Raw genomic sequence first — 57,671 nt, 5'->3', positions numbered from 1 at the left:
GAATCCGGCCTGAGCATCGTCGGCGAGCACTTCATGGAGATCCACGCCTGCCTGATGGGCTTGAGCGATGGTCCGTTCACCGCGGCCTACAGCCACCCGCAGGCGCTGGGCCAGTCGCGCTTCTATCTGCGCGAACGGGGCATCGTGCCGATGAGCTATGCCGATACCGCGGGCGCGGCGGCCTATGTCGCGGAGCTGGGCGATCCCACGGTCTGCGCGCTCGCGCCCAAGATCGCGGCCGAGCTGTATGGCCTGAAGGTCATCGCCGAGAACGTCGAGGACGCGCACGACAACATGACGCGCTTCGTCGTGCTGGCGAAGGAGCCGCTGGACCCCGCGACGATCACCGGCCCCGCCATCACCACTTTCGTGTTCGAGGTGCGCAACATCCCCGCCGCGCTCTACAAGGCGCTCGGCGGCTTTGCGACCAACGGCGTCAACATGACCAAGCTGGAAAGCTACCAGCGGGGGGCAAGCTTCTCGGCGACCGCGTTCTATGCCGATATCGTCGGCGCGCCGGGCGACCCGGCCGTGGACCGCGCGCTGGAGGAACTGGGCTTCTTCGCCAAGGACTTGCGCATGCTCGGCACTTATCCGCTGGAACGCGAACGCGGCTGATCGCTTGCAGGCGGCCTGAGGCCGTGCCAGCAAGGCGATCGTGACGGGGCGAGCCGCAGCCATTTCCGCAAGCGAGAGCGGCGAGCGTGCGTGGCGCGCCGCGCGCGACATGGCCGATATCCAGTACGCGCCGCTGCCGCCCAAGGTGCCCACGCCGCCGCCCGCCTGGCTTGAGGCGCTGATGCGCTTCCTGGCCAAACTGCTCGAACCCGTGGGGCGCTGGCTGGGGCAGGGCTGGGGGCTGGTCGAGACCGGCCTGCTGGTGCTGGCCGTCATCGGCGCGCTGTGGATCGCCGCCAGCCTGCTGCTGCCGGTCTGGCGTGCGCGCCGGACGCGCAAGACCGCGCCCGAGGAATGGACCCCCGACCACGCCGAGGCCGAACTGCTGCTCTCCGATGCCGACCGCCTCGCCGCCGAGGGGCGCTTCGACGAGGCGGCGCACCTGCTGCTGCGCCGCAGCGTCGGCCAGATCGCCACCGCGCGCCCGACGCTGCTCTCGCCATCGAACACCGCGCGCGAGATCGCCGACCTTGCCGCGCTGCCGCCGCCTGCGCGCACGGCCTTTGCGACCATGGCCGAAGCTGTTGAGCGCGCGCTCTATGCGCTGCGCCCGCTGTCGGGCGAGGACTGGGCGCAGGCCCGCAGCGCCTATGCTGCCTTTGCCCGCGTCGGGCTGGAGGGAGCGGCGTGAACGGCCAGCCCTTCGCGCGCGGCACGCTGGCCGCCATGCTGTTTGGCGGCCTTGTCGCCTTTGCCGCGCTGTTGTGGAGCCTTGGCCACGCCGCGCCCGATGCCAACGATGGCGGCGGCCATGCCGGGGGGCGCGGGCTCAACGGTTTTGCCGGGCTTGCCGCCCTGCTCGAAGCCGACGGGTTCGACGTGCGCCGCAGCCGCGACCGGCAGGCTGAAGCCATGCCCGGCCTGCTGGTGCTGACCCCGCCCGCCGGGGCCAAGGGCAGCGATATAACCGACCTCGTCGTCGCGCACCGTCATGTCGGGCCGACGCTGGTGGTGACGCCGAAGTGGCGCGCTGCGCCGATTTCCGGCGATGACCGCGCGCAAAAGGGCTGGACGCAGATCGTCGGCGTGCAGCCGCCCGAATGGCCGGGCTTTGCCGATGACGTGTCGGTCGCCGTCGCGTCTGCGAAGGGCTGGACCGCCAAGGGGCGCAGCGGGCCGCTGCCCGAACGCAAGGCGGTTCTATCGGGCGCGGGGCGGGCGCTGGTGCCGCTGGTGGTTGCGGACGACGGTCGCATCCTTGCCGCCTTCGCCAACGATTCGGGCCGCTATCCGGTGCTGGAACGCTTCGCCGGACTCGATTCGCCGATCGGGGGCAGGGATCCCGATCTCTATCCGCTGGTCTTCGTGTTCGAGCCGGACCTGCTCGACAACTGGGGGCTGGCCGACCGTCGCAGCGGCCTTCTCGCGCGCGATCTCGTCCTTGCGACGGCGGGCGGCGAGCGAGTGCCGGTGACGTTCGACCTGACGCTCGTCGGCCTTGGCGCCCCGCGCAACCTGCTGACGCTGGCGTTCGAGCCGCCCTTCCTTGCCGCCACGCTGTGCCTGTTGCTGGCAGCAGCCGCGGCGATCTGGCGCGGATTCCAGCGATTCGGCCCGGCGCGGCTGCCCACGCGTGCGCTGGCACATGGCAAGGCGGCGCTGGTGGCCAATGCGGCGGGTCTGATCCGCCGTTCGGGCCGCCTCCACCTCGTGTCCCGGCCCTATGCCGAAGCCGCGCGCGAGCGGCTGGTCGCCAGCCTGGCGCTGCCCAGGGCGCGCGCCGCGTCCGACAGCGATGCCGCGATAGACCGGCTGGCGGCGGCGCGCGGGATTGCCGGGCCTTCGTTCACCACGCTGGTCACGCGCCTGTCCACGGCGCGCACGGCCCACGACGTGGTGCGCCACGCGGCCGATCTCCACCGATTCGAAAAGGACATGATGCAATGACTCTGGACGAGGTACGCGCGCTCGCCGAAGCGATCCGGGGCGAGGTGGGCAAGGCCGTGATCGGCCAGCAGGAAATCGTCGACCACCTGCTGGTCGCGCTGTTCGCGCGCGGGCACGTCCTGCTGGAAGGGCCACCCGGCACTGCCAAGACCTTCCTCGCGCAGAGCTTCGCCACCGCGCTGGGCCTCGATTTCGGGCGCATCCAGTTCACGCCAGACCTGATGCCGGGCGATATCCTCGGGTCCAACCTGTTCAACTTCCAGACCAGCCAGTTCACGCTGACGCGCGGGGCGATCTTCCACGACCTGCTGCTGGCCGACGAGATCAACCGCACCCCGCCCAAGACGCAGGCCGCGCTGCTAGAGGCGATGCAGGAACGGCGCGTCACGCTCGACGGCCAGACCCATCCGCTGTCCGAACGTTTCATGGTGATCGCCACGCAGAACCCCATCGAGAACCAGGGCGTCTATCCGCTGCCCGAAGCACAGCTCGACCGCTTCGCGTTCAAGCTGCTGGTGGGCTACCCGGACCACGCCGAGGAAGCGCGGATCGTGGCGCGCTATGGCGATGGCGGCGTGGGCGCCAAGCCTGCCGACCTCGGCGTGATGGCGGTGGCCGATGCGGACACGCTGGCGCAGGCGGTGGCCGCGACCGGCGCGGTCACGCTGTCCGACAGCGTGGTGGACTATATCGTGCGGCTGGTGCGCGCCTCGCGCGAAAGCGCCGACCTCATCGCCGGGGCCAGCCCGCGCGCTGCCGTGCTGCTGGCGGGCGCGGCGCGGGCGCGGGCGGCGATCGCGGCGCGCGACTACGTGCTGCCCGACGACGTCAAGGCGCTGGCGCCTGCGGTGCTGCGCCATCGCATGGTGTTGAGCCCGGCGGCGGAAATCGAAGGGCGGCAGGCCGAGGCCATCGTCGCCGACCTCATCGCGCGGACCGACAGCCCGCGGTGAAGCTGCGCCTGCCCGCCCTGCCTGCGCCACGCTTCCAGCCCACCGCGCGCGCGGTGTTGCTGCTGCTGGCGATCGCGCCCGTCGGCCTGATCGCGGCGGTGCTCGCGCCTGCGGCATGGACGTTGGCCCCGGCGCTGGGCGGCGCGCTGTTGCTGCTCGTGCTGCTCGACGCGGCCTTTGCGGGCACGATCGGCGATGCGCGCGTGCTGGTGGACGACGAGGCGGAAGTGGGCCGGACGCTGCGGCTGGTGGTTCTCGCCGAACCGCTGCGCGCGCCCGCGCGCCGGGCCGAGGCGGCGCTGGCGGTGGGCGCGCAACTGGTCGAGGGCGGGCGGATCGGCGTGCCGCTGGCGATCGCTGACGGTGCCTTGCAGGGCGCGGTCGATGTTGCCCCGGTCCGGCGTGGCGCGGCGCGGATCGAAACCCTCTGGCTGCGCTGGGCGGGGCCGCTGGGCCTTGCCGAACGGACCGTTTCTCGCCCTCTCGATTTGACGGTGCGCGTGCAGCCCGACCTGTCCGCGCTGCGTTCGGGCGAATTGCAGCTGTTCCTGCGCGATGCCGACATCGGGCTGGTCGCGCGGCGGGTGCGCGGCGCGGGCGCGGAGTTCGAGGCGCTGGCCGACTACGAGCCGGGCATGGACCGCCGGCGGATCGACTGGAAGGCCTCGGCCCGTCACGCGCGGCTGGTGGCGCGCGAATACGAGACCGAGCGCAACACGCAGATCGTCTTCGCGCTCGATTGCGGGCAGGCGATGTGCGAGCCGGTGGCGGGCCTCGCGCGGATCGACCGTGCCGTCACCGCCGTGCTCGCCACCGCATGGGTCGCGCTCAAAGGGCAGGACCGCGTGGCGCTGCTGGGCTTTGCGGCCAAGCCGCTGGCGCTGACGCCTTTCGTCACCGCCCCGCGCGATTTCCACCGCCTGCGCGAAGCGGCGGCGGATCTGGATTACCGCACCGAGGAGCCGAACTTCACCTGGGCCATGGCCACGCTGGCGAGCAGGCTCAAGCGGCGTTCGCTGGTGGTGGTGTTCTCCGATTTCACCGATCCCGCCAGCGCGGAGCTGATGCTGGAAAGCGTGGGGCGGCTGGTGGACCGCCATGTCGTGCTGTTCGTGGTGATGGAGGATGCCGAGCTGACCGGGATCGCCACCGCGCCGCCTGTCGATCTCGATGCCGTGTCGCAGGCGGTCACGGCGAACGCACTGCTGCACCAGCGCCAGCTCGTGCTGCAACGCCTGCGTCGTCTGGGCGTGCGCGTGGTCGAGGCGCGGCACGATGCGATCGGCCTCGCGCTGATCGACGCCTATCTCGCGGTCAAGCGGCAGGGGCTGGTCGGATGAGCGTGCTGGGCGAGCGACTGGCCGGTCTGCTCGGGCGAGGAGCGCTGGAACAGGCGCCCGACGTGGCGCAGGCGGTGCTGCGGTCCGACCGTTTCCGGCTGGAGCGCGAGGGCGACTGGAAGCGGCTCGAACGGATTGTCGCCGAAATCGAGCGTGGCCGCTTGCGCAAGGTGTCGGACGAAGACCTGCTGGCGCTGCCCGCGCTCTATCGCATGGCGGCCTCGTCGCTGTCGATCGCGCGCGAGACCTCGCTCGACGAGGATCTGGCGGTCTGGCTCGAATCGCTGACCCGGCGCGCTTGGTTCGTGGTCTATGGCCCGCGCGCGGGGCTGTGGCGCTGGCTGCGCGGTTTCCTCGGCGGCGGGTGGGGCGCGGCGGTACGCGGGCTCGGACCGGACATCCTGATCGCGCTCGCGGTGATGGTGGCGGGCACGCTGGTCGGCTGGCTGCTGGTCGCGTCCGATCCGAACTGGTACTATGCGCTGGCCCCGTCGGGCGACGAGCGCGTACCCGGCGCGAGCAGGGCGGTGCTGGAGCGCACGCTGTTCGGCAATGCGGACGAGCCTGCCTTGTCGGTCTTTGCGGCGATGCTGTTCAGCAACAACGCGCAGGTCTCGATCCTCGCCTTCGCGCTCGGCTTCGCTTTCGGCGTGCCGACGCTGCTTCTGCTGCTGCACAACACCGCGATGCTGGGCGCGCTGCTGTGGCTCTATCACGGGCAGGGGCTGACTTTCGAACTGGTCGGCTGGCTATCGGTTCACGGCACGACAGAACTGTTCGCGATCCTGCTGGCGGGGGCAGCGGGGCTGCACGTTGGCCGCGCCATGGCCTTTCCGGGCGAGGTGGCGGTGCTCGATGCCGCCGCCGTCGCCGGGAGGCGCGCGGCGCTGGTGATGACCGGCGTGGTGCTGATGCTGATCGTGGCGGCGCTGCTCGAGGCTTTCGCGCGGCAGCTGCTCGACGCCACCGCGCCGCGCCTGATCGTGGGCGGCTTCATGCTGGTGTTCTGGATCGGCTACCTGTTCGTGTGGCGGCGTGGGCGATGAGCGCGCGGATCGCCTCCGACGCGGATCGCCGCCGCCGCTGGCTGGTGACGCCCGAAGGCGTGGCGCTGCCCTTTGTGCTGGCGTCGCGCGGTGCCCGCGCGGCGGCGCTGCTGATCGACCTGTTCCTGATCGGCGCGGCGATGGTCGTGACCAGCCTTGCGTTGCTGTGGCTGGCGCAGGGCGTGGGCCTGAACCTGTCCGACAAGGGGCCAGCGGGCCATGCCTTGCAGGGCCTCGCGGTCCTGTGGTTCCTCGCGATGTTCCTGTTCCGCAACGCCTGGTTCCTGGCGTTCGAGCTGGGGCCGCGCGGGTCGACGCCGGGCAAGCGGCTGGCGGGCATCCGCGTGGCGGCGCGCGATGGCGGGCGGCTGACGACCGAGGCGGTGATCGCGCGCAACCTGCTGCGCGATGTCGAACTGTTCATGCCGCTGGTGTTCCTCGGCGGTGCGATGGCCAGCGGCGGCGATACCGACCTTGCCGCCTGGGCGGGGCTGGGCTGGTTCGCCCTGTTCGTGTGCATGCCTTTCATCAACAAGGATGGCTTGCGCTGCGGCGACATGATCGCCGGGACATGGGTGGTCGAGGCACAGACCCGCAAGCTGCGCCGTCCGCTGGCGCTGCGCCCAGCCGCGCAGGCGGCGCCCGTTGCGACCTATCGCTTCGGGGCGGAGGAACTCGCCGTCTACGGTGAATACGAGCTTCAGGCCCTCGAACGCGTGCTGCACGAGGACCGGGCGGAGACCCTGGCCGAGGTTGCCGCGACGATCTGCGGCAAGATCGGCTGGAGCGTCGGCGCGGAGGACCACCGCCCGTTTCTCGAAGCCTATTACATCCAGTTGCGCGCGCATCTCGAACACGGGATGCGCTTTGGGCGGCGCAAGGCGGACAAATTCGCCTGAGTGCGCCGCCCGTTGCGGTGTTCAGCTGGCCTTGAAGCGGATCGGCAGGGTCTTGAGACCGCCGACGAACGTGCTCTTGGCCCGCTTGGGTTCACCCGCCAGTTCCAGGCTGTCGATGCGATCGAGCAGCGCTTCGAACAGGATGCGCATTTCCAGCCGGGCGAGGTGCAGGCCGAGGCACTGGTGCGCGCCCGCGCCGAACGCGATGTGGCGGTTGCCATCGCGGGCGGCATCGAACTTGCGCGGGTTCTCGAACTGCGCCGGATCGTGGTTGGCGGCGACGTAGTTGAGCATCAGCCAGTCGCCAGCGGCGATGTTCACACCGCCCACCTCGACGTCCTCCATCGCGGTGCGCATGAAGTGCTGGACCGGCGTGGTCCAGCGGATCGCTTCCTCGACCACGCCTGCCAGCAGGCTGCGATCGGCCTTGACGCGGGCGAACTGGTCCGGGTCCTGGGCAAGCGCGAGCATCGCGCCCGCCGTCGATGCCGAAGTGGTGTCGTGGCCCGCTGATGCGACGATGATGTAGTAGCCGGCCAGATCGCGCGCCGAAAGCGGCTCGCCGTCGATGGTCGCGTTGGCGAGCACGCTGGCGACGTCGTTGGTCGGGTTCCTGCGGCGCTCCTCGGCCAGTGCAAAGAAGTAGGCCTCGAAGTCGCTGACCGCGCCCATCACGATCTGCTGGATCTGCTCCGGCGTCAGGTCGGCCATGCCCGACTTGTTGAGGTCTTCATCCTGTCCGCCGAACATCTGTTGGGTCAGGAACAGCATCCGCGGCTCGTCCTCCTCGGGCACGCCGAGGATCTGCATGACGACATGGAGCGGATAGGGCGCGGAGACCAGCGTGCAGAAGTCGGCCTCCGGCCCCGCCGCGATCAGCCGATCGACGGTGTGCGCGGCCAGCGTGCGGATGTCTTCCTCGATCTTCCGCAGGTTCTTGGGCATGAACCATTCCTGCGTCAGGCGGCGCAGCTTGGGATGCGACGGCGCATCGATCGAGACGAGCGAGCTGATGAGGTTGGGGCTGCCGCCGGTGATCGAGCGGGCAAAGGCTTCGCCCTGCTTGCCGGTGAAGACGGTGCTGCGCGGCGCGTTGAGGAAGGTCTGGTTGTCCTTTGACACGCGCATCACGTCTTCATGGCGGGTCAGCAGCCAGAACGGTTCATGAAAGTCCTCGGCGCTTTCGATGCGCACCACCGGGGTTTCGGCGCGGATGCGGTCGAAGCGGTCGAGCAGCGGTCCCCACTCCGCATACGAGCGGGGATCGATCACGGCGATGGCGTCCTCGGCCGAGGCGACGGGGTTCGGGATCGCACCCATCGTTTCAGGCCTCCAGCGCCGCAGCGGCCTTGTATTCATCGCGCAGCAGCCGCTTGAACAGCTTGCCGGTAGGTTCGCGCGGCAGTTCCTCGCGGAAGTCGATCTGGCGCGGCATCTTCACGCGCGACAGTTGCGGATTGAGCCATTCGGTCAGTTCGGCCGCCAGTGCCGGTCCTGCTTCGGCCATGTCGGCAGGCTGCACCACTGCCACCACGCGCTCGCCCATGTCGGGATCGGGCGCCCCGATCACGGCCACGTCGGCCACCTTGGGGTGGGTGACGAGCAGGCTCTCGATCTCCTGCGGGTAGATGTTCACCCCGCCCGAGATGATCATGAAGCTCTTGCGGTCGGTGAGGAACAGGAAGCCGTCCTCGTCCACCCGGCCGATATCGCCCAGGCTGGTCCAGCCGTGCTTGTTGGTGGCCTCGGCGGTCTTGGTCGGGTCGTTGTGGTACTCGAACGCGCCGCCGCCTTCGAAAAACACCTGGCCTTCCTGGCCGGCCGGCACTTCGTCGCCGTTATCGTCGCAGATGTGGATGATCCCGGTGATCACGCGGCCGACCGAACCCGGACGCTGCAGCCAGTCCTCGCTAGAGATGAAGGTGAAGCCGTTGCCTTCGGTGCCGGCGTAGTATTCCTTGAGGATCGGGCCCCACCATTCGATCATCGCGTGCTTGACCGGAATGGGGCAGGGCGCGGCGGCATGGATCGCGCACTTGAGCGAGGAGATATCGTACTTGCTGCGCACGTCCTCGGGCAGCTTGAGCAGGCGGACGAAATGGGTCGGCACCCACTGGCTGTCGGTGATCTTGTACTTCTCGATCAGCTGGAGCGCGTGTTCCGGATCGAACTTGTCCATCACCACAACCGTTCCGCCGAGGCGATGGACGCCCATCGACCAGCGCAGCGGTGCCGCATGATAGAGCGGAGCGGGTGAGAGATACACCGAATCAGGGGTGAACCCGAACACCTCCGACGCCACCATCATCAGCGAGGTGGGGGCGCCGATGGCCGGTTCTTCCGGCATTGGCACCCGCACGCCCTTGGGCTTGCCGGTGGTACCCGACGAATAGAGCATGTCGCCGCCTGCGCGTTCATCCGCGATCGGCGTCGCGGGCATCTTCGCCAGCTCGGCTTCGAGGTCATGGGCGTCGACCCCGCCGAGGCGCAGTTGGGGAACCGAGGGCGCCAGCGCCGCAACCTCGTCGAGCACCTTGTTCAGGTAGGTCGAGCTGACCAGCAGCTTGGCACCGCTGTCCTGCGCGATATAGGCGATCTCGGGCGCGGCCAGGCGGCACGAAATGGCCACGAACACCAGGCCTGCGCGTTGCGCGCCCCACACCAGCGAGAAATATTCTGGACGGTTTTCAAGGCTAATCGCCACGGTATCGCCGATCTGCATCCCGCGCGCGCGCAGCAGCTGGGCGAAGCGGTTGCTGGCTTCGTCAAGCTCGCGATAGGTCAGGCTGCGACCGTCGGCCATGATGACCGCAGGCTTTTCCGGGTGATTCCGGGCGTGCGTGCTCGGGTGATAATGCATGGAATCCTCTCTTCGCTGACGGCGCGAGGCCGCTTGCGGGAGACTTTAACCGCATGATTAAAACGTGCAACGGGATTCGTTGCATTGTGCAACGCAACAACAGGAAAGGCGCAGGAATCGGCAAGATTTGCAGCGCGTTCGTGCAAAAGAAAAAGGCGACGTTTCCGCCGCCTTTTTCCATGTCCTCTCCAAGAGGCTGTAGCGACCGGCGCGGCTTATTCGGGGCCGCCGCGTCCTTCGGCCGGATCGTTGTTGGCATAGAGGTTGCCGGCGCCCTGCATGTAGGGGATCGGGTTGACCGCTTCGCCCGCAACGCGGACTTCGTAGTGCAGGTGCGGGCCGGTCGAGCGGCCCGTCGAGCCGACATAGCCGATCACGTCGCCCTTGCGGACCTGCTGGCCTTCGGCAACGGCGATGCGCGACATGTGGCCGTAGCGGGTTTCGAGGTTTGCGCCATGCTCCAGCTCGACGAGCAGGCCGTAGCCGCCCATCCAGTCGGCCTTGCCGACGACGCCATCGGCCGATGCGTAGATCGGGGTGCCGGTGGCGGCGGGAAGATCGATGCCCTTGTGCTGGCGCAGGCCGCCCAGAACCGGGTGGACGCGCAGGCCGAAGCCGCTCGACATCGCGCGGCTGGAATTGACCGGCATCAGTGAGGGGATCGACACGGTACCCGAACGCGCCGGCTTGGCGGTGGTGGCGGGAAGGCCACCATCAAGCGCCTGCCACGACGAGAACAGCGAGCGGAACTGCTGGTCGCCGTTGTCGGTGGTGACGACCGAATTGCGGGTGGCTTCAGCGGCGCGGAGCGGCGAAGCGATATCGGCCGAGGCGGCGCTGTTGGCGAACGCCGGAACCGAAACGAGGGAAGCAAGAGCGGCAAGGGCGCCGAAAGCATTCCGAAGGGTTTTGATGTTTTGCGACATTACGACCCGAACGACCTTCTTGTTTTTCGAACCTTCGCAGCGTGAACCGCGACGGACGCGCTGACCCCCAGTGCGTACCGCAGAGACGCTGTCGCGCCGCCGTGGGATTTTTTTGAGATAAGGTCGGAACCCCCCGTCCATCTCTCGATTGGAGGGGTAGAGGCAGGGCGTCAGATCACGCAACCCCTGCCATCATTTCGCACGACAGACCGGCTGAACGACGCGCCGAGTCGTTGAACGGTGGCTTAATGGCCCCGCGAAAGTGGCGCTCGACCAGTATTTTCCACAGGGTCGGCGGTGATTCACCGCGTTCCTGGCATACCGATTCAAAATGACTTGTGCCGAAGCGCACATGGCGGATTTCATCGTCAAGGATTCGCTTGAGGATGCGCGCGGAGCGTTCGTCGTCCGCCGCGAGGAACCGTTCGATGGTCACGGGGGTCACGTCCAGCCCGCGCGCTTCGAGCACCATCGGCACCACCGCAAGCCGCGCGGCGACATCGTGCGCCGTTTCGCGCGCGGCATCCCACAGTCCGTCGTGCGCGGGCATCGCGCCATAGCGCGAACCCAGCGTCTTCAGCCTGCGTGCAAGGAGGGAGAAATGCATTGCCTCGTCCGCGGCGACCGACAGCCAGTCGCTGACGAACTGCCGACCCATCGCCTCGCCGAAGCGCCCTGCGGCATCGAGCGCAAGGTCGATCGCCACGAATTCGATGTGGCACAGCGCATGGAGCAGCGCGATCCGTCCGCGTTCCGACCCGCCGCGTCCGCGCTTGGGCATGGCGTTGGGCGGGAGCAATTGCGGCGCATCGGGCCGCGCGGGCACGTCGGGCAGGGCTTCGTCAAACACGAATGCCAGCCGGCCAGCCTGCCAGTTGCGCGCGACGGTCCGTGTGGCCATGGCCTTGGCGAACGGATCAGCTGTCAGCATGGCGGCGCGGATCGCACCTGCCAGGGAAGGCCCAGTCAGCGAGGGCGTCGTCATGGGGTGATCACAGCGCCTGCGCGGCCGCCAGCACTTCGTCGGCGTGGCCCTTGACCTTCACCTTGTTCCACACCCGCGCGATCCGGCCGTCCGGGCCGATCAGGTAGGTGGTGCGGACCATGCCCATATAGGTTCGGCCATAGTTCTGCTTTTCGGTCCACACGCCGAGCGCATCGGACAGCCCGCCTTCCTCGGCATCGCTGGCGAGCGGCGCGGTCAGGCCGTGCTTTTCTGCGAACTTGAGGTGCTTCTTGGGCGGGTCCTTGCTCACACCCAGCAGCGCGGTTCCAGCAGCAGCGAACTGGTCGGCCAGCGCGGAGAAGTCCTTGTTCTCGGTGGTGCAGCCGGGCGTGTCGTCCTTGGGATAGAAGAACAGCACCAGCTTGCGCCCGGCAAAGTCGGAGGGCTTCACCGTCCCGCCCTCGGGCGTGATCATCGCGATGTCGGGAAGGGCGTCGCCGACGCCGATGGTTTCGCTCATGCTTCGATCTCCAGCGTTTCGCCGAACACGGCGCCCCATGCTTGCGCCACCCGCTGCCGCATGGCGGTGATCGCGTCAAGCAACTCGCCCCAGCGGGCAAGGCCGCAGGCGCGCGCGACGATCTCGCAGCTCGCTTGCGGCGGATAGCCGCCATCGGGCGCGACGAGGCGCACCACCACCAGCAGCCGCGCCATCAGGTCGTGTGCCTCGCGCAACCCGCGCGGCAGCAATCCCGCGCCTTCGAGCGCGGACACCGCCTCGCCCAGTCCCGGCTCCAGCGCCACGTGATCGCGCAGTTGCAGGAAGTGGACCATGAACTCGATGTCGACCAGCCCGCCGCGCAGCAGCTTGACGTCGAGCGGACCCTTGCCCGGCTTGTGCTTCGCCATCTCGGTCCGCATCGACAGCACGTCGGCGCGCAAGGTCGCGGGATCGCGCGTGCGGGTGAGCGCCCCGGAAACGATCCCGTCCAGCGCCGCGCGATCGGCAGCCGTGCCGAACAGCGCGCGGGCGCGGCACAGCGCCATGTGCTCCCACGTCCATGCCTCCTCGCGCTGGTAGCGTTCGAAGCTGTCGAGGCTGACCGCGATCGGTCCCTGCGCGCCTGACGGTCGCAGCCGGGTATCGACCTCATAGAGCGCGCCCGCCGCCGTCGGCACGGACATCGCAGCGATCACGCGCTGGGCGAGCCGGTTGTAGTAGAGCGTCGCGCCCAGCGGGCGGCGACCGTCGCTTTCAGCCAGGTGATCGCCGCTGAACAGGAACACCAGATCGAGGTCTGAAGCGTGGGTGAGCGAAGCCCCGCCCAGCCGCCCCAGGCCAAGAATGACGAGCCGGCTATCGGCCACATGGCCATGAGTCGTAGCGAACTCGGCGCAAGCCGCTTCGCCCAGCACGAGAATTGCGGCCTCGGCTACGCGTGAAAGGGCGGCGGCAATCTCCAGCGGGTCGCGCCCGGCCTCGATCAGCTGGACGCCCAGTGCAAAGCGCAGTTCGCCCACCTTGCGCCGCACCGCGTCGAGCAGGCGCTGGTAATCGTCACCCGCTTCGTTCTGGCCCAGCCCCGCCGCGATCTCGTCAACGCTGCCGGGCAGGTCGAAGGCGGAACGGTCGATCAGGGTGTCGAGCAGGTCGGCGCGGCGGGCCAGTTCGTCCGCCAGCGTCGGAGCGTGGGCGAGAATGCGCATGACCACGGCCAGCAGGCCGGGGCGCGCTTCCAGCAGGCGGAACACGTTGATGGCAGATGGCAGCGCGCCGATCAGCTGTTCCCATCGCAGCAGGGCGCGATCGGGATCGGGCGCCTGGCTGAGCGCGCGCAGCAGTTGCGGGCGCAGGCGGGCGAAGGCGCCGCGCGCTTCGTCGCTGCGCAAGGCGCGGAACTGGCCGTTCTCCCAGCCCTCGATGCGCGCGGCCAGGGCTTCGCAATCGGAAAAGCCGCAGTCGGCCAGCTCGCGCACCAGCGGCTTTTCGCCCACCTGCACGGCGCCTGTGGGCGCATAGGTCTCGATCAGCGCGTCGAAGCGGGTGCCGACCGTTTCGGAAATCCCGGCAAGCTCGGCCACCAGCGCCGCGCCATCGGCAAGGCCGTCCAGCCGCGCCACGTTGTCGAGCGCCACCGCGTCGGTGGGCAGCGAATGCGTCTGCTGGTCGGCCACCATCTGCAAGCGGTGCTCGATCGTGCGCAGCCGGTCATAGCTTGCGCCCAGCACTCGCGCATCTTCGGCCGTGATGATGCCGGCCTGCGCCAGCGCATCGAGGCTGGCGCGCGTGCCGCGCAGGCGCAGCGCGGGGTTGCGGCCGCCGTGGATCAGCTGGTGGGTCTGCGCGAAGAATTCCACTTCGCGAATGCCGCCGCGCCCGCGCTTGAGGTCATAGCCCGGCCCCAGCGCCTGCCCGCCGATGTAGTGGTCGCGGATGCGCGTGGTGAGGCGACCGATCTCGTCGATCGCGCCGAAATCGAGGCTGCGCCGCCACACGAAGGGGCGGATGGTATCGAGGAAGGCCTGCCCGCGCGGCAGGTCGCCCGCCGCGGCGCGGGCGCGGATATAGGCGGCGCGCTCCCACGCCAGCGCGCTCGATTCATAATGCGTGATCGCCGCGTCGAAGGGGATCGCGAGCGGACTGACTTCCGAGGCTGGGCGCAGGCGCAGGTCGACGCGGAAGACATAGCCTTCATCCGTCACCTGCCCGAGCAGTTCGACCACCGCGCGGGCCACGCGCTGTGCCGCTTCGCCCGGATCGTCGCGGTCGCGCCGGGGCAGCACCTCTGGATCGTAGAGCAGGATCGGGTCGATGTCGGACGAATAGTTCAGCTCGCCCGCGCCGTGCTTGCCCAGCGCGATCGCTGAAAAGCCTTGCGCGTCGGTCGCATCGGGCGCGCGGCGGCGGATCGCGGCAGGGATGGCCAGATCGAGCGCGCGGTCGGCAAAGGTCGAGAGCGCGCCCGTCACCGTGGCCAGCGGCAGTGCACCCGCCAGATCGCCCACCCCCAGCGCCAGCGCCAGCGCCAGCCGCTCGCGCCGCAGCGCCACGCCCACGTCTTCGATGCCATTGCCCGATGCGCGCGCCAGCTCCAGCGCGGCGTCGATCTGCCCGCCTGCCAGCAGGGCCTCGATGTCGGGGCGGCGCGACAGGGCGCGGGCCAGGAACGGTGAGTGCGTGCGGGCGCGGTCGAGCGCGTCCTGCCAGTCAGTCACCATCCCACACTCCTTGCCACTGATCCCCTGGTTCCTGTCGTTGCCCGTTCAGGGCCTCACGATCAAGGCGCTGGATCAAATTGCGCAAGGCTTGCGCGGCTCGGTCCGCTCTGCCAACGTCCCGCCATGGGTTGCCCCATTCGCTTGGGATAACGAAAAGGAATATCAATGTCTTATCGTTTCGTGCGCGGTCTGCGCACCGCGCTTTGCGCCAGTGCGGCGCTGTCGATTCTCGTTTCGGGTGCAACTTTTGCGGCACCTGTGAAGAAAATTCCGGCTGTCGATGTGCCGCTGATGCGCCAGGTGATCAAGACGCTGTCCTCGGACGAATTCGAAGGCCGTGCGCCCTCCACTCCCGCCGAGCAGAAGGTGCTCGACGAGATCGTTGCCCGCTTCAAGGCGGCAGGGCTTCAGCCCGGCAACAAGGGTTCGTGGTTGCAGGACGTGCCCACGGTGGAGATCACCGCCAGCAACGTCTCGCCCATGACGGTCAAGGGCAAGGATGGAACGCCGATGTCCTTTGCCATCGGCAAGGACTTCGTGGCCGGCAGCTATCGCTTCGTGCCGCAGACGCGCGTTAAGGACAGCGAACTGGTCTTCGTCGGCTACGGCATCAATGCGCCGGAACTCGGCTGGAACGACTATGCCGGGCTGGACATGAAGGGGAAGACGGCGGTCATCCTCGTCAACGATCCCGACTACGAAATGCAGGGCGAGGATGGCCCCTTCAAGGGCCGCCGCATGACCTACTATGGCCGCTGGACCTACAAGTTCGAGGAAGCCGCGCGGCAGGGCGCGACCGCGGCCATCGTCATCCACGATACTTTCCCTGCCGCCTATGGCTGGAACGTCGTCGAATCGAGTTGGACCGGCGCGCAGTATTTCGTCCAGTCGGCCAACGATGGCATGGACCAGACGCAGGCGAATGCCTGGGTGCAGAAGCCGGTCGCCGAAGCCATCCTCAAGGCCGCCGGTCAGGATCTCGCCACGCTCACCGCCGCCGCCAAGCACAAGGGCTTCAAGCCCGTGCCGCTGGGCCTGACCATGGACCTGTCGTTCGACAACACCATTCGCAAGGCGATGTCGCACAACGTCGTCGGCCTGATGCCGGGCAAGAAGCGCCCCGATGAATACGTGCTCTACAGCGCGCATTGGGATCACCTCGGCCGTTGCGCGCCTGACAAGACCGGCGATGACATCTGCAACGGTGCGGTCGACAATGCCACTGGCGTTGCCGCGCTCGCCACGCTGGCGAAGATGAACCGCAAGGCGGGGCCTGCCGCGCGCAGCCAGGTTTTTCTCGCCGTGACGCTCGAGGAATCGGGCACGCTGGGCTCGGAATACTATGCCGCCAATCCGATCTTCCCGCTGGCGAAGACCGTGGGCGGCGTGAACATGGACGGCCTTTCACCCACCGGCCGCGCGCGCGACGTGACCGTCACGGGCGGCGACAAGTCCGAACTGACCACGCTGCTGCGCAAGGTGGAAAAGGACATGCACCTGTCCGAAACGCCCGAAAGCCATCCCGAACGCGGCTACTACTACCGCTCGGACCACTTCAGCTTTGCCAAGCTGGGCGTGCCGATGTTCGACGTGGGGCTGGGCGAGGATCTGGAGAAGGGCGGCCGTGCCGCGGGCGAGGCGGCTTCGGAGGACTACACCGTCAACCGCTACCATCAGCCGAGCGACGAATATTCCGATAGCTGGGACATGACGGGCATGGCGCAGGAGGTCGAACTCTTCTACCGGCTGGGCCGGGGTCTGGCGGACGGCAACGACTGGCCGAACTGGCACCCCACCGACGAATTCCGCGCCATCCGCGACAAGAGCCTGGCGGAGGCGGGCAAGAAGTAAGGACGAACGACGCATGAGCGAGGTGGCGGTTTTGGCACTTCGGGGGAGGATGCCCCCGGAATGGCATCCCCAAGACTGGCTGTGGATCGGTTTCCCCCATATCGCCGACGAATGGGCGGGGGTGATCGATCGCGCGCAGGAACAGATCGCCGCCTTCGCCAGCGCCGTGGCCGACAGCGGGCAAGCGGTGCGCCTGCTGGTGCGCGATGCGGCCAATGAAATGCGAGCGCGCTCGCTCGTCTCGGCGGCTGTGACGCTCGAACGGCGCGTCTATGGCGATGTCTGGGTGCGCGATACGGGGCCGCTGGTGGTGCGCGATGATGCAGGCAACCGCCGCGCGCGGCTGTTCGGCTTCAATGGCTGGGGGGGCAAGTACCTCATGCCCGGCGATCAGGAGATCGGCGCGACGCTGGCCGCCGATGCGGGCCTTGCCGCCGATCGCTGCGGCTGGATCCTCGAAGGCGGAGCGCTCGATGGCGATGGCACGGGGCTTGTCGCCACGACCGAGCAGTGCCTGCTCAATCCCAACCGCAACCCCCACCTGTCGCGCGGCGATCTCGAAGCGAACCTCGCGCGCGACCTTGGCTACGACCGCGTGCTGTGGCTGGGCGATGGCCTGATCAACGACCACACCGACGGTCACGTCGACAACCTCGCGCGCTTCGTCGCGCCCAACCGCTTGGCCGTGCCGCGCGCGACCGGGCCGAACGATCCCAACGCCGCGATCTATGCCGACGCCGCCGCCCGCGCCCGCGATGCAGGGGTAGACGTGGTGGAGGTGCCTTCGCCCGGTCTCGTAGAATGGGGCGGCATGGTCCAGCCGGCCAGCTACATGAACTTCGTCATCGCCAGCGATGTGGTGATCGTGCCGGTGTTCGGCACGGTGCATGACGATGATGGCGTTGCCGCGATTGCCGAGCTGTTTCCGGGCCGCGCCACCATCGGCCTCTTGGCCGACGCGGTGCTGGCGGGCGGCGGCGGCTTCCACTGTTCCAGCCAGCAGATGCCTTCGGCCTGAGCAGAAGAGGCGGGCCGGGTCAGCCGACCCAGTCCGCCACCTGCTTCGCCACGTCGTTGGCCGCGCGGTTGAGCGCGGGCGCGACGTCCGGCGCCTCGGGATCAATGCCGCCCACCACGCTTTCGAACCGTCGCGTGTCGATCGTGCCGCCGGGCGTTTCGCGTGTCGCATCGAAGCGCACCACCGCGCTGCGGGTGCGGGCGTCATAACCCATGTCGAGCAGGCGGCCCGACAGGCGCAGGCCCTTGGTTCCGGCGTCATTTTCGGTGATCAGGCGGTTGCCGCGTGCGCGCAGCGTCTCGCTCAGCAGGTGCTGGAACTGGCGCGAGGGCCGCTCCACCCACAGCGCCTTCTTGAGATAGGCGATGCGCGTTTCGTCGATCTGCACCGGCACGCGCAGCACCGAAACCTTGGCGTCCGCCGTGGGTTCCAGAACGCTCAACGCCTCGTTCAGCTTGCCGCTGGCGGTGGCACCTGTTGCCGGAGCGGCGTCTGCCGTCAGGCTGAACAGGCTGGCGGGCGGCTTGGCTCCGATCGAGACGCAGGCCGACAGAGCCAGCGACAGCAGCACGGCGGGAAGGAGCTTCTTGTTCATGCGGGCCATCTCCCGGCTCAAGGCTTGTAATCGGGCAGCTTGGGGCTGCCGACGATGCTGGATACGCCACGGTCGTTGATGCGGTCGGTCACCTCACGCAAGGATCGCGTGGTCGCCTGCAACTCGCGGATCGCGGATTCGGCGGCGGGCAGGGTGCGCTCGTTCAACTGCTGCATGCCGGGACGCGCATCATTCGCCGTCGCCTGCAAGGCATCGGCGGCGCCCTGCACGGATTTCAGAGTGGTGCGCAGCTGCTTGGCGATGCCGTTGCCTTCGTCGTTGAGCATGGCATCGGCGCTTCCGGCGACCTTCTCGAACGCCGCCAGCGTATAGTTCGCCTGGCGCAGCGTTGCCTGCAATTCGGCCAGCGTGCGCTTCACGTCGGGCGAAGCGGCGGCAAGGTTGCGCGTCATCACGTCGGTGTTCGACAGGATGTGCTCGATCGATTTCTGGTTCTTGTCCGACAGCACCATCGTCAGGCGCTCGGTCAGCGTTGCCAGCCGTTCGAGCAGCAGCGGCGCGTTCGACAGGATCTCGCCGAGGCCGCTGCGCTTGGTCGGGATCACCGGCGCGCCTTCCGGCCCCGGCTCGTCGATCGGCGGCGCGCCCTTGACCGCGCCTTGCAGCTGGATCGTGGTCACGCCGGTGAAGCTGCCCTGCAGGCTGGCGGTCGTGCCCAGCAGGATCGGCACCTTCTTGTCCACCTTGATCCGCACGCGGACGAACTCGGGGTCCTTCTCCCACAGCTCGATGTCCTTGACCTGCCCCGCCGGAACGCCCGAGAACGAGACTTCCGAGCCCTTGGCCACGCCGTCGATCGATTGCTTGAAGAAGATGTCGTACTCGTTCTGCTCGCCCTGGTTCAGGCGCGCGATCCAGATGGTCAGCGCGGCGAGGCCCGCCAGCAGCAGCAGCGTGACCGCTCCGACCCAGATGTGGTTTGCGCGCGTTTCCATGGCTATCCCTTATGCTCCCCCGGCGCTTGCCCGTCATCGGGCTGCGCAACGCGCGAAGGCGCATTCCGCTCCGCGCGGTCGTTGCGCTGCTTGGCGGCTTCCGCCGCCCGGCCACGCGGGCCGTTGAAATATTCCTGGATCCACGGATGGTCGAGCGCCAGCAGCTCGGGGATCGTGCCGCAGGCGATCACCCGCTTGTCGGCAATGACCGCCACGCGGTCGCAGATCTCGTACAGCGTGTCGAGATCGTGGGTGATCAGGAACACCGTCAGGTCCAGCGTCTGCTGCAGGTTCAGGATCAGCTGGTCGAAGGCCGCCGCGCCGATCGGGTCGAGCCCGGCGGTCGGCTCGTCGAGGAACAGCAGTTCGGGATCGAGCGACAGCGCACGGGCGAGGCCTGCGCGCTTGCGCATCCCGCCCGAAAGCTCGCTCGGGTACTTGCGCGTGGCTTCGGCGGGAAGGCCCGAAAGCAGCACCTTGTAGCGCGCGATCTCGTGGCGCAGTTCATCGCCGATTTCGGGATAGAACTCGCGCAAGGGGACTTCGACGTTCTCGGCCACGGTCAGCGTCGAAAACAGCGCGCCGCCCTGGAACAGCACGCCCCAGCGGCTGCGGATGTCGATGTCCTCGTCGTCGCGCGCGTCGGTGATCGAGCTGCCCAGCACCTCGATCGTGCCCTCGGCGGGGATCTGCAGGCCGATGATCGAGCGCATCAGCACCGACTTGCCCGTTCCCGAGCCGCCGACCACGCCGAGGATCTCGCCCTGGCGCACGTCGAGGTTGAGCCCTTCGTGGACGACATGGTCGCCGAACACGTTCTTCAGCCCGCGCACGCGGATGGGAAGATCGATCCCGCTCATCCCCAGCCGATCTCGGTGAAGAACACCGCGAAGAAGGCGTCGAGCACGATCACCATGAAGATCGCCATGACCACCGCCGCCGTGGTGCGCGTGCCCACTTCCTCGGCGTTGTTGCGCACCTGCAGCCCTTGGTAGCAGCCCGCCACCGCGACAATCAGGCCGAACACCGGCCCCTTGATCAGCCCCACCCAGACGTCGTGCAGCGGCACCACTTCCTGAATGCGGGCCAGGAACGTGAAGAATGGGATGCCCAGCGTCAGCGAGGACAGGAACGCGCCGCCGATAATGCCGATTGCTGCTGAATAGACGCCCAGCAGCGGCATCATCACCATGGTCGCCACGATGCGCGGGATTACCAGCGCCTCCATCGGTGAAACGCCGATCGTGCGCATGGCGTCGACTTCCTCGGTCAGCTTCATAGTGCCGAGCTGCGCGGCGAAGGCCGAGCCCGATCGGCCCGCGACCATGATCGCGGTCATCAGGATTCCCAGCTCGCGCAGCGTCAGGCGGCCAACGAGGTTGACGGTATAGATCTCTGCGCCGAACTGGCGCAGCTGCACCGCGCCCTGCTGCGCGATGACGATGCCGACCAGGAAGCTCATCAGCGCGATGATGCCAAGCGCATTGACGCCGACCAGCTCCATCTGGTGGACCAGCGCCTTGCCCCGGAACGTGGTCGGGCGGCGCAGCAGCGTCCAGATCGCCTGCATGAACTGGCCGAGGAAGCCCAGCACTTCGAGGCTGCCCTGGCCCAGCCCGATCATCGTTTCGCCCACGCGCGCTGGCACGCGGCTCAGCAGTGGCAGGCGATCGGCGGTGATGGGCACGCGGTTGTCGTCGGCCTTGCTGATCGCGGCGATCAGGCGGTCGGCTTCAGATGTGCCGTTGAGAATCCGCGCGCCGGTGCGGTCGGCGGTGCGCCAGACGATCCAGGCGCCCACGGTGTCGATCCGGTCGACCCCGGACAGGTCGATCTGCGCGACGTTGTCCTCGACCGCGCGCAGTCGCGCGTCGATCGGGCCCAGCGATGCCACGGTCATGGGGCCGGTGAACGCCAGCGTGGCGCCCCCGGTTTCGCCTTCCGGCGTGATCGTGAAGTCGGCTAGCGCCCGCATCGTGCGCGCTTCATGGGGTAAAAGTTCCGGGGCGACAAGTGCAGCACGAGCGACAGAACGCGTGAAGGCCGCTTGTGGGTCCAGCGTTCCGCTTGCAGCACGCGGGCCGGGGTGGCAATGCGCCGCGCATGAGCGAGCAGACTTCCGCATCCGAGCCGACCGGCGAACTGGCCAAGACCTTCGAACCCGCCGGGATCGAGGCGAAATGGTACGCGCATTGGGAAAGCAACGGCCTGTTCCGGCCCGAGCGCCCCGACGCCGCGCCCTTCACCATCGTCAATCCGCCGCCGAACGTCACCGGCTCGCTGCATATCGGCCATGCGCTCGACAACACGTTGCAGGACGTGGTGATCCGCTACGAACGCCTGCGCGGCAAGGATGCGCTGTGGGTGGTCGGCACCGACCACGCCGGCATCGCCACGCAGATGGTGGTCGAGCGCCAGATGGAAGCGCGGCAGGACAAGCGCACCAACTATTCGCGCGAGGCCTTCATCGACAAGGTGTGGGAGTGGAAGCACGAAAGCGGCGGCACGATCACCCGCCAGCTGCGTCGTCTCGGCTGCTCGATGGACTGGAGCCGCGAGCAGTTCACCATGGACCCGCACTTCACCCGCGCGGTGGTCAAGGTCTTCGTCGATCTCTACAACAAGGGGCTGATCTACCGCGACAAGCGGCTGGTGAACTGGGACCCCAAGCTCAAGACCGCGATCTCCGACCTCGAGGTCGAGACGCGCGAGACGCAGGGCGGCTTCTGGCACTTCAAATATCCGCTCGCCGATGGCGTGAAGCGCGACGATGGGCTGGACTATATCGAGGTGGCGACCACGCGCCCCGAAACCATGCTGGCCGACATGGCCGTGGCGGTGAATGCGGATGATCCGCGCTACCGCTCGGTGATCGGCAAGGAGATCCTCCAGCCGCTGACCGGTCGCCGGTTCAGGATCGTCGCCGACGAACACGCCGATCCGGAACTCGGTTCGGGCGCGGTGAAGATCACGCCGGGCCACGATTTCAACGACTTCGAAGTGGGCAAGCGCGCCGGGATCCGGCCAAGCGAGATGCTCAACATGTTCGATGCCGAGGCAAAGGTGGTGCAGACCGCCGATGGCCTCGTGCCCGAAAAGTACCTCGGCCTCGATCGCTTCGTGGCGCGGGACGCCATCGTGGCGGACATGAAGGCCGCCGGGTTCCTGATCCCGCATGTGGTCAAGGACAAGGAAGGCAACGAGACCCTGCTCGATGCCGAACCGCGCACGATCCAGACCCCGTTCGGTGATCGCGGCGGCGTGGTGATCGAGCCGTGGCTGACCGACCAGTGGTATGTCGATGCCGAAAAGCTCGCCGTCGCGCCGCTCGAAGCGGTGCGCACCGGCAAGATCGAGATCGTGCCCAAGACCTGGGAAAAGACCTTCTTCAACTGGATGGAAAACATCCAGCCGTGGTGCGTTTCGCGCCAGCTGTGGTGGGGCCATCGCATCCCGGCGTGGTATGCCGAGGACGGCTCGGTCTACGTCGCGGAAACCGAGGAAGAGGCGCAGGCGCTGGCCGGAAACAAGCCGCTGACGCGCGACGAAGACGTGCTGGATACGTGGTTTTCATCCGCGCTTTGGCCGTTTGCGACTTTGGGCTGGCCTGACGAAGACGCGCCGCTGTTGAAGAAGCACTACCCCAACGACCTGCTGGTGTCGGGCTTCGACATCCTGTTCTTCTGGGATGCGCGCATGGCGATGCAGGGCATCGAATTCATGGGCGAAGTGCCGTGGAAGAAGCTTTACCTGCACGGCCTTGTCCGCGCCGCCGATGGCGCGAAGATGTCCAAGTCGAAGGGCAACGTGGTCGATCCGCTGGGCCTGATCGATCAGTACGGGGCCGATGCGCTGCGCTTCTTCATGTGCGCCATGGAAAGCCAGGGCCGCGACGTGAAGATGGACGAAAAGCGGGTCGAAGGATACCGCAACTTCGCCACAAAGCTTTGGAATGCCGCGCGTTTCTGCATGTCGAACGGCATTTCTGGCAGCACCGGCAGAACGGCACCTAACGCGACCCAGGCGGTACACAAGTGGATCATAGGCGAGGTCGGCGAGACCGTCCGCGCGCTTGATCAGGCCATGGCCGACCTGCGCTTCGATGCCGCGGCACAGGCGATCTACCAGTTCACCTGGAACACGTTCTGCGACTGGTACATCGAACTGATCAAGGGCAGCTTCGATGACGAGGCGCGCGTCGTCGCGGGCTGGGTGCTCGACCAGATCCTCGTCATGCTCCACCCCTTCATGCCCTTCGTCACAGAAGAGCTGTGGCACGCACTTGGCGAGCGGGAGACGGATCTGATCATCGCGCAGTGGCCCGAGCCTGCCGTTGCGGTCGATGCCGCGGCCAAGCGCGAGGTCGAATGGCTGATCGCGCTGATCTCGAACCTGCGCACCGCCAAGAACGAACTGGGCATCGCGCCGGGGGCGCGCCTCGACGCATACCTGCCCGAGCCTTCGGCGCAGACCCGCGCAACCATCGAGGCCAACCCGGCGGCGATCGAGCGACTGGCGCGTCTTAACGCCATCCGCTTCGAGGCGGCGCCGGCGGGCGCGGCGATGCAGATCGGCGCGGGCGATGCGAATATCGTCGTGCCGCTCGAAGGCGTGATCGACATCGCGGCGGAAAAGGCGCGGCTGGAAAAGGCGCTCGCCGTTTCGCAGAAGGAAGCCAAGTCGCTGGACGGGCGGCTTTCCAACCCCGCGTTCGTCGAAAAGGCCAAGCCCGAAGCGATCGAGAAGGCCCGTGCGGATCACGCCCACCACACCGCCGAGGCGGAGCGTCTGGCAGCAGCGCTGACGCGGCTGGGGTGATCAAGGGGGCTTCATTCGTCCGCCAACGGGGGAGGGGCGCGTGCTGACGCTCGCCACCGTGAACCCGGGCGAAGCGGAGATCTTCGCGTCGTTGCAGGGCGAGGGACCGTCACTGGGGCGGCCTTCGACGTTCGTGCGGCTGAGCCGTTGCAATCTGGCGTGCCGGTGGTGCGATACCGCCTACACCTGGCGCTTCACCGGCGACAACCGACCGCACCGCGACGATCGGGCGTTCGAGCGGACGGCCAACCAGCTGGCGCTAGATGAGGCCGAGGTGGCGGCGCGGATCGTGGCCCTGTCCCCCGACCGGCTGGTGATCACCGGGGGCGAGCCGTTGTTGCAGGGCGCAGGCCTGGCGCGGATGGTGGCGCTGGTCAGGCAAGCGCGGCCCGGCTTTCATGTCGAGATCGAGACCAACGGATCGGTCGCGCCGCACGCTGCGCTCGATGCGCTGGTGGACCAGTACAACGTCAGCCCCAAGCTGGCGCATTCGGGCAACCCGGCGGATCTGGCGCTGATCCCTGATCGTCTGACCGCTTGGGCACAGGACCGCCGCGCGTTCTTCAAGTTCGTGGTCGCGACGCCGGAGGATCTGGCCGAAGTGGCCGCGCTACAGGCGGCCCATGCCATTCCCGGCGAGCGGTTGTTCGTGATGCCGGAAGGCACGGACAGCGCGACCTTGCGCGAAAGGTCGATCTGGCTGTCGGACGCGGCGCTACAGGCCGGGTGGCGGTTCACCGACCGCCTGCATATCCACCTCTACGGGGATACGCGGGGAACCTGAAAAGGTTCACGGGGTGCAGGGGTGGGTAAACCCCTGCGTTGTCCCTTGTTCTTCCAAAAGCTCAGAACGGGATATCGTCGTCGAGATCGTCGCTGAAGCCGCCCGACGAGCCGCCGCCGCCCTGGTTCCAGCTGCTGCCGCCCGAGGCCGCACCGCCGCCGGCACCGCCGCGCGAACCACCGCCGAAGCTGCTGCCGCCGCCCGAACCGCCTTCGTTCCAGCCGCCGCCCGATGCGCGACCGCCGCCGCCACCCATGCCGCCGCCAGCGCCACCGCCCTGCGGGCCATCGAGCATGGTCAGCACGCCGCCCATGCCGCCGACCGAGATTTCGGTGGTGTAGCGGTCATTGCCCGACTGGTCCTGCCACTTGCGGGTGCGCAGTTGGCCTTCGATGTAGACCTTGCTGCCCTTGCGCAGGAAGCGTTCGGCCACGCCGACGAGACCGTCGGAATTGAGCACGACGCTATGCCACTCGGTGCGCTCCTTGCGCTCGCCGGTGGCCTTGTCCTTCCAGTTTTCGGATGTGGCGATGCGCAGGTTGGCGATGCGGCCGCCGTTCTGGAAGCTCTTGACCTCAGGATCGGCGCCGAGGTTGCCGATGAGGATGACCTTGTTGACGCTGCCTGCCATCGAATCGTGTCCTTGGAATATCGAGCCGCTTGCGTAAGCGGCGCGTCCATCGACCTCAAGCTGCGAGGCCGATTTATCCCAAGCCCAGCGCGACCGCAGTCCAGTAGGTCAGTCCGGCGAAGACGTAGGCGAGGCCGAACAGGTAGGCGAGCATGAAGCCCGGCCATTTCCAGCCGTTGGTCTCGCGCCGGGTGACGGCGATGGTGGACATGCACTGCGGCGCGAACACGAACCACGCGAGGAAGGCGAGCGCGGTGGCAAGGCTCCAGCGCGCCTTGAGCTGGTCGCCCAGCGCAACGCCCTGCTGGGCTTCGTCCGCATTGCCCACGGCGTACGTGGTGGCGAGCGAGCTGACCGCCACTTCGCGCGCGGCCATCGCGGGAATCAAGGCGAGCGAGATGTCGCGGTTGAAACCGATGGGTTCGACTACCACGGCAAGGCCGTTGGCGATGTGTCCGGCGATCGAGGCGTTGACCTGGTCCTGGCCCGCTTCGGCGCGCGGGAAGTTGAGCAGCACCCACAGCGCAACGGTGACGGTGAAGATCATCGTGCCCGCGCGGCGCAGGAAGATCCAGGCGCGCTGGAACAAGCCGAGCGCAAGGTCCTTGACCGTGGGCAGCTGGTACTTGGGCAGCTCCATGATGAAGCCCGAGGCAGCGCCCTTGGTCACCGAGCGGCGCAGGATCAGCGCGACGACCATCGCGCCGACAACGCCTGCGACATAGAGCGCGAACAGGACGAGGCCCTGCAGGCCGATACCGGGCAGAACCTGCCGGTTGGGGATGAACGCGGCGATGATCACGGCATAGACCGGCAGGCGCGCCGAACAGGTCATCAGCGGGGCGATCAGGATCGTGGTCAAACGGTCCTTGGGATCGGTGATGCTGCGCGTGGACATGATGCCCGGCACTGCGCAGGCAAAGCTCGACAGCAGCGGGATGAAGCTGCGGCCCGACAGGCCCACGCCCGCCATCAGCCGATCCATCAGGAAGGCGGCGCGGGCCATGTAGCCGGTCGCCTCCATCGTCAGGATGAAGAAGAACAGGATCAGGATCTGCGGCAGGAACACCACTACCGAGCCGACGCCGGAGATCACGCCATCCGTCAGCAGGTCGCGCGCGAGGCTGGCGGGCACTTCGGCGCGGACCCAGTCGCCCAGGCCGGTGAAGGCGGCGTCGATCGCATCGGCGAACGGCGTCGCCCAGCTGAACACGGCCTGGAACACCACGAACAGCAGCGCGAACAGGATCGGCGGGCCAAGCCAGGGGTGGAGCAGCAGCTCGTCCATGCGCGCATGGATGCGGTGCTTGGCGGTTTCCGACAGGATCGCGGTATGCGCCATTTCGTGCGCCAGCATCCGCCGTTCGGGCAGGGTGACGTGCGGGCGGGCGATGGGGTGTTCGATCACGGCATCGCGCGCGGCGGAAACCGCGGCGGCCAGTTCGGGAAGTCCGCGACGGCGCACCGCCACGGTCGGGATCACCGGCACGCCGAGCGCGGTGGAGAGCGCGGCGGCATCGAGCACCAGCCCGTCGCGTTCGGCAAGGTCCACCATGTTGAGCGCGACCACGGTGGGGCGGCCGAGTTCGAGCACTTCCTGCGCGAAGACGAGGTGCTGTTCGAGGTTCGACGAATCGAGCACGATCACCAGCACGTCGGGGCGGTTCTGGCCGTCCTGTTCGCCCATCACGACGCGACGCGTGACTTCCTCGTCGGGGCTGGTGGTGGCGTGCAGGCCATAGGAGCCTGGCAGGTCGACCAGTTCGACCGGCTCGCCATTGGGCAGCAACATCCGCCCCGCCTTCCGCTCGACGGTGACGCCGGGATAGTTGGCGATCTTCTGCCGCGCGCCGGTCAGCGCGTTGAACAGCGCGCTCTTTCCCGCATTGGGATTGCCGACAAGGGCGGCGGTGCAGGGGCTGCGGCTCATGCGCGTCAGGCCTCCTGTTGTTCTACGGTCATCGCGCGGGCATGGGCGCGGCGCAGCGCGACGGTCATGCGACCGATCTCCACAGCCAGCGGATCGCGACCGAAGAACACGCCACGGTAGGCGAGCTTGACCCGCGCCCCTTCGTCGATCCCCAGCGCGCGCAGGCGCTGCGCTTCTTCGGGGACGAGCAAGGTCCAGTCGACCGCAGCGATGCGGGCCGACGCGCCAAGGGGGAGCTGGTCGAGTGTCACGCCCTTGGCGCTGCCACAGCGCCGCAACAATTGCAAGTCATTCGCAATAGTTGATGCAGGTCAAATCGGATCAGGTGGCCGGGTAGCGCAGGCGGCCGAGCAGGCGTGTCATGCTGAAGCTCTCCTCGCGCGGGCGCAGGACGCGGGCCTTGGCCTTTTCGAACTTCATCACGTCCTCGATCCGGCGGGCGAGGAAGGCGCGGGTCTCGGCGTGGTCCTCGCTCTTGTCCTGCGCGAAATAGGTCAGCGTTGCGGCATAGATCGAGCCGAGCGTGGCGCGCTTGGTATAGTGGTTGTAGTCGGTGGCGGTATCGCCTGCCAGCCGCCACATGGCATCGGCGCTTTCCCAGCCGAGCCGGGCGGCGCGGGCAAGATTGCGCGGGCGGGCCATCTCGATCAGGGCGAGCCGCAGCGCTTCCTCGCAGCCGACCAGAGCATCGAGCCGGAACTGGACAAGGGTGCGGATGCGCTCGCGGATCGGCAGGTTGCCGATGCGGGCGTTGGGCAGTTCGCGCGCCATGTCGCGGTCGATGGCGTGGATCCACGCCGCGATCATGGTCATCGCCTTGCCTTCGAAGGCGAAGCGCGCCGCAGCGGGATCGACGCCGAGGCTTTCCGCTGCTGCCGTGACAGCGGCATCACTCCAGCCGTCGAACATGGCGGACTGCGCGACCAGCGGCGCGAGGTCCATGCGGATGTCTTCGAGCGTGCGGGTGTCCATGACGATGCCTTTCGGGACGATCAGAAAGAGGGGCCGTAGCTCTTCTTGGCGGGCTGGGCTGCCTTGGTCCTGGCCGCGTTTTCCAGTTCGTTCAGCATCGCGCTGCCCTTGCCATCGAGCGTGGCATAGTCGCGCGCGGAGCGGCCCGAGTTGTCGGGACGGTCGGGATTGGCGCCCGCTTTCAGCAGCACGCGCACCAGCGCCACGTCGCGGCGGTGGACCGCGCTGATCAGCGGGGTTTCGCCGGTGTTGTTGGGCTCATCCACCCGCGCGCCCTGGCCCAGCAGGAAGTCCACGCCCTCGATGAAGCCGAGGTTGCAGGCCAGCACCAGCGGGGTGGTGCCCTTGTTGTCGCGGATGTTGACGTTGGCGCCCTTGCCGACGAGGAACTGCATCCACACCAGGTCGCGGCGCGCGGTGACGATGTGCAGCGCAGATTCGCCGGTGGTGATGTCGCGCGTGTTGACGATCTGGGTGCCCGGCTCGTTGAGCTGGTCGGTGACCTTGTCGGCCTCCTTCTTCTTGACCGATTCGAGGAACTTGTAGCTGTCGGAGAACTGCGCCGAGGCGGGGGCGGCAAGCCCCATGCCCAATGCCGCGAGCGCCAGCGCGCCATGCCGCGCGAAGCTGGTCCACTTGTTCACCGTTGCCGTCCTCCTGTTGGCGCCCCTTGCGGGTTCGCCCCTTGCAAGCGGCTGGTTAGCAGAGCATGAACCGGCGCGCCATGCCTCGACATCTCGCGCCCCGCCCTCTGCAGAACCGCTCGATCCTCCTAACGCTTGCCAGTGCGCTGGCCTTCGCGCTTTCTGCCTGTTCGGGCAATGCGCCCGCCGAACGCCCCCCGCTGGAAGGCGCGGCGATCGGCGGCGACTTCACGCTGACGGGCAAGGACGGCAAGGCGGTGCGCTATGCCGATTTCGCGGGGCGCTACCGTGTAATCTATTTCGGCTACACCTTCTGTCCTGATGTCTGCCCGCTCGACGTGCAGCATCTGATGCAGGGCTTCCACGCCTTCGCCAAGGACAAGCCCGAGCTGGCAACCAGGGTCGTGCCGCTGTTCATCACGGTCGACCCGGCGCGCGACACGCCGGAAAACGTCGGCAAGTTCGCGGCCAATTTCGGTCCCGAACTGGTCGGGCTGACCGGCTCGCCCGAACAGATTGCCAAAGTCGCCAAGGCCTTTGCCGTCTATTACCAGAAGCGCGACGGTACGTCGCCCGACGCCTACCTGATGGACCACAGCCGCGCCGCCTACCTGATGGGGCCGGACGGCAAGCCCATCGCGCTGCTGCCGGCGGAACAGGACGGCAAGGCCGTGGCGGCGGAACTGGCCAAATGGGTACGTTGAGCGACCACTTCTGGGAAAAGCCGATCGAGGCGCTGACCCGCGACGAATGGGAAGCGCTGTGCGACGGTTGCGGCCAGTGCTGCCTGCACAAGCTGGAGGACGAGGACACGGGCCGCGTCTGGCGTACCAACGTCGCCTGCCGCCTGCTCGACGTGAAGACCGGGCGCTGCGCCGACTATCGCCACCGCAAGGCGCTGGTGCCCGATTGCCTGCGGCTGACCCCCCGGCTGGTGCGCGAAGTGGCCTGGCTGCCGCCGACCTGCGCCTATCGCCTGCGCGCAGACGATGAACCGCTGCCCGCGTGGCACTACCTCATCAGCGGCGATCGCGAGACCGTGCACACGGCGGGTATTTCGGTAAAGGGCCGCGCAATCAGCGAAGTGCTGGCCGGGCCGCTGGAAGATCATGTGATCCCCGATCCCGAAGACCTGCTGGGCGAGGACTTCCTTCCGTGATCGACTGGCTGCGGCGTCCGGGGCGCGAGCCTGTCGCGCCAAGGCCGATCGCCCCGCGCACGATGGAGGTTGCCGGGCGCGAAATGCCGCTGGTGATCCGCAGGCTGGCGCAGGCGCGGCGGATGACGTTGCGGCTGTCGCCTGACGGCGGCGAAGTGCGCGTGTCGATCCCGCGTTGGGGCCGGGTGGGCGATGCCGAGGCTTTTGCCCGCGACCGTGCCGACTGGCTCGCCGCGCAGCTGGGCCGGATGCCCCAGCGCGAAAGCGTGGTGGCGGGCAGCGCGCTGCCCTACCGTGGCGAACATGTGCAGGTCCTGTGGCTGGCCGATGCGCCGCGCAAGCCTGTGCTCGACGATGGCGCGGTGGTGCTGGGCGGCCCGCAGGACGGGTTGCACGGGCGGCTGGCCCGCTGGCTGGAGGCCGAGGCGATGCGGCTGATGGCTGGGGATCTGGCGCACTACTGCGCGCGCGCGGGCAAGGATCTGCCGCGCCTTGCCCTGTCGCGCGCGCAGCGACGGTGGGGCAGTTGCGCTTCGGACGGGTCGATCCGCATGAACTGGCGGCTGATCATGGCGCCCGACTTCGTGCGGCGCTCGGTGGTGGCGCATGAAGTGGCGCATATGACCCACTTCGATCACAGCCCGGCGTTCCACGCGCATCTGGCCGACCTGTACGAAGGGCGCATCGAGGATGCCAACCGCTGGCTCAAGCGCGAGGGGCGTTCGCTCTACCGTCTTTTCGGCTGAGCGCGGGCCCGCTTTCGTGACAACTGGCGGAATCGGTTCGAGGCTCCTATCTAGGCGCCGATGAAAGGCTTCTTCTCCAACGTCCGACCCTTGCGCGCCTTTGCCGACCTGTGGCGCATCCTGGGTGCGCCCACCGAGCATCGCACGCGCTCGCTGCTGATGGCGGCCTGCGTCACCGGCGGCATCTTCTACCTGATGGTCCAGCAGGAAGGGCGCGGATTGCCGCGTCCGCCCAAGGTGATCTACTTCGAAAGCTGGCGCGCCGACCGCAGCGACAAGGAGATCCTGGCCGGGAACATCGCCGCGCAGAAGAGGGCCGATGCCGAGGCTGCGGAGGAAGAGCGCCACGCCGAGAACATCCGCCAGATGTACAAGGCGGTGGGCTCGGCCACGGGCCTCGACGCGCAGAAGATGTACGACGACGGTAAGGTCGAACGCGAAGCCGAGAAGAGGGCCGAGCAGGCGAAGAACGAGGCCCTGCTGCGCCAGATCACCGGCAAGCCCGTTCCCCCGGCCGAAGACAAGAAGCAGTAGTCCCGCATAGTGGCGGGGCGCAGCGACCACGACTGGCTCGACGCCGCCGCCGCGCTCGCCGCGCGCGGAAGGCCGCTGAGCCGCCCCAATCCCGCCGTGGGCGCGGTGATCGTGCGCGATGGCCGCGTCGTCGGGCGCGGCTTCACGCAGGCCGGTGGCCGCCCGCATGCCGAGGCGATGGCGCTGGCGCAGGCGGGCGAGGCGGCGCAAGGCGCCACGCTCTACGTCACGCTGGAGCCCTGCGCACACCAGAGCGAACGAGGGCCGTCGTGCTCCTCGCTGGTCCGCGAAAGCGGCCTTGCGCGGGTGGTCGTCGGCTGCGCGGACCCCGATCCGCGCACCGCCGGGATCGGGATGGAAAGCCTGCGCAAGGCGGGCATCACGGTGGACCTGCTGCGTTCGGAAACGGCAGAGGCTTCGCTCGAAGGCTACCTTGTCCGCGCCCGGTTCGGCCGCCCGCACGTGACGCTCAAGCTCGCCACCTCGCTTGACGGCTGCATCGCGCTGGCGGACGGATCGAGCCAGTGGATCACGGGCGTGGAGGCGCGCGCCCACGTCCACGTCGAGCGTGCCCGTGCGGATGCGATTCTGGTTGGCGGCGGCACCTTGCGCGCCGATTCTCCCCGGCTCGACGTGCGCCTGCCCGGACTGGAATCGCGCAGCCCCGAGCGCTGGGCGCTGACGCGCGGCACCGCGCCCGATGGCTGGCGCAAGGTGGCGGACATCACCGCGCCGCAAGCGTTCGGCGCGGCGCAGTACCTCTACGTCGAAGGCGGCGCGGGGGCTGCGGCAAGCTTTCTGGCCGCCGACATGGTCGACCGCCTGCTGCTCTACCGCGCGCCGATCGTCATCGGTCGCGGCCTGCCCGGTATCGGCGACATCGGTCTGTCCTCGCTGGCGCAGGCGCATGGGCGCTGGCGCCATGCCGTGCGGCGACGGCTTGGCAGCGACACGCTCGACGTCTACGACCGCGCCCGCTGAAGGAGATTTCCCCCATGTTCACCGGCATTGTCACCGAAATCGGCACCATCACGCGGATCGAGGATCGCGGCGACAAGCGCATGACCATCGCCTGCGCGATGGACCCGGCGAAAATCGCCATCGGCGCATCGATCGCGTGCTCGGGCGTGTGCCTGACCGTGGTCGACCGGGGTGGCGTGGCGGGTGATGCGTGGTTTGCGGTCGACGTTTCGGGCGAGACGATTTCCTGCACCGCGCCCGCGCACTGGGCGCCAGGCGCAAAGCTGAACCTCGAAGGCGCGCTGAAGCTTGGCGATGAACTGGGCGGGCACATCGTGACGGGGCACGTCGATGGCGTGGGCCATGTGGTAGGGATCTGCCCCGAAGGCGGCTCGATCCGCATCGGCATTTCCGCGCCTTCCGATCTGGCACCCTATATCGCGGCCAAGGGCTCGATCACCGTCGATGGCACCTCGCTGACCGTCAACGAAGTGACCGACCAGTCCGATGGTTCGTGCCACTTCGCGCTCAACATCATTCCGCACACGGCCGAAGTGACCACCATCGGAGCGCTGGTACAGGGCGATGCGGTCAACCTCGAGATCGATGTGCTGGCGCGCTACCTCAAGCGGATGCAGTCGCTCAGCGCCAAGGGGTGAGAGGCAGCGTTTGGGGCGGCCCACCCCAGCCCCTCCCGCAGGCGGGAGGGGAACAGGCCTGCGCTGCGCTATCATTTCCCTCCCGCAGGCGGGAGGCGACAGGGGTGGGCCCGGCACCCGTAAAGCGCCAACGTGAAAAGGGCGGGGCCTTTCGGCACCCGCCCTTTTCGTTTTCGCAGTCCGCGCCTGAAATCAGGCGGCCCACCTCACTGGGCAACATCACCCAGCGCGGCGATGAACTTGTCGATGTTGCCGGTGGTCAGGCCCGCGGCGTTGATGCGGCCCGAACCCGCCATGTAGACGCCGTGCTTTTCGCGGATGGCGAGGATCTGGTCGCCGGTCAGCGGCAGCATCGAGAACAGCCCCTTCTGCACGCCGAGCGGGGCCATGTTGACACTGCCCACCTGCTGTGCGGCGGCAAGTCGTGCGCGCACCCAGGCCATGCGGTCGCGCATCTCGTCCAGCTCGGCCAGCCACAGCGCGGTCAGGTCGGCGTCCGACAGGATCACGCGCACCGCAGCCGCGCCATGATCGGGCGGCATCGACCACGAGGCGCGTGCGACGGTGGCGCCGTTGGCCATTGCGTTGGCGAGCGCCGTGGCGTCCGACGTCACGGCATAGAATGCACCGACGCGGTCACGGTAGAGGCCGAAGTTCTTGTCGCATGAATAGGCGACGAGCGCTTCCGATACCGAGGCCAGCACCTTGCGCAGGCCATAGGCATCCGCCTCCATGCCATCGCCGAGGCCCTGATAGGCAAGGTCGATGATCGGCAGAACCTTGCCGTCCGAAAGCGTGGAAGCGATCGCGTCCCACTGGGCCTCGGTATAATCGACGCCGGTCGGGTTGTGGCAGCAGCCGTGCAGCAGCACCGCATCGCCCGGTTGCGCAGCCGCGAGCGCGGCCTGCAGCGCGTCGAGATCGGCGGTGCCTTCGGCAGTGGTGTGCTTGAAGGTGACGAGTTCGAGGCCGACCGCCGCGACGATCTGCGCGTGGTTCGGCCACGAAGGCGTGCCCATCAGGATGCGCTTCACGCCGGAACGCTTGGCTACTTCGATGGCAAGGCGCACCGCGCCGGTGCCGCCGGGCGACTGCATCCCTTCGACGCGCGAACGGTCGAAGTCCGCGCCGAACACGTGCGGGATCAGCGCGTGGACGAAGCCCATGTCGCCTTCGGGCCCGAGATAGGCCTTCGAATCCTGATCGGCGAGCAGCTTGGCCTCGGCGGCCTTGATCGCCTTGAACACCGGGGTCGCGCCTTCGCCGGTGCGATAGACGCCGACGCCCAGGTCGATCTTGTCGGCGCGCGGATCGGCGTTGTAGAGCTTGATCAGGGCAAGCAGCGCGTCTGCGGGCTGGGCGGCAAGGTTTTCGAGCATGGGCGGACCCTCCTGTCCGGTATGGAAATCGCCCGCGCCATGCCGCTGCTTGGGGCGGGCCGCAACCCCTGATTTTGGTTTTACGGCTGCGGAACGCCAGTGCTCAGAACGGCATCCAGTTCTGCTTGCGGCTGAACTTCATGTACCCGGCGTTGAGCCCGAGCCTTAGCCCCGCGCCCATTCGCACCGGGATCAGCACCACGTCCTCGCGGCGCAGGTAGCTGACGTTGAACCCGCCGACGAGGTAGGCCTGCCCCTCGCCCGCGCCATAGCGGTGGAACAGGTCGCCGGTGTCGTGCAGGTTGTAGACCAGCACGAAGGTGTTGGCGGCGTTCGCGCCAAGGTCGAGCCCGACCGAGGGCCCGGTCCAGTAGACCGGCTGATCGCCTTCGATCTTGTGGTGCAGCGTGCCCGAGCCATAGCGCAGCCCGACGACGACCGCGCCGCCCGCCTCGCGCCCGGTGATGTAGCCGATCGGCTCGCCCTGCTTCTTCAGGATGTCGCGGATCATCAACGCAAGGCCGCGCGCGCCCTTGCCGAACACGCCCTCGGCCGCGCCGATCAGGTCGTCTTCCTTGTAGGTGCCTGCTGGCGTCCCTTGTGTGCCCGCAGGCGGGGGCGGCGTGGTCGTCACGGGCAGGGGTGCCGACGTGGCGGGAACTGCGGCTGCCGCATCCACCAGCGGCGGCAGCGGCTTCGGGGTCTGCGCTTCGGTGCCGACGGGTGCGGCCTGATCGATCCGGGCCTGCGGCGTGGGCGTAGGCATCGGCGCCGGCTGGTTGAGATCCGCATCGATCGCCTCGTTCGGGTCGATCGAGCGGACCTGCGCCGATACGGTGGTTCCGGCGAGCAGGGCAAGGCCGGCAGCGGCAAGCGCGATGCGGCGGTGAAGTTTCATGTTCGGTGTTCCCATCCCATCCGGGCCTGCCAAAGCGACGCATCGCCCGCAAGGCTCCAGTGCAGGCGATGGTCGCCCCGGCACAATGAACCGGCGATGAGCCGAGTCGATTTTGCGCCCGGATGCCCCGCTGCACGCGCGTTCGGGCCCGCGCGATTATTTCCGGCAAGCGCCCTTGCTCCCCCCGAAATCGCCCGCTATAGGCCGCGCTCGCCGCTGCGATCCGGAGACGTGGGTGAGTGGCTGAAACCAACGGTTTGCTAAACCGTCGTACTGGTAAATCCGGTACCGAGGGTTCGAATCCCTCCGTCTCCGCCATACCTGCGTGTGCGCAGATTTCTCCCTGAGCGAAAATCCCCGAAAAACCGCAACTTAAGCAGCTGGTCGGTGCGCCGTTGTTTGCGGTGGTTCTCCGGTATCGGTGACGCAATTTGGGGTCGTTTTTGGGGTCGGCCTAGGCGCGCATCGGTCGCCCTTGACGAGCGACCGAAGCGCCAGAGCATCAGACCTCGCCTGTCAGGTAGTTCGACCAGTCCTGCATGAGGATCTGTCGTCGAGCCAGTGAGTCCCCCCGGCGGTAGGCCAGCTCCACTTCGTTGCCCACCTGATGTGCCAGTGCCTGTTCGGCAATCTCACGCGGAACGTCAGCAACTTCGCCGCACCAATCGCGGAACGACGAGCGGAACCCGTGGACCGTGTAGTGACTGAGCCCCTTTCGGCGCATGACCATGCTCATGATCATGTTGGAGCACGGCATGCGTTCCTTCTGGCCCGGAAAAACGAACTCGGACCCACGGGGCAGGGTCTTCAGAAATGTCACGACCTGCGTGCTCAGCGGGACGCGGTGCTCGATGCCCTTCTTCATTCGCGAACCGGGGATCACCCACAAAGCGTTCTCGAGATCGAATTCCTTCCAACGGGCACCGAGCACTTCGTTCGTGCGAGTTGCCGTATGGATAAGCAATTCGAGGGCCCTTGCGCCCATGCTGCTCTGCGTGCTGATGTCCTTCAGGAAGCAAGGGACATCAACAAAGGGCATCGCCGGGTGATGCCGCTTCACGCCCTTGCGCCGACGTCCCAGGATCGGCTCGATGTTGGCGATGTCGGCCGGGTTCTCCCCTGAGCGATGGCCCAGGACCTTGGCTGCATTCAGCACGGTGAACATGCGTCCGCGAACTCGCTTCGCCGTTTCTGCTTTCGCGTGCCAGATGGGGCGCAGGACCTGGACGATATCTTCGACCTCGACCGCGTCCACCGGAGTGGCCCAGATCGAGGAGGCATAGGTCTCAAGCGTGTTGCGCCACTGCTGGCGGTGCTTGAGGTTCTTCCACCCGCTTTCGCGATCATTGATGAGCTGGGTCGCGACAGTGCCAAAGGTGGGCTTGCCCGAAGCCTTGGCTGCGGCACGGGGGGAGACCGGGTCTATTCCCTCCGCAACCAGCTTTGCAAGGTACCGTGCCTTCTCGCGGGCTTCGGCCAAGCCTGTCAGGCGCACCGGGCCGAGGCCCTTCTGGCGTGTTTTCCCTGCCCACTGATACAGGTAGCACCAGGTTTTTGCCCCGGTCTTACCGATCTCGAGGTACAGGCCGGCACCGTCGGCGTAACGGCCCGGGGCGTTGAGGGTGCGCACCTTGGTTGCGCTGAGGCGGTTGATCTGTCGAGCCATGGTCAGTTGACCACCTTTGCGTCCGCCGCGAAGCGTTCGAGCTCCTTGGCGCAGACGCGGGTGCAGCGTCCGATCTTGGTGACTGCGATCCGGTCTTCACGGACCGCCTTGTAGAAGGTGGACCTGCTGATGTTGAGCAGGTCGATGGCCTGATCAACCTTGTAATGTGTCACGGTGTTCACGGGTGTACTCCTGAATACTGGTTCACGGAGCAGCCCGACTATCCACGCGAACGCCCCCGGGCAAAGCCGAACGGGGGCGTTTCTATGAACTGCTGTCGATTGTGGGCTGCCCGGGCCTGCGCGTGGTGCGCAGGCCGGTTCAGGCTCGGGATCAGCCGATCTCGAGCGGGCCCATGAGGTAGGCGAGGTCCTGGATGATGCGGCTCTGCTGCTTGGCGAGCGGCGTGTCGGACTCGAGGCTGTCGGGCCAGAGGAAGAGGAGCTTGTGGAGGATGTCCTGAAGCCCGCGGGCGTTCATGCCCAGCAGGGTGTCCTCGCAGGCGTACATCGTCTCGCGGTTTTTCTCGGCGTTGCCGATGCGGAGGTCGATCTTGTTCTTGGCCTCGCGGTGCGTCGCGAGCAGGTGCTGCCAGATGTTGTCGGTGGTGGTAGAGGGCTGCTTAGCCATGAGTCGTCTCCATAGGACGGTTGGTGGTCAGAGCCGGGCGGGGGTTGCACCCCCCGTTCGGCTCGCATTCCCAGGTAGGTTCGGCGGAGTCGGGTTCAAGTTGGTCCGCGGACCGATTGGTCCGTTTCGACTCCTTCTCTTGGACGATGGGCGCTTGCTGCGCACGACCGCGACCCTCGTGGGGCTCATCGGGTCGATCGCGGGTGCCCGTAACCAGTTCGCAGGCGGTCCGGGAGCGTGGCCTGCGTCGTTGCCGGGGTGCTTTCTGCAGCGATCGACGGCAAGGACGTCAGCGTGCGTCGACCAGCGTCGTCATGGGCCGGCCCAGACTGCTGGTTGTGCTGTTAGACGCCCCGGTCTTCGCTCGGCGGGCCGACGAAGGCCATGGTGGTGGCGTGTATGCGGTCAGTGCAGACGATGCGCGCGGGTCGACCGTCACGGGTCTGGCAGCATCGGGTCATGTTCATATTAACCCATATGGTTCATTGCGGTGGCTAATTCTCAGTCGTAGGGTCTGGATAGGGTAGGTCGGGGGATACCATTTCTATGAAATGGTGTCTGGAAATGGGGGAAGGTCATTCGCCTATAGAGAGAAAAAAAATTGACTCTTTCTATGATATTATATCTTAAGTTAAGTCGGGAGCATTATATAATATAACCTTCGTTTATCAGATCATAGAAACGGTCGAAAAATTTTTCTCCTATAAGCGAATGACTTTCAGCGAGCAGCCCACCGAGAACCGATGGTTAAAAGCTGGAACTCGGGCGGCAGCTGCCAACGCCGGTTTCCGGGTCCGAACTTCTTCAGGCGCTGGACCACTTTCCGGTCCACCCGGTAGGTCCGTGCCACCTCGCACACGCCGTGGCCTCGCTTGAGATCGTCGAGGATCGCGAGCTGGGGCAGCAGCGGCAGGTGGGAGTTGGGGCCTCTGAGCCTCGTCGAGATCCTGATGCAGTCCTCGCGGGTGGCTGAGGCCCGGTTTTGGAGGGCATGGATCCATTTCCGAGGTCCGCCACCTCGTTGCCGAGCGGCAACAGGCCCAGCCCGAATTTTCTCGCGCCGCTGAGCGACGATTAGGTCGCTCAAGCATTCGGGCTGCCTGTAGGTCCTCGAGGCGCTGTAGCCCCCTTCCCAGGCGCGAGAAAAATGGGTCTGCGCGGAAAGGGCATCCCCGCTGGTCGCCGCGACCTCAGGGTGAGCAGTTTCGGTATGCGGGCCCGCTCTCGAGATGGGGAACTTGAAAAATCTGTAGCAATACCCATGTATTCGGCATGTACACCATAATAGGATCCGGCTCAGTCCCTGAACATGAAGCCAAGCGAGGCCGACCTTCACTGTATCCGTTTGCATACATGGAGCGCGGAGACCACTTCGAGGTCCCCGGAAGCGGAAACTTCAGGATCGACCGCAACAAGATACTGGCGTCGACCCGTCCTTTCGAGCGCAGGCACAAGGGCGTCCAGTTCCGCATTGAGGCCGATGACCAGCATCTGCGATGCTACCGTGAACGGTGACTTCTTTGGGCCGCGAGCGTCGGCGCTGAGCTTATTGTCCCCCCAGACGATGAGGTGGGTTTCATATCGCAACTTAATATCCACCCCTAGCACAACTTTGGCGCTCGGAGTTTCGCCCACGGCTCGTCGGTTCGATCCACCTCTAGGGGCTGCGGGCAGGTCTGGCACAGGGCGAACGCGGCTTCCGGTTCCGCAGTCAGCCAGGTCGACCAATCCTGCGGTGTCAGAACCACCGGCATCCGGTCGTGAACGTCAGCCATCTGCGGGCAGCCATCGACCATGACCATGGAATAGGCATCCCCCCACTCCTGCGTCGGTCGCCAGATCCCGGCAACGGCAAAGAGCTCGGCGCCGGTGATCGAGTACCAGGTGCGCGTCATGGAGCCTTTCGGGCCCTCGGCTTCGGCCCACGCGCTTACCGGGATCAGGCATCGGCGCTTGGCGAAGCTGTCTCGCCAGAACGCCGTGCTCAGCTTGTCCTCGCGCGCGTTGTTGACCGGCTTGGGCTTGAGCTTCTGTCCCTGCTTGCCGGTTAGCTGGAGCGGGAACCCCCACGTCATGGTTCGGACCTCGCCCTGCGCAACGACAAGACCCGGATAGCCGGGGTAGACCTCGTCGCCGAAGTTGACGCCCTCGTGCGCGCGCGCGTTAAAGAGGTTGGCTACCTCGGCGACGTTGGCCCGCATCTTGTAGAGGTTACACATCCCTGCATGATCGCCCGGGCGGTGGGCGTGTCAACCGCGCTCGCACCCATGTTTCTCGCGCGCTCGAGTCGGACACCATCGCCAGTCCATCCAGCCCGCCCCTGGCTGGGCGAGGCATGGAGCACTAATCCACCCTCATAAGCAGGCAACGCGACGCGCCGACGAGCTTCCCATGTTCCAGCGGCGAAGGCGCGATCCCGCAGTCCGCCGTCGCGCCATCCGCCTGTGGCCAGATGGCGAGCGTGGGCGGCAGCGTTTCTGGGTAAAGCCGCGCCATTCGGCGTGGAATAAAAGAAGTAAATTCAGCTAGGTAGGCCAGAATGATGCCAGTAATATTATTACCGAATTGTGACCATACTGTTTATTTCCGAAATGTAACTTCATTGCTTATTTTGAAATCGCCACTTTGAACGATTTTTACCTCATTTGGTTAGGGTAATTACCCTTGTATCGTGTTAAGATTGGTTAACCGTGCCGTCATGTCGGCGCAATGGGGGCCATGATAACCGAAGTTGTAAAGGTTGGTGACGAAATTTCTGTCAGCGATGCAGGTAACTACAATTTCCTTCTGCCGCGAGTGACGGGGCTGTCCAATGGTGGCTTCATAGTCATCTGGACCAATTCGGACGGCAGATTGGGCGATCCCGACGTCGGTGTCCGTGCGCAACTATACGCTGCTACCGGAGCCAAGGTCGGCGCCGAGTTTCTCGTCAACTCTGCGTTGAACGGCGCTCAGGTCAACCCTTCCGTCACCAGCCTGAGCAACGGCGGCTTTGCGATTGCCTGGATGGACACCAGCGGGACCGGAGGCGATCCAGGCACCTCGATCAAGGCGCAGTTGTACGGTGCGGACGGGACCAAGGTGGGTGACGAGTTCCTCGTCAACACGCAGACAGCGGATTCTCAGGTCACGCCGACCATTGCCGGGCTGGCAAATGGCGGCTTTGTAGTAACATGGTACGATTATAGCGGAACGCTGGGCGATGCGAGCGGCACCAGCATCAAGGCGCAGGTGTTCGATGCCGCCGGAGCCAAGGCTAGTACCGAGCTTCTCGTCAACACGCAGACGGCGGGCTCTCAGTATTACCCCAATGTCACCGATCTTGCGGGCGGCGGCTTCGTGATCACTTGGTACGATCTCAGTGGCACGCTGGGCGATGCGGCGAGCGGGTCGATCAAGGCGCAGGTTTTCGACGCTGCCGGTGGCAAGATCGGCATTGAGTTCCTCGTCAATACCGAGACGTTGGGTGACCAGAACCGGCCGACCATCACCGGCCTTGCCGACGGCGGTTTCGTCGTGGCGTGGCAAGATTCCAGCGCCACTCTGGGCGATGCAAGCGCGACCAGCATCAAGGCGCAGAAGTTCGACGCCACCGGCGCGAAGGTCGGCGGCGAGTTCCTCGTCAACACGCAGACCACCTCCTACCAGACGTCGCCCACCATCACCGGGACGGTAGATGGCGGCTTCGTGGTGTCGTGGGAGGACCTGAGCGGGACGCTGGGGGATACCAGCGGCTATGCGATCAAGGCGCAGGCCTTCGATGCAAGTGGCACGTCGGTCGGGGGCGAGTTTCGCGTCAACACGCAGGTGGCACAACAGCAGAGGTATCCTTCCATAGCCGCGCTGGGGGATGGCAGCCTCGTGGTGGCCTGGCAGGACAATGGCGTTGGCTTGGGCGATGGGTCGAATGTCGCTGTGAAAGCGCAACTTTTCTCGCTGCCGGTGATCAACACTGCGCCCAGCTTCGGCGCGCACGGGGCCGATCTGATGGTCAACGGCGGTTTCGAGGCAGGCTCCGCCATTTCGCAGTACGAGACGACCACCTCGCTCGATGGCTGGCAGGTTGCCGCCGCAATCGACCGGATCAACGGGGCGTCCTACCCCAGCCTGCCAGCCAGTGGCGGCGACTACTACATCGATCTGAACGGGGGCACCAAGGGCGAGATTTCGCAGACCGTGACCCTGACGCCGGGGCAGACCTATACGCTCGGCTTCGATCTGAACATCAATGGGGAATTGTCGTTCGGCGGCGATGCGCAGCGCGACATCACGGTGACGGTGGCGGGGCAATCCTATCACTTCACCGCCGATGCGCCGTTTGCGTGGAAGCACCAGACCATCACCTTCGTCGCCACCGACGCGCAGACGGTGATCGGTTTTGCCGGTGACGTGCAGGACGGCGCGTTCGGCGCCACGCTGGACAACGTGACGCTTCATGCCGCGCCGTCGCAGAGCATCACCGTTGGCGAGAACACCACGGCTGTTACCACGGTCCATGCGAGCGACGCCGAGGGCGATGCGCTGACCTATGCCATCAGTGGCGGGGCGGATGCCGCGCTGTTCACGATCGACGCGGCGACCGGTGCGCTGTCGTTCAAGACCGCTCCCGATTTCGAAAGCCCTGCCGATGCGGGCGCGAACAATGTCTATGACGTGATCGTTTCGGCGAGCGACGGGACGCTGAGCGATGTGCAGGCGCTGGCGGTGACTGTGCGCGACACGACTGACACCGTGCCGCTGAAGCTGGGCGGGGAATTCCTGGTCAACACAGAGACGCGGGCCGATCAGCTCAATCCGACGATCACCGGGCTGGCCGACGGCGGCTTCGTGGTGACGTGGATGGATTACAGCGGCACGCTGGGCGATGCGAGCGATCGCAGCATCAAGGCGCAGCTTTTCGGCGCAGATGGGGCCAAGGTGGGTAGCGAGTTCCTCGTCAATACCCAGACCAGCGGCGCGCAGACCGACCCGGCCGTTACCGCGCTTGCTAATGGCGGGTTCGTGGTCACCTGGCATGACTCCAGCCAGACGTTGGGCGATGCCAGCGGAACTAGCATCAAGGCGCAGGTGTTCGGCGCCGATGGTTCCAAGGTCGGGGGCGAGTTCCTCGTCAACACCCAGACTGCCGACATGCAGCTGTTCCCGGTCGTCACCGACCTTGCCAACGGCGGCTTCGTGGTGACGTGGATGGACCCGAGCGGGACGCTAGGCGATGCCAGCGAGTGGAGCATCAAGGCGCAGCTGTTCGACGCAGGTGGAAACAAGGTAGGCGGGGAGTTTCTTGTCAACACCCAGACCTCCCAGTCACAATACGATCCGACCGTGACCGGGCTGGCCAATGGCGGCTTCGTGGTGTCTTGGACGGACGGCAGTCTCGATGATGTCGATCCGACCAGCATCAAGGCGCAGGTTTTCGCTGCGGATGGGGCCAAGGTGGGCGGTGAGTTTCGCGTCAATACCCAGACCGCAGGCAACCAGTTGACGCCCACTGTTACCGGTCTTGCCGGTGGCGGCTTTGTGGTCACGTGGAGCGACGCGAGCGGTACGTTGGGCGATCCCTACGCGACCAGCATCAAGGCGCAGCTTTTCGGCGCAGATGGGGCCAAGGTGGGGAGCGAATTCCTCGTGAACACCCAGGCCAGCAGCGTGCAGGATTTGCCCACGGTAACGGCGCTTGCCGGTGGCGGCTTCGTGGTGGCGTGGGAGGACGCCAGCGGCACACTGGGCGATGCCAGCTCTTGGAGCGTGAAGGCGCAAGTGTTCGGCGCGAACGGTTCGCGGGTGGGTAGTGAGTTTCTAGTCAACACGCAGACCGGCTCTGCACAATGGCGTCCGAGTGTCACAGGCCTCGACGATGGCGGCTTTGCTGTGGCTTGGATGGATGGCAGCGGCACGCTGGGCGACGCAGATGGGGCTGGCATCAAGGCGCAGGTCTTCACCTTCAAGGCGCCGGTCAACCATGCCCCTGCCATCGACAGCAACGGCGGTGGGGCCGGCGCGAGCGTCTCGGTGGCCGAGAACACCATCGCTGTGACGACCGTGCACGCCACCGATGCAGAAGCGGGGACGACGATCACTTACGCCATCACTGGCGGGGCCGATGCCGCGCTGTTCCAGATCGACGCAGCCACGGGCGCGCTGCGCTTCAAGGCCGCACCCAACTTCGAGATCCCTGCGGATGCGGGTGGGGACAACGTCTACGACGTGGTCGTTACTGCCAGCGACGGCGTACTTACCGACACGCAGGCGCTGGCCGTGACCGTCACCGACGTGCTCGAATACAATCTGATCATCGGCACCGCCAAGGGTGACAAACTGGTGGGTACCACCGGCAACGACTGGTTCGACGGCAAGGCAGGGTCGGACAAGATGGCGGGCGGGCTTGGCGATGACGTCTATGTCGTTGAGGTGAGCGGCGACAAGATGACTGAGAACGTCGGCGAGGGCGTCGACACGGTTCGCACCGCCCTTGCCAAATATACGCTGGGCAAGAACCTCGAGAACCTCGTCTTCATCGACGATACCGGGCACAAAGGTTATGGCAACGTGCTCGACAACCACCTGGTTGGCGGAGCGGGCGCAGACCTGCTCGACGGCAAGACCGGGGCCGATACCCTGGAAGGCGGCGCAGGCGACGATCTCTACTACATCGACAGCGTCGGAGACATCGAGGTCGAAACGGGGGATGGCGGGACCGACAGCGTCTTTGCCACTGTGAGCCACGTGCTCTCCGACCAAGTCGAGAACCTTACGCTGAAAAGCGGCAAGCTGGCGCTCGACGGTTCGGGCAACGACAGCGCCAACGTGCTGATCGGCAACGCCAATGCCAACCATCTTTCGGGCCTTGGCGGCGACGATCGCATCGTCGGCGGCAAAGGGCTCGACGTACTGACCGGCGGGACGGGCGCGGATACCTTTGCGTTTGACACCAAGCCGAGCAACAGCAACCGCGACACTATCACCGACTTCACCCACGGCGAGGACCGGCTGACGTTCAGCCTCACGGTGTTCAAGGGCTTTGCCGCGACCGGCGCGGTGGATGCGGGCGCATTCTGGGCAGGTGCAGGCGTCGATGCGGCGCACGATGCCGACGACCGCCTGATCTACAACACCACCACCGGCACCCTGTGGTACGACGCGGATGGCAATGGCAAGGCCAAGGCGGTGCAGGTGGCTCTGCTGGAAGGACACCCGACGCTGGATTTCACCGATCTGTTGGTTGTCGCCTGACTTGGGCTCGGGCTGGAGGGGCTCGCCCCTCTATGAAATTTTGAATTCTTGAGAATATGGCCGCCTTCGGGGAACAGCCCCGAGGGCGGCCTTTCCGCTTGTCAGGCGACCTGCAATCCCAAGGGAACCGGCGAGGGATACATGTGGTCGGGGGCAGCGGGTCTTGTAAAAATGTTCCTCATATGTTCCAATGAGGGTATGGGACTCGAACCAGACACGATCGCCAAAGCCATCCTCGCTGCCCCCGGCTGGGCGCGCGTCGGCATCACCGCGCCGAATGAGCGTCTGCGGGAGGACGCAGCTCTGGAACTGGCGCGCGCCATCACCAGCGAAGCACCGCCCTGGGTCATGGACGACGCTCAGCTGAAACTCGCGCTGTGAACCGTGCGCTGGACCACGGCAGGGACGCACCAGCCGACCTGCATCTTTGAAGCTGCCTGTTTCCATCGTGCGGTGAAGCCAGTCTGCCGGTGCGGGCACAGCGCAACCTTCAACCCGCATGGGCTGTGGTGGCTGTTCCAGCAGCGCCACTGGAACGACACCTTCACCAGTGCGGGGGCAAGGTTTTGGTGCATCGTCTGCGCCATCGCCACCCGCAAGAAGGTCAAGGCCGTCCGGATCGAGATCGTGAGACCGTCGGAGGCCGACATCGTCCTGCCTTGGCCCGATGAGCGCGAATGGAAACGGGCGATCAGCAGGTTCCGGGCCTGATGGCCTCGCAGGTGCACCTCAGGTGCCAGAAACCCTGAATGCCAGCCTCGCGCAGTTAAGGGCTGTTGGGGCAGATGGTGGGGCGTGATGATGTCATCGCGACGTGTGCCGGCGGTGGTGCCGGTCAGCATGGTGACCCGGCCAGAAGGGTAGGACCTTCATTACCAACCTGCGGACCCGGCTGGTGCGATACCCCCTTGATTTTGCCGCTGAAAATTTCCCAATTTTCGGTCCGTTGCCATGTTTTCCGTTGAGAATGGTGCTCTTGAGAAGCTCATTTGCTGAGCGTGGTCTAGATTGCAGGCATCCAACAATCGGTTGCTCAAACTGATCACGCATTTGCCTACAAGAAATGGCACTTCATACCTTGAGGATGTTCGCGTGAGTTGGATAGATCCCCGTTGAGCGCACGCTGGGCTTGACTGCCGCGTCTCCTCGCGCAGCCACAGTCGAAATAGGATTGCGACCGGATAATGGATCATAAGGGACTTTCGGACCGCCTGATCGAGGCGCTGACCGCGCTTGGGGGATCGGCGGGCAACGGCAAGCTGCGCGATGCGCTGGGTTGGGACGAGGCGACTTATGCCGAGGTGAAGGACGCGCTGGTGGCGGCTGGCGCGCTGGTGCCCGGGCGCGGCCGGGGCGGTTCGGTGCAACTTGCGACCGGAACTGTCGCTCCCGCCGTGCAAGGTGAAGCGACGGCACCTGTGGCGCACAAGGAGAAGAAGGCGGTGAAGGCCACGGCGAAGAAGGGCGGCGATCTCGGCTTCGAGGGCGAGCTGTTCAAGGCGGCGGACAAGCTGCGCGGCAACCTCGAACCATCAGAGTACAAGCACGTCGTGCTCGGCCTGGTGTTCCTGAAGTACATTTCGGAGGCGTTCGAGGCGCATTACGAGCGGCTCTCGCAGGAAGAATACGCCGATCCCGAGGATGCCGAGGAGTACCTTGCCGCCAACGTGTTCTGGGTTCCGGCCGAGGCGCGCTGGTCGAACCTTCAGGCCAACGCCAAGCTGCCCGAGATCACTTTTGTCGACGTGACCACCGGGCGCGAGAAGAAGGGCGACATCGGCGGGCTGATCGACAACGCGATGGAGGCGATCGAGAAGGCCAACATCACCGTGCTGAAGGACGTGCTGCCCAAGGGCTATGCGCGGCCCCAGCTCGACAAGACGATGCTGGGCGAGCTGATCGACCTGTTCGCCAATATCGACATGCGCGGCGATCATGGCGAGGCGCGCGACCGGCTGGGCCGCGCCTATGAATACTTCATCTCGCAGTTCGCCGGGGCCGAGGGCAAGCGCGGGGGCGAGTTCTACACGCCCCGATCGGTGGTGCAGACGATCGTCGAGATGCTCGAGCCGACGCAGGGCCGCGTCTATGACCCCTGCTGCGGGTCGGGCGGGATGTTCGTGCAGTCCGAACGGTTCATCGAAAGCCATCAGGGCCGCGGATCGGACATTGCGATCTATGGGCAGGAGCGCAACCATACCACTTGGCGGCTGTGCCGGATGAACCTGGCGGTCCGCGGCATCGACGCCGACATCAAGTGGAACAACGAAGGCTCGTTCCTGCGCGACGAGTTCGCGCAGAACAAGTTCGACTTCATCATGGCGAACCCGCCGTTCAACATTTCGGACTGGTGGCAGCCGCAGCTGGAAGGCGATGCGCGCTGGGCCTTCGGCACCCCGCCGCAGGGCAACGCCAACTACGCCTGGCTCCAGCATATCCTGCACCACCTCGCCCCGCGCGGGACGGCGGGCGTGGTTCTGGCCAACGGCTCGATGTCCTCGCAGCAGTCGGGCGAAGGCGAAATGCGCAAGGCGCTGGTCGAGGCCGATCATGTCGACTGCATGGTCGCCCTGCCGGGGCAACTGTTCTACTCGACCCAGATCCCGGCCTGCCTGTGGTTCCTCGCGCGCGACAAGAGCGCGAACGGCCACCGCGATCGCCGGGGCGAGATCCTGTTCATCGATGCGCGCAAGCTGGGCCACATGGTGGACCGCACCCGGCGTGAGTTCTCAGACGAGGACGTGAAGCGGATAGCGGACACGTACCACCGTTGGCGCGACTGGCCGGACGCTGTCGCCGCAGCGGGTCTGGAGCCTTACGCGGATGAACCGGGCTTCTGCCGGTCGGCCACGCTGGACGAGGTGCGTGGGCATGGGCACGTGCTGACGCCGGGGCGCTATGTCGGCGCAGCGGACCTGGAAGATGACGGGATCAGCTTTGAAGAGCGGTTCGGCGCGCTGCGCGACAAGCTGTCAAAGCAATTCTCAACATCGCGCGCGCTGGAGCATGTGATTGAGACAGCGATGGGGAGCATCAGGGCATGACTGCTGGTGTTGCTTCAATCGGAGATTTGATTGCGCAAGGCCACGCTCAGATCCAAACTGGCCCGTTCGGATCGCAACTACATTCCTATGACTATGTGATCTCCGGCGTTCCCGTTGTTCCAACGGAGGCGATCCGAGAGCGGCGCATTGATCGTGAAGTTTGCCCCCAGATCAGCCCGGACAAGGCTTCTGAACTAACTCGGCACAGTTTGCGTGCTGGCGACATTCTATTCGCGCGGCGCGGCGTCCAAGCGACAGGTCATATCGGTGTGGTCAGGCTCCCCGAAGAGGGCTTCATTTGCGGGACCGGAGCAATTCGGCTGCGCGTTGCCTCTGGAAGCAACGTAGTTTGCGGAGAATACCTCTCGCATCTTCTTGCGGACCCGGCATCAATTTCCTGGTTCAAATTCCACGCGATCGGCGCGACGATGCCTAACTTGAATGAAGGTATTATCCGCGATTTCCCTCTAAAATTGCCTCCTTACCAATACCAGCGCGCTATCGCCTCGATCTTGTCCGCGCTCGACGACAAGATCGAGCTGAACCGGCGGATGAACGAGACGCTGGAGGCGATGGCGCAGGCGATCTTCCGCGACTGGTTTGTCGATTTCGGCCCTGTCCGCCGCCAGCAGGCGGGCGAGACCGACCCCGTCGCTATCATGGGTGGCCTCACCCCCGATCCCGCGCGCGCGGCGGAACTGGCGGCGTTGTTCCCCGATGCCTTTGATGAGGATGGCCTGCCGATAGGGTGGACTGAGCCCAGCCTCGCTTCTCACGTAGAAATCATCGGCGGCGGAACGCCAAGAACGTCCAATCCGGCTTTCTGGGGGGGCGAAATACCTTGGTTCTCGGTTGTCGATACACCGTCTGGCAGCGACGTGTTCGTCTACTCCACCGAAAAATCCATTACCGCCGAAGGCGTAGCAGGAAGTTCTGTCCGACTCATCCCTGCTGGTACCACTATAATATCGGCACGCGGAACTGTTGGGAATTTGGCAATTTCTGCCCGAGAGATGGCATTCAATCAGTCGTGCTATGCCCTGCGGTCATCGAAGGGTGACTATAATTTCTTCATTTACCTCTTGGCGTCCCATGCCGTTGAACGGTTACGCGCCATGGCCCATGGATCTGTTTTTTCTACGATCACGCGGCAAACCTTCGATGCGATGTCGTTCCCCAGCCCACCACTTCCAATCCTTGACGCGCTCGAAGCACTACTCGGGCCGATGTTTGATCGGATTAAGGCAAGCGTTGCCGAAAACCACACTCTCGCCGAAACCCGCGACTACCTGCTCCCGCGCCTGATGTCGGGCGAGGTGCGCGTGGGCGATCTCGAACTGGAGAGCGCCGCGTGACCGCCGACCGGGAACAGATCAGGCAGGCGTGCATCGCCATGCTCGACGCGGCAGGCACGGAGCATCCGCTGGGGCATCAGCCGAGCAAGGCCCGGCGCTATGTCGTGACCGCGCCCGGCGGCAAGCCGCACGAGGTGATGTTCGAGCAGAACGAGAAGGTTCCGCCCAACATCTGGATCACCACTGCGTCTGCCGGCGGGCTGGTTGGCGGGTCAATCGAACAGAAGCCCTCGCCTGCGGCTAAGCTGCGGACGCGCGACGGCAAGAACGGCAAAGTCCTCTACGGTCGCCACAGCGCGCTGGAAAAGATGTCGGAACTTGGCGACGCCGATCTCGTGTGCTTCAATCCTCAAACAATTTTCGAAGTCCGTACAATTGTTGACCAAATTCTAAGTCACTCAGCCGCAGGGCCTTGAGCGACGCAGAACTTGATCGACCGCCGGACGGCGTGCGGCACGCGACCAGACAGGAAAAGCAGGGACATGACCGAACAGAGCATCGTTTCGCAGGACATGACGCTCAAGCGGCTGTTCCAGGACTTCTACCGCGTGCCCGATTACCAGCGCGAGTACGTGTGGGGTGAGGCCGACGCCAAGGGCGAAGGCGGCGACCAGGTCGACCAGTTCCTGTCGGACATCCACATCGAGTTCGAGGCGGCAACCCAGCACTTCGCGCCCGAATATTTCATCGGCACCATCGTCGTGTGCAAGGGCGATGACGAGGTGTTCGAACTGATCGACGGCCAGCAGCGCACCACGACCGCCTATCTCACGCTCTGCGCCATCCGCGATGCGCTGGCAGATCTGGGCGCGGACGTGCCAGATGAACTTGCCAACCAGATTGCCGCCAGCACCATCGATTGGCAGGGCCACACGGCCTATCGTCTGCGCCTCGATGTGCAGTACGAAGACGCGGGCGGCGTGCTTAAGGGCTATGCCGAGGGCGACGCCGCGCAGACGCCGCGCGATGGCTCTCGCTCGATCCGCAATCTCGGCGGGGCGTATGACACCGTCCGCGATTTCCTCACCACCACCTTTGGCGACGACAAGGCGCAGGTTCTGCGGTTCTACGGCTATATCACCAACAAGGTGAAGGTGATCCGCATCGAAACGCCGACCATCGCCAAGGCGCTGAAGATCTTCGAGACGATCAACGATCGCGGCGTTGGCCTCGACGCGATGGACCTGCTCAAGAACCTGCTGTTCATGCACGCCAAGGGGCATGAGTTCTCCGAGTTGAAGAAGGTCTGGAAGGAACTGACCGACGAGATCTACGCGGTGGGCGAGAAGCCATTGCGGTTCCTGCGCTACTACCTGCTCGCCACCTTCGACATCGACAGCAAACTGCGCGAAGACGCGATCTACGACTGGTTCCAGAAGAACGCGGCGCTCACGCTGCACACGTCTCAGCCTCTCGGTTTCGCCAAGCGCCTGAAAGAGGCCGCGCAAGCCTATGCCAATTTCTCGCGCGGCAGGAACGCCTATGGCGCGGCCGAGCCGGGTATCGAGAATACGCGCCTGCTGGGTGGCCAGTCGATCAAGCAGCACTTCATGCTGCTGCTGGCGGGGCGGCACCTTGCCCCCGGACAGTTCGCCAAGCTCGCCGTCGAAATCGAGAAGACGATGTTCGTCTGGCTGCTGACGGGCACACCGGCCAAGGACTATGAGCGCAAGATCGTGGACGCCGCACGCAAACTGCGCGAAATCAAGGTCGAAGAGTTCGACGGCTTTGTCGCTGCAACCTTCGTGAAGGAGCGCGCGGACCTAGCACCGGCCTTCGGACGCGCGCTTCGCGAATTGAAGTCGTGGGATCTACGGCAGTTTCGTCTGCGATACCTATTGGCGAAGATCACCCAGGCCGTCGATCTGCAAGCCTATGGTCCCAGCGACTCCCGCGACCGCCTTTCGGACTACACGGCGGGCGGCAACGACATCGAGCACATGCTTGCCGACAATGCCGACGTTGAGGCGCGGGAAGAGTTTGGCCCGAGCGCGGAAGACCAGGAAGTCATCCAGAGCCTGGGCAACCTGCTGTTGATCGAGAAGTCGATCAACCGTTCGATCTCGAACAAGCCGTACACCGTGAAGGCGCCGCATTACGGGCAGTCCAAGTTCCTGCTGGCGCGCTGCCAGCCGGACCTTGACGCCCAGATCATCGGGGCTGCGGACAAGATCACGAAGACGGTTCAGTCGCTCGAATGCTGGCCCACCTGGGATGCGGAGAAGGTCGCCGAACGCCAATTGTTCCTGGCGAAACTCGCCTGCCAGATCTTCGACGTGCCGGCGACGGTGGAACCCAGAGTGTTTGCCTGAGATGCCCAAGATCTCAGAGGACATCGTGGAACAGGCTGCGGTCGAGATCCTTCAGGATCTCGGCTGGGACTATCTGCACGGAACGGCGGTTGCGCCGGACAGCAGTCATCCTGAACGTCAGGCGTTCTCCGAGGTCGTCCTTCTGAAGCGCCTTGAACAGGCGATCGATCACCTCAACCCCACCATTCCCCAGGCGGCGCGAGCCGAGGCGGTTCGCCTGCTCATGACCAGCGAGACCGGCTCGCTGGTCGAAGAGAACCGGCGCATCCATCGCTACCTGACCGAGGGCATTTCGGTTGAATATCGGGCTGGCAACGGGAGTATCGTGGGCGACAAGGTGTGGGTGGTTGATCTGCACGATGTTGAGGCCAACGACTGGCTGGCGGTGAACCAGTTCACCGTGGTGCAGGGCAGCCACAACCGCCGTCCGGATGTGGTGCTGTTCGTCAACGGCCTGCCGCTCGCGGTGCTGGAACTGAAGAACGCCGCGGCAGAGAACGCCACGATCGTGGACGCATTCCACCAGTTGCAGACCTACAAGGCGCAGGTCTCGAACCTGTTTCGCACCAACGCCGTGTTGATCACGTCGGACGGTCTGGAAGCCCGGATCGGCTCGCTAACCGCCGACCAGGAACGCTTCATGCCGTGGCGGACGATCAACGGCGAAGATTTCGCGCACCGCGGGCAGCCAGAGCTGGAGACCCTGTTGCGCGGCGTATTCAACCGCGCCAACCTGCTCGCGCTCGTCCGCGATTTCATCGTGTTTGGCGACGATGGGAATGGCCTGTTCAAGGTCGTGGCTGGCTATCACCAGTTCCACGGCGCGAGAAAGGCGATCGGTCATGCCGTGGAGGCCAGCAGCCCCGATGGCGACCGCCGCATCGGCGTGATCTGGCACACGCAGGGTTCGGGCAAGAGCTTCCTCATGGCCTTCTTCGCCGGGCTTGCCGTGAAAGCGCCTGCGCTCGAGAACCCCACCATTGTCGTTCTGACTGATCGCAACGACCTAGACGACCAACTCGCCTCCACCTTTGGTCTCTGCAAGGACCTGCTGCGCCAAACCCCGGAGCAGGCCGAGAGTCGGGAAGACCTCCAGCGGCTGCTCGCCCGCGCCTCGGGCGGCGTGATTTTCACGACGGTGCAGAAGTTCTCACCGGAGCGCGGCGAAGAACGGTTCCCCGAGTTGACCGACCGCCGGAACGTGATCGTGATGGCGGACGAGGCCCACCGCAGCCAATATGGCTTTGACTCCCGGCTGGACGCCAAGACCGGCGTCCGTCGCTACGGCTATGCCCATTACATCCGACAGGCGATGCCCAATGCCTCGTTCATTGGCTTCACCGGCACGCCGATCGAAGCGGCCGATGTGAACACCCCGGCGGTGTTTGGCCAATATATCGACATCTACGACATCAGCCGGGCGGTCGAAGACGGTGCCACGGTCCCCATCTACTATGAAAGCCGGCTGGCGCGGATAGAACTTAACGAGGACGAAAAGCCGCTGATCGACGCTGAGATCGAGGCGCTGGTCGAGGACGAAAGCCTGACCGAGGCCGAGAAGGCAAAGGCCAAGTGGTCCACCGTCGAGTCGCTCGTGGGCTCGAAGAAGCGTCTCTCTCAGATCGCAGCCGACATCGTGGACCACCTGGAAGCGCGCACGGACGGGACCGAATACAAGGCGATGGCCGTTTGCATGAGCCGGCGCATCTGCGTCGACCTATACAACGAGATCACCGCCCTGCGGCCCGAGTGGCACTCGACCGACGATACCGAAGGCGCGATCAAGATCGTCATGACGGGTTCGGCATCCGACCCGCTGGCTTGGCAAACCCACATCGGCAACAAGCGCAGGCGCGACAATCTCGCCAAGCGGGCGCGAAACCCCAAGGACCCGCTGAAGCTGGTTCTGGTCCGGGACATGTGGCTGACCGGCTTCGATGCCCCGTGCATGAACACGATGTATGTCGACAAGCCCATGCGCGGGCACGGCCTGATGCAGGCGATTGCACGGGTGAACCGGGTGTTCCGCGACAAGCCCGGCGGGCTGATCGTCGATTACATCGGCATCGCCCAGAACCTGAAGAAGGCGCTGGGCGACTACACCACGTCGGATAGGGACAAGACCGGCATCCCAGAGGAAGAGGCCGTTGCGGCCTTGCTGGAACGCTATGAGATCGTGCGCGGGATCTACCACGGCTTTGACTATGCCCCAGGCATTCACGGCGCGCCCATGGAACGTCTGCAATGTCTCGCGGGCGGCATCGACTGGGTGCTCAAGTGGACGGAAGGCGAAACGGCGAAGGCCAAGTCCGATGAGGACAAGAAGAAGGCCCAACGTCGATACGCTGATCTCGTCCTCGAGTTGAGCAGGGCATACGCGCTGGCCTCGGCCAGTGATGAGGCCCGCGAAGTGCGTGACGAGATCGGCTTCTTCCAGGCTGTCAGGGCGGCGATTGCCAAGAAGACGGCCAAGGGCAAGCTTTCGGCAGCGGAAAAGACCCTCGCCGTTCAGCAGCTCATCGACCGCGCGGTGGCCTCTGCCGAGATCATCGACATCCTCAAGGTGGCTGGGATCGAAAGCCCCGACATCTCCATCCTCTCGGACGAGTTCCTGCTGGAACTGCAAGGCATGGAGAAGAAGAACTTGGCGCTGGAGGCGCTGAGGAAGCTTCTCGCAGGCGAGATCAAGAGCCGCAGCCGATCCAACGTGGTCGAGAGCCGGGCATTCTCCCAGCGCCTCGAAGATGCCGTTGCCCGCTATCACGCAAGTGCGCTTTCGGCTGTCGAGATGATCAACGAGCTGATCGCGCTGGCCAAGGACATGAAGGCGGCACAGCAGCGCGGCGAGGAGCACGGTCTCTCGCCGGAGGAACTGGCCTTCTACGACGCGCTCGCCGAGAACCAGAGTGCAGTTGAGGCGATGGGCAGCGACCAACTTCGCGTCATCGCGCATGAGTTGCTCGAGCAGCTGCGCCGGAATGCCACCGTGGATTGGCATCACCGTGAAAGTGCCCGGGCGCGTATGCGCGTGCTGGTCAAGCGGATCTTGAAGAAGTTCGGGTACCCGCCTGATCTTTCTGATGCCGCTGTGCAGACGGTTCTGGCTCAGGCAGAAGCACTTTTGCGGGATTTAAGGTGAACTGACGCGAACTGTTCGGTGGCTCTCAGATATCAGTCAGCGTATTCTCACTGCAACTTTACGGGCAGATATTGCGACATGACAGAAGAAACTACCGGAGCAGATGCTCCGACCTTCCCGGCCAAAACTGCAGTTCGTTCAAAGCGCCACTGGCCTTGGTGGTTGGGCGGGTTGCTCATTGTACTCGCCGCTTGGAACGCCGTGGTCATCGTGCCGGTGCATCGCGCTCTCGCTGATGAAAACGACGCATCTATGATCGCTTATCGGCGCTGGCTGTTCAGTCCCACTCAAATCGTCATCGATATACGGTCAGTGGAAGGAACGCAGTCAATGGCCGGTATGGACCGGATGCTGTTCAAGGCGGCGGAGGCATTGCAGGACAAGTCCTTTGACAGCGTCGTCCTCGCCTATCGCGGGGAAACGCGCTTGTTGATGGATGGGTCATATTTTCATGAGATCGGCGCGACCCGACAGACGCAGAACCCGGTTTACACGATGCGTACCATGCAGGAGAATTTGAGTAATCCCGATGGTACGCCTGCTTTCGAGCAGTGGAGCGGTGGATGGTTGAGCGTACTGGGAAAGCAGTTGGAAGACCACAATGAGTTTCACAGGCGTTGGTGGGTCAGATTGTCTATGGGATATATTGGGTAATGTTCATGGTCTCATAAATTTTATGCTGTGATTTTAATGAAATTGTCATCGAAAAATTTCATTAATTTTCGATAGTGCAAGAAGTATTCTTTTTGGCTATTCCGTTGTCGATGGGCAGCGCACCCAAATGTCTGAGGGGTGGGGGTCAGGGACGCCATCGTCATTGAGCGCATACCGGATCAACAGATTTGGCGTTTCCATTTCCATTCGCACGTTCATTTCGCCGAGCAGCTTGGTCTCGTTGCGACCGGTAAAACGCCCGTTGAAAAGGGGGACCAGTTTTCCCGACTTGGTGGAAGAACCGCCAAACTCGATACCCATTATCAGGTAGTCGTCACCCTCGTAATAATGAACGCCATTTGAAGAAATTGAAATAACACGATCTTCATATGGAAATTTGCATTCTGATATTTTTGTCGCGAAGACTCCGTGGAACTCTTTCGGGATGGGATTGTGCAGGGGTTGTGCATCGGAATTCACCGGGGTGAACGTAATGGCAAGTGCGATGATCCATTTCTTCATAGGAAATTTTCCTCCTATCCCGCTTCTCAACCATAACCATGGCGGAGGCACCGTTCCAAGGCTGCACTCAGGTGCAGTGTCCTGAGTTACTCACCGACGCGTTTGGTCCTAGGGAAACCTTGAAAGCTACTGATGCAGCGGCAGAGTCATCCTCTGCTGCGCGGGCCCTGGCATAAGGACGAGGGTGCGTGAGCTTTACCATCCACCGTATCGGGGCGGGGGGATCGGGTTGCCATGGCATCGGTCTAGCAAAAACGCCTCTTCCCCCCCCCCCCAGCAGTCACTGCGGCGGGGAAGGGAAATATATCTCTCCGTCGCGGATTTCGCCTTGGCTCCATCGGCGGAGTTGGATCAGTCGGCTCCAAGCCCAAACGATCCATTCCGCAGACTTCGTGGCTTTTTCGCCTAGGACTGCCGCTGGATCGGAAATGATGATCGCTGTGCCCTGCATGTTAACGGTGGCTGCGTTGTTATTGGTCACGCCATAATCAACGTCGACACCAATGATCGCGTTGGCGCCCATTGCCAACGCTTTGCTCACTAGTATGCCCCGCGCCGCAGCTTCTCCCTTATTGACCTTCAATGCCATGCCTGATTGCTCGTTCACGGCCCCGAACATATCGGAGATCCCTTGGCTTAGTTCGTTGAAGAAGCCTGTTCCGACCGCGATGTTCGCCGTCACCATCCCGAGCGCGCGATATTCATTGGCTCCCGGCAGCACCCCTACGGTCAGCATTGGGAAATCAGGGGCGGCCCGCTGTAGGTAGTCTTTGATCTCGTCTATGCTGGAATTCAGCTTGTGATGGGCTGAGGTATTAACTCGCTGTCCGCACTTGCTGCACAGGGCTGCATATGATGTGCCTTCGACGAAATTTATGATGCTAAGTTCACTCTGGCTAAGGTATTTGTTCGGCGAGGTCAGTAACCCACCTTCTGAAATTTTTTCGTCACAATTGACACACTGCTCTACCATTGGTCATCCCACAATTTTAGAAGAGACAATGGGAGATGAGGCGGCGTATGTCGAGTAGTATGGATAGCCCCTAGTTTTTGAATAGTGAATAGCCCCCAGATTTCTGGACACCTTCGATCCTAATTTTGAGGGCAGGAGGTGATGATGGGGAAACCCAGTTTCAGTGATGAGTTCAAGCGTGATGCGGTGGCCCAGATCACCGAGCGCGGGTATCCGGTGGCGGAGGTTTCACAGCGGCTCGGTGTCAGTCAGCACTCGCTGTATGCCCGGAAGCGTCAGCTTGCGAAGTTGGTGTCCGGCGATCCCGGCAAGGATGCCCAGATCCGCCAGTTGAAGCGCGAGTTGGCCCGGGTGACCGAGGAGCGCGACATCCTAAAAAAGCGACCGCGTATTTCGCTCAAGAGGCAAAGTGGGATACGCGTTCATCGCCGAGCATCGCGATCGTTTTGCCGTGGGAGCCATGTGCCGGTGCCTCGCCGTGCAGCCCAGTGGCTACTACGCTTGGCAGAAGAGCCCGTTGAGCCAGCGGGCTCGGGAAGATGCCCGGCAGACCGATCTGATCCGCAAAGCTTGGAACGACAGCGGCAAGGTCTATGGCTATCGCAAGCTGCACGATGATCTGCTGGATCACGGCGAGACCTGCTGCCAGAACCGCGTAGCGCGGCTGACGAAGCTGGCGGGGATCAAGGCGCAGATCGGCTACAGGCGCCGACCGGGCAGCTACGGCGGCAAGCCATCCTTGGTGGTCGACAACACGCTGGCCCGGCAGTTCGATGTGGCTGCGCCAGATCGGCTACATTCGCACCCTGGAAGGCTTTGCCTATCTGGCTGTCGTAATCGATCTCTATTCCCGCCGCG

49 protein-coding genes, 1 tRNA gene and 1 pseudogene (2 of these 51 running past the window's edge) are annotated in these 57,671 nt (G+C 65.3%); 27 read left to right on the top strand and 24 right to left on the bottom strand.

All coding sequences use genetic code 11. From position 1 onward, the window contains the following. The 7 genes in view from K3A84_RS12930 to K3A84_RS12900 are tightly spaced (at most 40 nt apart) and all read left to right on the top strand, a layout consistent with a single transcriptional unit that may run on beyond the window. A protein-coding gene (locus K3A84_RS12930; RefSeq protein ID WP_225009872.1) for a prephenate dehydratase crosses the window boundary here: on the top strand, window positions 1-618 show its 3' portion. Its footprint begins 273 nt before the window's first position; 618 of the gene's 891 nt are visible here — the last part of the coding sequence; its start codon lies beyond the left edge, outside the window; it ends in the stop codon at window positions 616-618. Between the two features lie 40 nt (window positions 619-658). After that, window positions 659-1,309, top strand: a complete 651-nt coding sequence (locus K3A84_RS12925) for a DUF4129 domain-containing protein (RefSeq protein ID WP_225009758.1) — start codon at window positions 659-661, stop codon at window positions 1,307-1,309. Continuing rightward, on the top strand, window positions 1,306-2,565 hold the full coding sequence (locus tag K3A84_RS12920; protein ID WP_225009757.1) for a DUF4350 domain-containing protein: 1,260 nt from the start codon (window positions 1,306-1,308) through the stop codon (window positions 2,563-2,565). The genes K3A84_RS12925 and K3A84_RS12920 overlap by 4 nt, the downstream gene beginning before the upstream one ends. Next, a complete protein-coding gene (locus K3A84_RS12915; protein ID WP_225009756.1) occupies window positions 2,562-3,518 on the top strand; it encodes an AAA family ATPase in 957 nt (318 codons plus the stop codon). Before K3A84_RS12920 ends, K3A84_RS12915 begins: the two co-directional genes overlap by 4 nt. After that, complete coding sequence (locus tag K3A84_RS12910) at window positions 3,515-4,858, top strand: DUF58 domain-containing protein (RefSeq protein ID WP_225009755.1); 1,344 nt, start codon at window positions 3,515-3,517, stop codon at window positions 4,856-4,858. Before K3A84_RS12915 ends, K3A84_RS12910 begins: the two co-directional genes overlap by 4 nt. Next, window positions 4,855-5,904 (top strand): stage II sporulation protein M, encoded by a 1,050-nt coding sequence (locus K3A84_RS12905; protein ID WP_225009754.1) that lies wholly within the window; start codon window positions 4,855-4,857, stop codon window positions 5,902-5,904. Before K3A84_RS12910 ends, K3A84_RS12905 begins: the two co-directional genes overlap by 4 nt. After that, entirely contained in the window at window positions 5,901-6,803 is a 903-nt protein-coding gene (locus tag K3A84_RS12900) for an RDD family protein (protein WP_225009753.1), read from the top strand. The genes K3A84_RS12905 and K3A84_RS12900 overlap by 4 nt, the downstream gene beginning before the upstream one ends. 21 nt (window positions 6,804-6,824) lie before the next feature. Here K3A84_RS12900 and K3A84_RS12895 read toward each other — a convergent pair whose 3' ends face one another. The 6 genes from K3A84_RS12895 to glnE form a co-directional block, all read right to left on the bottom strand. After that, window positions 6,825-8,123 (bottom strand): cytochrome P450, encoded by a 1,299-nt coding sequence (locus K3A84_RS12895; RefSeq protein ID WP_225009752.1) that lies wholly within the window; start codon window positions 8,121-8,123, stop codon window positions 6,825-6,827. A 4-nt stretch (window positions 8,124-8,127) separates the two neighbouring features. Beyond that, window positions 8,128-9,663: an acyl-CoA synthetase gene (locus K3A84_RS12890; protein ID WP_225009751.1), complete on the bottom strand. Its 1,536-nt coding sequence runs from the start codon at window positions 9,661-9,663 to the stop codon at window positions 8,128-8,130. A gap of 215 nt (window positions 9,664-9,878) precedes the next feature. Then, window positions 9,879-10,589, bottom strand: coding sequence for a M23 family metallopeptidase (locus K3A84_RS12885; protein ID WP_225009750.1), 711 nt, complete (start codon window positions 10,587-10,589; stop codon window positions 9,879-9,881). 175 nt (window positions 10,590-10,764) lie between these two features. Then, on the bottom strand, window positions 10,765-11,574 hold the full coding sequence (locus tag K3A84_RS12880) for a ferritin-like domain-containing protein (RefSeq protein WP_225009749.1): 810 nt from the start codon (window positions 11,572-11,574) through the stop codon (window positions 10,765-10,767). A 7-nt stretch (window positions 11,575-11,581) separates the two neighbouring features. Further along, a complete protein-coding gene (locus K3A84_RS12875; protein ID WP_225009748.1) occupies window positions 11,582-12,055 on the bottom strand; it encodes a peroxiredoxin in 474 nt (157 codons plus the stop codon). Then, on the bottom strand, window positions 12,052-14,754 hold the full coding sequence (gene glnE / locus K3A84_RS12870) for a bifunctional [glutamate--ammonia ligase]-adenylyl-L-tyrosine phosphorylase/[glutamate--ammonia-ligase] adenylyltransferase (RefSeq protein WP_225009747.1): 2,703 nt from the start codon (window positions 14,752-14,754) through the stop codon (window positions 12,052-12,054). The genes K3A84_RS12875 and glnE overlap by 4 nt, the downstream gene beginning before the upstream one ends. Before the next feature lie 165 nt (window positions 14,755-14,919). On the opposite strand from glnE, the gene K3A84_RS12865 reads away from it, so the two are divergent. Next, window positions 14,920-16,605 carry a M28 family metallopeptidase gene (locus tag K3A84_RS12865; protein ID WP_225009746.1) on the top strand — a complete coding sequence of 562 codons (1,686 nt, stop codon included), beginning with the start codon at window positions 14,920-14,922 and terminating at the stop codon, window positions 16,603-16,605. Between the two features lie 13 nt (window positions 16,606-16,618). Then, a complete protein-coding gene (locus K3A84_RS12860; protein ID WP_225009745.1) occupies window positions 16,619-17,623 on the top strand; it encodes an agmatine deiminase family protein in 1,005 nt (334 codons plus the stop codon). 19 nt (window positions 17,624-17,642) lie between these two features. Here K3A84_RS12860 and K3A84_RS12855 read toward each other — a convergent pair whose 3' ends face one another. The 4 genes from K3A84_RS12855 to K3A84_RS12840 are packed head-to-tail and all read right to left on the bottom strand — an operon-like array spanning window position 17,643 to window position 21,149. After that, window positions 17,643-18,218, bottom strand: a complete 576-nt coding sequence (locus K3A84_RS12855) for an ABC-type transport auxiliary lipoprotein family protein (RefSeq protein ID WP_225009744.1) — start codon at window positions 18,216-18,218, stop codon at window positions 17,643-17,645. Between the two features lie 17 nt (window positions 18,219-18,235). After that, on the bottom strand, window positions 18,236-19,174 hold the full coding sequence (locus tag K3A84_RS12850; RefSeq protein WP_225009743.1) for an MlaD family protein: 939 nt from the start codon (window positions 19,172-19,174) through the stop codon (window positions 18,236-18,238). A 2-nt stretch (window positions 19,175-19,176) separates the two neighbouring features. Beyond that, window positions 19,177-20,034, bottom strand: coding sequence for an ABC transporter ATP-binding protein (locus K3A84_RS12845; protein WP_225009742.1), 858 nt, complete (start codon window positions 20,032-20,034; stop codon window positions 19,177-19,179). Next, window positions 20,031-21,149 (bottom strand): ABC transporter permease, encoded by a 1,119-nt coding sequence (locus K3A84_RS12840; RefSeq protein WP_225009741.1) that lies wholly within the window; start codon window positions 21,147-21,149, stop codon window positions 20,031-20,033. Before K3A84_RS12840 ends, K3A84_RS12845 begins: the two co-directional genes overlap by 4 nt. A 128-nt stretch (window positions 21,150-21,277) precedes the next feature. On the opposite strand from K3A84_RS12840, the gene K3A84_RS12835 reads away from it, so the two are divergent. After that, entirely contained in the window at window positions 21,278-23,992 is a 2,715-nt protein-coding gene (locus K3A84_RS12835) for a valine--tRNA ligase (RefSeq protein WP_225009740.1), read from the top strand. A 40-nt stretch (window positions 23,993-24,032) separates the two neighbouring features. Beyond that, on the top strand, window positions 24,033-24,776 hold the full coding sequence (locus K3A84_RS12830; RefSeq protein WP_225009739.1) for a 7-carboxy-7-deazaguanine synthase QueE: 744 nt from the start codon (window positions 24,033-24,035) through the stop codon (window positions 24,774-24,776). A gap of 61 nt (window positions 24,777-24,837) precedes the next feature. Here the strand turns inward: K3A84_RS12830 and ssb are convergent, their stop codons facing one another. The 5 genes from ssb to K3A84_RS12805 all read right to left on the bottom strand — a co-directional run bounded on the left by ssb (window position 24,838) and on the right by K3A84_RS12805 (window position 28,896). Continuing rightward, window positions 24,838-25,407 carry a single-stranded DNA-binding protein gene (gene ssb, locus K3A84_RS12825; RefSeq protein WP_225009738.1) on the bottom strand — a complete coding sequence of 190 codons (570 nt, stop codon included), beginning with the start codon at window positions 25,405-25,407 and terminating at the stop codon, window positions 24,838-24,840. Between the two features lie 73 nt (window positions 25,408-25,480). After that, window positions 25,481-27,337: a ferrous iron transporter B gene (gene feoB, locus K3A84_RS12820; protein ID WP_225009737.1), complete on the bottom strand. Its 1,857-nt coding sequence runs from the start codon at window positions 27,335-27,337 to the stop codon at window positions 25,481-25,483. Between the two features lie 5 nt (window positions 27,338-27,342). Further along, the gene (locus tag K3A84_RS12815) at window positions 27,343-27,588 is read right to left on the bottom strand and encodes a FeoA family protein (RefSeq protein ID WP_225009736.1); all 246 of its coding nucleotides are present in this window, start codon (window positions 27,586-27,588) and stop codon (window positions 27,343-27,345) included. 70 nt (window positions 27,589-27,658) lie between these two features. Next, the gene (locus tag K3A84_RS12810; protein ID WP_225009735.1) at window positions 27,659-28,309 is read right to left on the bottom strand and encodes a COQ9 family protein; all 651 of its coding nucleotides are present in this window, start codon (window positions 28,307-28,309) and stop codon (window positions 27,659-27,661) included. 20 nt (window positions 28,310-28,329) lie between these two features. Next, entirely contained in the window at window positions 28,330-28,896 is a 567-nt protein-coding gene (locus K3A84_RS12805; protein ID WP_225009871.1) for an ankyrin repeat domain-containing protein, read from the bottom strand. Between the two features lie 137 nt (window positions 28,897-29,033). Between K3A84_RS12805 and K3A84_RS12800 the strand changes: the two genes are divergently transcribed. Genes K3A84_RS12800 through K3A84_RS12775 form a run of 6 tightly spaced genes read left to right on the top strand, consistent with a single transcriptional unit; the run spans window position 29,034 to window position 33,011 of the window. Then, complete coding sequence (locus K3A84_RS12800; protein WP_225009734.1) at window positions 29,034-29,657, top strand: SCO family protein; 624 nt, start codon at window positions 29,034-29,036, stop codon at window positions 29,655-29,657. Then, window positions 29,645-30,112 (top strand): YcgN family cysteine cluster protein, encoded by a 468-nt coding sequence (locus K3A84_RS12795; RefSeq protein ID WP_318248304.1) that lies wholly within the window; start codon window positions 29,645-29,647, stop codon window positions 30,110-30,112. Before K3A84_RS12800 ends, K3A84_RS12795 begins: the two co-directional genes overlap by 13 nt. Further along, the gene (locus K3A84_RS12790) at window positions 30,109-30,858 is read left to right on the top strand and encodes a M48 family metallopeptidase (protein ID WP_225009733.1); all 750 of its coding nucleotides are present in this window, start codon (window positions 30,109-30,111) and stop codon (window positions 30,856-30,858) included. Before K3A84_RS12795 ends, K3A84_RS12790 begins: the two co-directional genes overlap by 4 nt. 60 nt (window positions 30,859-30,918) lie before the next feature. Beyond that, window positions 30,919-31,392: a hypothetical protein gene (locus K3A84_RS12785; RefSeq protein ID WP_225009732.1), complete on the top strand. Its 474-nt coding sequence runs from the start codon at window positions 30,919-30,921 to the stop codon at window positions 31,390-31,392. Window positions 31,393-31,398: 6 nt separating this feature from the next. After that, the gene (ribD, locus tag K3A84_RS12780) at window positions 31,399-32,373 is read left to right on the top strand and encodes a bifunctional diaminohydroxyphosphoribosylaminopyrimidine deaminase/5-amino-6-(5-phosphoribosylamino)uracil reductase RibD (protein ID WP_225009869.1); all 975 of its coding nucleotides are present in this window, start codon (window positions 31,399-31,401) and stop codon (window positions 32,371-32,373) included. A gap of 14 nt (window positions 32,374-32,387) precedes the next feature. After that, window positions 32,388-33,011 carry a riboflavin synthase gene (locus K3A84_RS12775; protein WP_225009731.1) on the top strand — a complete coding sequence of 208 codons (624 nt, stop codon included), beginning with the start codon at window positions 32,388-32,390 and terminating at the stop codon, window positions 33,009-33,011. Window positions 33,012-33,217: 206 nt separating this feature from the next. On the opposite strand, the gene K3A84_RS12770 is transcribed toward K3A84_RS12775, so the two are convergent. Beyond that, window positions 33,218-34,390: an amino acid aminotransferase gene (locus K3A84_RS12770; protein ID WP_225009730.1), complete on the bottom strand. Its 1,173-nt coding sequence runs from the start codon at window positions 34,388-34,390 to the stop codon at window positions 33,218-33,220. Between the two features lie 103 nt (window positions 34,391-34,493). Next, window positions 34,494-35,288 carry a DUF1134 domain-containing protein gene (locus K3A84_RS12765; protein WP_225009729.1) on the bottom strand — a complete coding sequence of 265 codons (795 nt, stop codon included), beginning with the start codon at window positions 35,286-35,288 and terminating at the stop codon, window positions 34,494-34,496. Between the two features lie 225 nt (window positions 35,289-35,513). On the opposite strand from K3A84_RS12765, the gene K3A84_RS12760 reads away from it, so the two are divergent. Beyond that, window positions 35,514-35,606: transfer RNA gene (locus K3A84_RS12760), tRNA-Ser, on the top strand. Window positions 35,607-35,790: 184 nt separating this feature from the next. Here the strand turns inward: K3A84_RS12760 and K3A84_RS12755 are convergent. The 4 genes from K3A84_RS12755 to K3A84_RS12740 form a co-directional block, all read right to left on the bottom strand. Continuing rightward, complete coding sequence (locus K3A84_RS12755) at window positions 35,791-36,954, bottom strand: tyrosine-type recombinase/integrase (RefSeq protein WP_225009728.1); 1,164 nt, start codon at window positions 36,952-36,954, stop codon at window positions 35,791-35,793. Window positions 36,955-36,956: 2 nt separating this feature from the next. Then, window positions 36,957-37,136, bottom strand: a complete 180-nt coding sequence (locus tag K3A84_RS12750) for a helix-turn-helix domain-containing protein (RefSeq protein ID WP_225009727.1) — start codon at window positions 37,134-37,136, stop codon at window positions 36,957-36,959. Between the two features lie 151 nt (window positions 37,137-37,287). Then, a complete protein-coding gene (locus K3A84_RS12745) occupies window positions 37,288-37,584 on the bottom strand; it encodes a hypothetical protein (protein WP_225009726.1) in 297 nt (98 codons plus the stop codon). A 1,601-nt stretch (window positions 37,585-39,185) separates the two neighbouring features. After that, window positions 39,186-39,803, bottom strand: a complete 618-nt coding sequence (locus K3A84_RS12740; RefSeq protein WP_225009725.1) for an SOS response-associated peptidase — start codon at window positions 39,801-39,803, stop codon at window positions 39,186-39,188. Window positions 39,804-40,380: 577 nt separating this feature from the next. Between K3A84_RS12740 and K3A84_RS12735 the strand changes: the two genes are divergently transcribed. Together K3A84_RS12735 and K3A84_RS12730 are read left to right on the top strand one after the other, a co-directional pair. After that, entirely contained in the window at window positions 40,381-44,814 is a 4,434-nt protein-coding gene (locus K3A84_RS12735; RefSeq protein WP_225009724.1) for a DUF642 domain-containing protein, read from the top strand. 198 nt (window positions 44,815-45,012) lie between these two features. Continuing rightward, entirely contained in the window at window positions 45,013-45,195 is a 183-nt protein-coding gene (locus K3A84_RS12730) for a DUF6771 family protein (RefSeq protein ID WP_225009723.1), read from the top strand. Here K3A84_RS12730 and K3A84_RS12725 read toward each other — a convergent pair. Then, entirely contained in the window at window positions 45,174-45,656 is a 483-nt protein-coding gene (locus K3A84_RS12725; protein WP_225009722.1) for a hypothetical protein, read from the bottom strand. The genes K3A84_RS12730 and K3A84_RS12725 overlap by 22 nt on opposite strands. 342 nt (window positions 45,657-45,998) lie before the next feature. On the opposite strand from K3A84_RS12725, the gene K3A84_RS12720 reads away from it, so the two are divergent. From K3A84_RS12720 to K3A84_RS12695, 6 genes are all read left to right on the top strand, one after another. Continuing rightward, on the top strand, window positions 45,999-47,858 hold the full coding sequence (locus tag K3A84_RS12720; protein WP_225009721.1) for a class I SAM-dependent DNA methyltransferase: 1,860 nt from the start codon (window positions 45,999-46,001) through the stop codon (window positions 47,856-47,858). Beyond that, window positions 47,855-49,213 (top strand): restriction endonuclease subunit S, encoded by a 1,359-nt coding sequence (locus K3A84_RS12715; RefSeq protein WP_225009720.1) that lies wholly within the window; start codon window positions 47,855-47,857, stop codon window positions 49,211-49,213. The genes K3A84_RS12720 and K3A84_RS12715 overlap by 4 nt, the downstream gene beginning before the upstream one ends. Further along, entirely contained in the window at window positions 49,210-49,629 is a 420-nt protein-coding gene (locus K3A84_RS12710) for a hypothetical protein (protein ID WP_225009719.1), read from the top strand. Before K3A84_RS12715 ends, K3A84_RS12710 begins: the two co-directional genes overlap by 4 nt. Window positions 49,630-49,695: 66 nt before the next feature. Beyond that, the gene (locus K3A84_RS12705) at window positions 49,696-51,525 is read left to right on the top strand and encodes a DUF262 domain-containing protein (RefSeq protein WP_225009718.1); all 1,830 of its coding nucleotides are present in this window, start codon (window positions 49,696-49,698) and stop codon (window positions 51,523-51,525) included. Window position 51,526: 1 nt separating this feature from the next. Continuing rightward, a complete protein-coding gene (locus tag K3A84_RS12700; protein ID WP_225009717.1) occupies window positions 51,527-54,664 on the top strand; it encodes a type I restriction endonuclease subunit R in 3,138 nt (1,045 codons plus the stop codon). A gap of 78 nt (window positions 54,665-54,742) precedes the next feature. Beyond that, a complete protein-coding gene (locus K3A84_RS12695) occupies window positions 54,743-55,318 on the top strand; it encodes a hypothetical protein (RefSeq protein ID WP_225009716.1) in 576 nt (191 codons plus the stop codon). Between the two features lie 96 nt (window positions 55,319-55,414). Here K3A84_RS12695 and K3A84_RS12690 read toward each other — a convergent pair whose 3' ends face one another. Together K3A84_RS12690 and K3A84_RS12685 are read right to left on the bottom strand one after the other, a co-directional pair. Beyond that, on the bottom strand, window positions 55,415-55,840 hold the full coding sequence (locus tag K3A84_RS12690) for a hypothetical protein (protein ID WP_225009715.1): 426 nt from the start codon (window positions 55,838-55,840) through the stop codon (window positions 55,415-55,417). Window positions 55,841-56,120: 280 nt separating this feature from the next. Further along, the gene (locus K3A84_RS12685; protein WP_225009714.1) at window positions 56,121-56,813 is read right to left on the bottom strand and encodes a YbjQ family protein; all 693 of its coding nucleotides are present in this window, start codon (window positions 56,811-56,813) and stop codon (window positions 56,121-56,123) included. A gap of 144 nt (window positions 56,814-56,957) precedes the next feature. On the opposite strand from K3A84_RS12685, the pseudogene K3A84_RS12680 reads away from it, so the two are divergent. Continuing rightward, window positions 56,958-57,671 (top strand): annotated as a pseudogene (locus tag K3A84_RS12680) (IS3 family transposase); it runs 407 nt beyond the window's last position.

The sequence above is a fragment of the Novosphingobium percolationis genome, from assembly GCF_020179425.1.
GTDB lineage: Bacteria > Pseudomonadota > Alphaproteobacteria > Sphingomonadales > Sphingomonadaceae > Novosphingobium > Novosphingobium percolationis.
This window is presented reverse-complemented; position numbering and strand designations above follow the sequence as displayed.

Bases quoted from the DNA above. Each gene is read 5' to 3' on its own strand.
- glnE (WP_225009747.1), bottom strand. From the start codon at position 14,754: ATGGTGACTGACTGGCAGGACGCGCTCGACCGCGCCCGCACGCACTCA.
- K3A84_RS12770 (WP_225009730.1), bottom strand. From the start codon at position 34,390: ATGCTCGAAAACCTTGCCGCCCAGCCCGCAGACGCGCTGCTTGCCCTG.
- K3A84_RS12900 (WP_225009753.1), top strand. From the start codon at position 5,901: ATGAGCGCGCGGATCGCCTCCGACGCGGATCGCCGCCGCCGCTGGCTG.
- K3A84_RS12700 (WP_225009717.1), top strand. From the start codon at position 51,527: ATGCCCAAGATCTCAGAGGACATCGTGGAACAGGCTGCGGTCGAGATC.
- K3A84_RS12875 (WP_225009748.1), bottom strand. From the start codon at position 12,055: ATGAGCGAAACCATCGGCGTCGGCGACGCCCTTCCCGACATCGCGATG.
- K3A84_RS12800 (WP_225009734.1), top strand. From the start codon at position 29,034: ATGCCTCGACATCTCGCGCCCCGCCCTCTGCAGAACCGCTCGATCCTC.
- K3A84_RS12795 (WP_318248304.1), top strand. From the start codon at position 29,645: ATGGGTACGTTGAGCGACCACTTCTGGGAAAAGCCGATCGAGGCGCTG.
- K3A84_RS12765 (WP_225009729.1), bottom strand. From the start codon at position 35,288: ATGAAACTTCACCGCCGCATCGCGCTTGCCGCTGCCGGCCTTGCCCTG.
- ssb (WP_225009738.1), bottom strand. From the start codon at position 25,407: ATGGCAGGCAGCGTCAACAAGGTCATCCTCATCGGCAACCTCGGCGCC.
- K3A84_RS12690 (WP_225009715.1), bottom strand. From the start codon at position 55,840: ATGAAGAAATGGATCATCGCACTTGCCATTACGTTCACCCCGGTGAAT.
- K3A84_RS12695 (WP_225009716.1), top strand. From the start codon at position 54,743: ATGACAGAAGAAACTACCGGAGCAGATGCTCCGACCTTCCCGGCCAAA.
- K3A84_RS12745 (WP_225009726.1), bottom strand. From the start codon at position 37,584: ATGGCTAAGCAGCCCTCTACCACCACCGACAACATCTGGCAGCACCTG.
- K3A84_RS12785 (WP_225009732.1), top strand. From the start codon at position 30,919: ATGAAAGGCTTCTTCTCCAACGTCCGACCCTTGCGCGCCTTTGCCGAC.
- K3A84_RS12915 (WP_225009756.1), top strand. From the start codon at position 2,562: ATGACTCTGGACGAGGTACGCGCGCTCGCCGAAGCGATCCGGGGCGAG.
- K3A84_RS12725 (WP_225009722.1), bottom strand. From the start codon at position 45,656: ATGCTGACCGGCACCACCGCCGGCACACGTCGCGATGACATCATCACG.
- K3A84_RS12805 (WP_225009871.1), bottom strand. From the start codon at position 28,896: ATGGGGCTTGCCGCCCCCGCCTCGGCGCAGTTCTCCGACAGCTACAAG.
- K3A84_RS12840 (WP_225009741.1), bottom strand. From the start codon at position 21,149: ATGCGGGCGCTAGCCGACTTCACGATCACGCCGGAAGGCGAAACCGGG.
- feoB (WP_225009737.1), bottom strand. From the start codon at position 27,337: ATGAGCCGCAGCCCCTGCACCGCCGCCCTTGTCGGCAATCCCAATGCG.
- K3A84_RS12845 (WP_225009742.1), bottom strand. From the start codon at position 20,034: ATGAGCGGGATCGATCTTCCCATCCGCGTGCGCGGGCTGAAGAACGTG.
- K3A84_RS12835 (WP_225009740.1), top strand. From the start codon at position 21,278: ATGAGCGAGCAGACTTCCGCATCCGAGCCGACCGGCGAACTGGCCAAG.
- K3A84_RS12755 (WP_225009728.1), bottom strand. From the start codon at position 36,954: ATGGCTCGACAGATCAACCGCCTCAGCGCAACCAAGGTGCGCACCCTC.
- K3A84_RS12775 (WP_225009731.1), top strand. From the start codon at position 32,388: ATGTTCACCGGCATTGTCACCGAAATCGGCACCATCACGCGGATCGAG.
- K3A84_RS12810 (WP_225009735.1), bottom strand. From the start codon at position 28,309: ATGGACACCCGCACGCTCGAAGACATCCGCATGGACCTCGCGCCGCTG.
- K3A84_RS12720 (WP_225009721.1), top strand. From the start codon at position 45,999: ATGGATCATAAGGGACTTTCGGACCGCCTGATCGAGGCGCTGACCGCG.
- K3A84_RS12885 (WP_225009750.1), bottom strand. From the start codon at position 10,589: ATGTCGCAAAACATCAAAACCCTTCGGAATGCTTTCGGCGCCCTTGCC.
- K3A84_RS12730 (WP_225009723.1), top strand. From the start codon at position 45,013: ATGGGACTCGAACCAGACACGATCGCCAAAGCCATCCTCGCTGCCCCC.
- K3A84_RS12880 (WP_225009749.1), bottom strand. From the start codon at position 11,574: ATGACGACGCCCTCGCTGACTGGGCCTTCCCTGGCAGGTGCGATCCGC.
- K3A84_RS12855 (WP_225009744.1), bottom strand. From the start codon at position 18,218: ATGAACAAGAAGCTCCTTCCCGCCGTGCTGCTGTCGCTGGCTCTGTCG.
- K3A84_RS12705 (WP_225009718.1), top strand. From the start codon at position 49,696: ATGACCGAACAGAGCATCGTTTCGCAGGACATGACGCTCAAGCGGCTG.
- K3A84_RS12850 (WP_225009743.1), bottom strand. From the start codon at position 19,174: ATGGAAACGCGCGCAAACCACATCTGGGTCGGAGCGGTCACGCTGCTG.
- K3A84_RS12905 (WP_225009754.1), top strand. From the start codon at position 4,855: ATGAGCGTGCTGGGCGAGCGACTGGCCGGTCTGCTCGGGCGAGGAGCG.
- K3A84_RS12860 (WP_225009745.1), top strand. From the start codon at position 16,619: ATGAGCGAGGTGGCGGTTTTGGCACTTCGGGGGAGGATGCCCCCGGAA.
- K3A84_RS12685 (WP_225009714.1), bottom strand. From the start codon at position 56,813: ATGGTAGAGCAGTGTGTCAATTGTGACGAAAAAATTTCAGAAGGTGGG.
- K3A84_RS12865 (WP_225009746.1), top strand. From the start codon at position 14,920: ATGTCTTATCGTTTCGTGCGCGGTCTGCGCACCGCGCTTTGCGCCAGT.
- K3A84_RS12740 (WP_225009725.1), bottom strand. From the start codon at position 39,803: ATGTGTAACCTCTACAAGATGCGGGCCAACGTCGCCGAGGTAGCCAAC.
- K3A84_RS12895 (WP_225009752.1), bottom strand. From the start codon at position 8,123: ATGGGTGCGATCCCGAACCCCGTCGCCTCGGCCGAGGACGCCATCGCC.
- K3A84_RS12715 (WP_225009720.1), top strand. From the start codon at position 47,855: ATGACTGCTGGTGTTGCTTCAATCGGAGATTTGATTGCGCAAGGCCAC.
- K3A84_RS12890 (WP_225009751.1), bottom strand. From the start codon at position 9,663: ATGCATTATCACCCGAGCACGCACGCCCGGAATCACCCGGAAAAGCCT.